Below are 54637 nucleotides of genomic sequence, written 5' to 3'. Positions count from 1 at the left end.
CCGACCACCTTGGCGTCGCCGATCATCACGCCGAGGGCTCGCAGGTCGGCTGTGTTCCTCCCGGGCTCGGTCGAGCGCAGCGGGTGCGCCGCCTGTTCCAGTGCGTGGACCGGGTTCTGCTTCCCACCGGCGGTGTCGGCCGGGGCCGCCTGGGCCGTCACGGGGACGAGGACCGCTCCCATCGCGATCATCGCCGTCGCCAGCAGCCGCCGTCGGCTGACGCGCTTCCGGTCCCTAGCCATGCTGTTTACCCCTTTAACTTTGCGTATTGCCACGAGAAGGATCAGATCTCACGGTGAGATCCATACGCCGACGAGAGTATGACCATGCGAGCGCGCCTCCCATGCCGCTGACCAGCGTCTTTCGGATGAGGCGGGCTGGTGTGCCCGGGGTAGGGCGGGCCCTACCCCGGGCTGCCACGGACCGGCCCGGCGCGCCGCCTGGGCGGCGACGAACTCCTCGGCCCGGCTCAGCCGGCTGCGCAGTGCTTCGCAACGTTCTTGGGCGGCCTGTTCGAACCGGCCGAGCCGTGCCGGCAGTTGCCCACGCTCGGCCGCGTTCAAGGCCGCCGTGCCGGTGGCCGATTCTCATCTTCTTGGAACCGGCTGCCTGACGGCACCGAGGTGGACTTCACATCCGATCAATTCCTATCCGGCGAGGTCGCTGCCAACGGTCGCGTACAGCATCGGCCACCGGATGCGCCACGTCGGTGCCGCGAGCAGTACGAGCTGCTGCGGCTCCGGGTGCGCACCGCCCTGGCCTCACCGCGACTCGACTGAGGAGGCATTGCCGGCAGCGTCATCGGTCGCGATCCTGTAACGCGCCACTCGCAGAGGCGGCCGCTCGTCAACGATCTGGTCCGTCGAGAACCCGATCACCAACGAGCGGCCGCTGGTGGCGCGGACGCTACGCCCAGGCCCAGGCGCTGAGGTCCAAGACCGGCTCCAAGCACTGCGCGGATACCAGGAAGTACGACAAGCGCCATGCCCACCCCCAAACCTCGCCGCGTCACCGGCTGGATCATGACTCATCCTGACCATCTGGACGCCGAGGAGCAGGCCGGGCTGGAGCAGGTGCTTACTCGCTGCCTTGAGCTCGTCGACACCACAGGGCTTGTCGGCAGCTTCGCCACGATGATGACCAACCGAGATGGTCACCTGCTCGACGACTGGATCGCTGCCGCCGAAGCCGGGGCATCGCCCTACGTGGCCGCCTTCGCCACCGGACTCCGACGTGACCACGCCGCCGTGCAAGCCGGGCTGACGCCGGCCCACAGCAGCGGTGCCGTCGAGGGAACCGTTAACAAGATCAAATTCCTGAAGACGCAAATGTTCGGCCGCGCCGACTTCGACCTTCTACGAGTCCGCCTCCGCTACTCCTGACAACTCCACGCTCTGTCACCGGGATCATCGAGAGTGAGCCAGAGCCTGAACACGTCAGTGGTCGGCGACAAGATTGCCAGTGACTCGCCGTGGCGGGCCTGGTTTTCAGCGGGTCAGGACGGCGGCAGGGTTTCCCCCTGTGGGGGGAACATTCCCTCGCGCAGGGGATGAGCGGCGTTCAGGGCAAGGGCGATCCTCAAAGGCACCAACTCGTGACGTTCGTTTGAGGAGAGCCCCCATGGCCATTCACACCCTCTGGAGCAGACTCCATGGCCGGACCGCAGCAGGGGCGCCGCGCTGGGCCGTGCTGGCCGCCTACGCCATCCCGCTGGCGGTGCTGCCCTCCAGCCTGTGGCGTATCGCCGCCTTCCTCTTCAACGTGCCACTGCTGGAATTCGGCCCCACACCCGTTGGAGGACTGGAGGGCCTGGCAGGTGGGTGGTGGTACATCCTGCTGCTCAGCGTGGCCGGCGAGGCGGCGGCCTTCCTCGCCGTCGGCCTGGTGAGCGAGTGGGGCGAGGTGTGGCCGCGTTGGGTGCCGGTCTTGCGTGGCCGTCGGGTGCCGGTCATGGCTGCGGTCATCCCCGCCGGCCTAGGCGCGCTCGCATTGCTGATCTTTCCGTACGCGATGACCATGATCAGCCTCGGGCTGAAGATCAACGGCGATCCCGTCGAGTTGATCACGCACGGCTGGCAGACGGTGATCTTCAACGTCATGTACTGGCCACTGGCAGCCTGGAGCCCTCTGCTCGCTCTGGTGGTCGTGCACTACTACCGCCGCCGCACTGCCTCGCCCCGCGACCTCTCCGTAGGGTCGCGTCGCTAAGGGCCTGTACAGAGTTCGGATCTTCAGGCGGGATGGAGGCTGCGGATCCACATGATGGCTCCGCGGAGATGAAGGCCGGCGAGGTAACTGTCGGGATCTTGTCGAAGCGGAAGGCCAGGCCACGCCATTCCTTGATCCGATCAATGCAGCGTTCGGCCGTGTTGCGCTCCCTGTAGATGTCCTGATCGTTACCGACCGGGCGGCCACCGCGCGAGCCGCGGTTCTGAGCAGAGCCGGACTCGCGCGACCGAGAGCTGTCGCGATACGCGGTCTAGCTGGAGCTGCTGGTGAGCTCGTGGGCCCACCCCAGCACCTGTGCTGCCAGCCTGGCATAATCTGCGCCGACGGCGTGGAACACGGTCGTGATCAGCTCCCGGCCCTGCGCCGCGTCCGCCAGGGCGTCGTCGATCCACTCCCGCGGCGCGCCGCGCTCCCGCAGCCGGCGTTCCCGCTCGGCGTTCGGGCAGTCCAGTAGGGCCCAGTGGACCGGCCCGTCCCATCGACTGAACGCCGACATCTCGTCGGCGTCGGGGATCGGACACATCAGCAGCACGGGATGACCGGCCCGGCGCACCATGGTCACGATACGTCGCCACATCCGGTCGTAGGCAGGCCAGATCGGCGCCGCCTCCGGCTCCGCGATCGGCACGCCGATCAGCTTGCCGTCCTCGAGCAACTCGTCCATGTCCATCACGACCAGCCCGTCCGCCGCGCGAAGGAGGTGCGGCAGCAGCGTTGTTTTGCCCGCACCGGGCGCGCCCGCGAGCAGGCACAGGGGCGCGTCAACGCCCTTGAAACGATCTCCCATCCAGCCGATGCTAGCCAGTCGGATGCTGGCTGCCACCTGGTTAAAAGGGCGACGGAGCTCCTATCCGCGAGTGGGTGACCCACACGGCCAGAAGACGATGCTTCCAGACTCATGCGCATGGCTGGAAGCCGGGCCGTTCCCCCACTGACAACGTATGACGCGTAACATCAGGCGAGACTCACCCTGGGTAACTGATCATCAAGAGTGAGCCAGAGCCCATTCTCGCCGCGCTACACGGATGCCGGTCATAGCCCGCCACCAGCCACGTCGCCGAGTCTTCGGGGACGACTCGGACGGGCTCGGGCTCCGATCGTGGTGCTCGCTCATCGTCACCCTCGTGATGCCGGGATTCAGCGCGGGAACGCATCGCCCGCCATCGTGGCGTCGGCCGGGGCCTGCTGGACGGGGTGCCTGACGTAGTGGATCGCCTCGACCTGCTCGAGGGTCACCAGGCCCTCGGACATGAGCTCGTCCAACTGCGGCAGGAAGGCGCGGATCCGGTCTTCGGAGTCGACGATGGTGATCGCGACCGGTAGTTCGTCCGACAGAGACAGGATGCGGGCCGTGTGGATGCGGGAGGATGCGCCGTAGCCCTCGATTCCGCGGATCACGCTGGCGCCGGCCAGCCCGCTGCGGTGCGCGCGGTGCACGATCTCGAAGTAGAGGGGCTTGTGATGCCAGAGGTCGTTCTCGCACACCAAGATCGTCAATCGCATGGCGGGGCCGTGGAGTTTCATGGCCGCCTCCTACCAGTACCTAGGCGGAACACCACTGGTAGGGACCGTTGACGAAGACGCACTCCGTGGTTGTCCCCGCGTGTGGGCGGAGGCGGCGGGCCCCACCGCCGCAGCCCCGGAAAACCGGGTTTCACCTGGCATTATATCGCTGGAGAGACCGAGCCCGTCGACCCCGATGTCGATCTCGCCGAGGCGTGCCGGCGTCGCGGGTTGCGCCGGGCCCGCTACGGCGTGGTGGCGATGGCCGCCGCAGGCGGCGCGATCGGAGCAGGCGCCCGCTACGGCGCGGCCCTGCTGTGACCGGCCGGGAGTTCCGGCTCCGGGTGCCGGCCGCCCGAGGTCCGGTGCACATCTCCGAGTCCGCCCTCTACCGGTCGCCCCCGCTGAGCGAGCCGCTGCCCGACACCGGCCGCGGGCTCCCCGGGCCGGACTGACGCCTGCCGGGCCGGGGGCGCGCTCCGCCGGCCCGTACGGCGAGCGGCCTGGCCTTCCTCGGCGCCGGGGCCGGTCCGAACCAGTGCCTGGCCGCGGACCGCCGGATCTTCCTCAAGTCGGTCCGCGTCGATCCCGGCAGGCCGGTGGTCGCGGCCGGGCTGCCGGACGCCGCGGCGGTCCACGTCTCCGCCATGGCGCCGGGCGACAGGCCGCCGCCGGAGTGGGCGACGAGATCGCGGACCGTGGCCCGGTGACGTCCGGAATCATCGCCGGCCGGGCCGCCGGGAGGTCCGGCCGCGCCCCGTGAACCCGTCGGGTCCGGGTGAGCGCGCCGCCCGGAGCCGACGGCCCTTCCGGCGTGGAGCCACCCGGACCCGGCGGACCTCCCGGTATAGACCAGCATCCCCATCCGTCGCCGGGTCGTTGCAAATCCGATATCTGCTGGTATAGACCGACCATTTGTTGTCCACTTACGCTGGCGGAGCCGTACGCCGGGGGCTCCCTTCCCGCCCCTCCCCAACCGGTACGGACCAGCACTCCCCCAGTTCAAGGTGGTAATCCCGTGATGAACAAGAAGATCGCCGGCGCGACCACCCTCGGCGTGGCCGCCTTGCTGGCCCTGTCCGCCTGTGGCTCGGGCGGTGACGCCGGCGGCGGTGGCGGCGAGAAGGCGGCCGACGGCTCGGTGACGTTGAAACTGGTCGCGGCGGACTACGGCGCCGGCCCCACCGCGCCCGACAGCGGCGACAAGTTCTGGAAGGGCGTCACCGACGAGTTCACCGCCGCCAACCCGAAGATCAAGGTCGAGGTCCAGGTCATCAACTGGAACGACATCGACAAGCAGGTCGCCACCATGGTGCAGAACGGGCAGATGCCCGACATCCTGCAGACCGGCGACTACTCGGGCTTCGTCAAGGACGGCCTGCTCTACAAGACCGACGAGGTGCTCTCCTCCGGCACCCAGTCGGACCTGCTGGCGAAGTTCGCGGAGTTCGGCAAGGTGGACGGCGCGGCGTACGGCATCCCGTTCGTCTCCTCGGCCCGGGCGCTGTTCTACAACAAGGACCTGTTCGGCAAGGCCGGGATCACCGAGGCGCCCAAGACCTGGGACGAGGTCAAGGCCGCGGCGGAGAAGCTGAAGAAGGCCGGGGTCTCCCAGCCGTTCGGCCTGCCGCTCGGCCAGGAGGAGGCGCAGGCCGAGTCGTTCCTGTGGTTCCTGGGCAACGGCGGCGGCTACAAGGACGCCGCGGGCAAGTGGACGGTCGACTCGCCGCAGAACGTCGAGGCGTTCACCTTCCTCAAGGGCATGGTCGACGCCGGCCTGACCACCCCGAACCCGGGCACCAAGGACCGCAAGAAGGTCTGGGAGGACTTCGCGGCGGGCAAGGTCGGCATGGTCAACGGCGGCCCCATGTCCATCCCGATCTTCGAGAAGGGCGGCCTGACCAACTTCGGCGTCGCCCCGATCGCCGGCAAGACCGGCCCGCTCGACACCACCCTCGGTGTCATGGACTGGATCATGGCCTTCAACAAGAACGGCCACAAGGAGGAGATCAAGAAGTTCTTCGACTTCTTCTACTCCTCCTCCGCCGTGCAGAAGATCAGCGACACCTACAAGCTGCTGCCGGTGACCACCTCGGGCATCCAGAAGCTCTCCGAGGACGAGAAGCTCAAGCCGTTCCTGGACGCGCTGCCCAACGCCACCTTCTACCCGTTCACCGACCCCAAGTGGTCTGAGGTGAACACCCAGATCAAGCAGACCGTCGGCAACGCCGTCACCTCCGACCCCGCGGCGGTGCTCGGTTCGATCCAGAAGGTCGCCGAGGCCGGCTGATCCAGCGGTACGGCCTGCGCCCACATCCCGCGGCGCAGGCCGTACCCCCATGTAGGAAGCAGGAGTTATGCAGCAGATCTCCACCCTGAAGGGGGTGGCCCGAGCGCTGGGACCTCTCGCCTGGGTCGGCCCGGCGGTGGCGCTGATCGGCGTGGTGGTCGTGTGGCCGGTCGTCACGATGATCCAGTCGTCGTTCCTGAAGATCAGCCGGTTCGGTGTGGTCCAGGGGACGAACGGGCTGGACAACTACGGCAAGCTGTTCGACGAGCCCGACTTCGGCGGAGTGATGTTCCGCAGCCTGATCTGGGTGGTGGCCGTGGTCGCCCTCACGGTCCTGCTCTCACTCGGCCTGGCCCAGCTGTTCAACCAGAAGTTCCCCGGCCGCCGGGTCGCGCGCTGGGCGATGATCGCGCCGTGGGCGGCCTCGGTGCTGATGACCGCGATCATCTTCAAGTGGATGCTCGACCCCGAGGTCGGCCTGATCAACATGATCCTGCGCGACCTGGGGCTGCTCGACGCCCTGGGCGGCGCGGACGCCGACCCGCTCGGTGACGCCTCGACCGCGATGCCGTGGCTGATCGCCGTGGCGGTGTTCGTCTCGCTGCCGTTCACCACCTACGCCCTCCTGGCCGGCCTGGCGACGATCCCGGCGGACGTCTACGAGGCGGCCAGGATGGACGGCGCGGGCAGGCTGCGGATCTACTGGTCGATCACGCTGCCGCTGCTCCGTCCGGCGCTGACCGTGGCGACGCTGATCAACGTGATGAACGTCTTCAACAGCTTCCCCATCATCTGGGCGATGACGCACGGCCAGCCGGGCTACTCCACGGCCACCTCCACGATCTTCATGTACATCCTCAAGGGCTCCAACATCGGGGAGTCGGCCGCCATGTCCGTCGTGAACTTCGGCATGGTGATCGTCCTGGTGGCGATCTTCCTGAAGGTCAGCAACTGGAAGACCGAGGTGTCCTGATGACCGTCACCCAGACCGCGCCCGTGAGCCGGGCCACCGGCCGCACCGCGTCTCCGGCGCCGGTGCGGAGGCTGCCGTCGATCAAGACGGTGATCGTCGCGGCGAGCGCCTACCTGATCGCGTTCGTCTTCCTCTTCCCGTACCTGGTGATGGTCCTCACCGCGCTGCGCCCGCAGGAGGACCTGCGCACGGCGACCTACCTGCCGGACTCCTTCGCCTGGGAGAACTTCACCGGTTTCTGGTCCGGGGGGCTGGCCGACAACCTGCTGGTCACCCTGGAGGTGGCCGCCGGATCGACGATCCTGGTCCTGCTGGTGGCGCTGCCGGCGGCCTACTACACCGCCCGGCACGAGTTCCGGGGCCGCACGGCGTTCCTGGTGCTGGTGCTGATCACCCAGATGTTCCAGCCGACCGCGATGCTGGTCGGCATCTACCGCGAGTTCTTCCAGTTCGGCATGGTGGACTCGGTCTGGTCGCTGATCCTGGTCAACGGAGGCTTCAACCTGGCCTTCGCGGTCTGGATCCTCAACGCCTACTTCTCCTCCATCCCCCGTGAGCTGGAGGAGGCGGCGTTCATCGACGGCAACGGCCGTTTCGGCGCGCTATTCCGGATCACGCTGCCGCTGGCGGCGCCCGGCGTGGTCACCGCGCTGATCTTCACGTTCATCGCCGCCTGGAACGAGTTCGTCGTCGCCCTGACGCTGATCACCTCGCCGGCCAAGCAGCCGCTGCCCGTGGCGCTCAACTCCTTCATCGGCCAGTACGAGGTCGACTGGCAGAACCTGTTCGCCGGCTCGGTGATCGCCACGGTCCCGGTCATCATCCTGTTCGCCCTGATCGAGAGGAAGGTCGTGGGCGGCCTGACCGCCGGGTCCATCAAGTGAGGCCGGTGCGGCTCACCCCTCGGAGGGCGTGGGTCGCACGGCACCCGGGCCGGCGAGGGAGAAGCGGCGCACCCAGGCCACGGCCCCGGCGATCACCTCTTCCAGGGGCGCGACGTGCGGATACCACGTCCGTTCCCACTCCAGCGACACCCATCCGTCGTATCCCCGCCCCCGCAGCAGCGCCCCCGCCTCTTCCAGCGGGATCACGCCCTGTCCCATCGGGACCGGGGTCAGGTCGGGTGCGGCGTCCTTGACCTGGACGTAGGCGAGGTGGTCGCCGAGGGCCGCGAGCGTGTCCGCCGGACCCTCCCCGTGCCGCCAGGGGTGGAGCAGGTCCCAGATCGCCCCGGTGACCTCCGGCTCGCCCGCCCCGTCGAGCAGCCGCGCCACTGCCGCGCCGGTGGGCATCGCGTCGTGGGTCTCCACCAGCACCCGCACCCCCAGCCGCCGGGCCTCCGGCGCGACCGCCCGCAGCCGCCGCGCCCCGACCGCCGGGTCCTCTCCCCTGGGGAACACCCGCACCCCGGGCGCCCCGAGGTCGGCGGCGAGGACCAGTTCGGCGGTCAGCGCCTCGATCACCGGCCCGTCGTCCCCCGGCTCGCAGATCCCGGTGTATCCGGCCAGAGCCGAGATCTCCAGCCCGGCGGCGGCCACCGCCGCCCGGACCCGGGACCGGTCGCCGGGCGGCTCCGCCCGGCCCTGGTCCCCGGAGCCGCCGGAGGCCCGCGGCGCCGTACGGCCGCCGCCCGCCGCCGGCAGGCCGACGTGGACCCCGGTGTCGGGGTGGAGGCGCAGCTCCAGCCCGTCGCACCCGTGCGCCGTCGCGACCTCGATCGCCTCGGGCAGCCCCTCGCCGGGCAGGCCCAGCGTGCTGAAGGACAGTTTCAATCCGGCTCCATGTGCTCTCGGGCGGGCATCGTATCGGGTCGGCGGATCATCCGTACCGGGGGACCGTCGGGAACGGCGCCGCCTCGAAGGCCCCGAGCCCGGAGCCCGGCCGTAGCGGCGCGCTCTGGCCGGCCCCGCTGACGGGCAGTCCTCTGCCGTCGGCCACCGGGTCGGCGTACCGGGCGAACCAGGCGTCCAGCTCCGCGGCCAGAGCGGCGCGGACGGACGCCGTCCCGGGGGCGCCGGCCAGGTTCCGCCGCTCGCCCGGGTCGGCCACCAGGTCGTAGAGCTCGTGCGGGCCGTGGGGATGCCGGTGCACGTATTTCCACTCCCCGGTCCGGATCATCCGCACCGGACCGTACTCGTCGAAGACCACCACCGGCGGCCGGTCCTCCTCCGGCGAGCCGCCGAGGAGGCCGGCGAACGACCGTCCGGGCCGGGATCCCGCGGGGAGGGGCAGTCCGAGATGCTCCAGCAGCGTGGGCCGCAGGTCGTAGGCCGACAGCAGCGCCTCGCAGACCCGGCCCCCGGGGACGCGCCCCGGCTGGCTCACGATCGCCGGGACCATGACCGAACTGTCGTAGACGTTCTGCGGGAAGGTGCCGTTGCCCTTGCCCCAGATCCCGTGGTGGCCGCAGTTGAAGCCGTTGTCGCTGGTGAAGACCACCAGCGTCGACTCCGTGAGCCCCAGCTCCGCCAGCTGGGACAGCACCCGGCCGATCCCGGCGTCCATCGCCGACACCGCGGCGAAGTAGCCGGTCAGCGCGGCGCGCACGTCGGGCTCACCGCCGACCGGGGCCCCGTCCGGGCCCACCGGCTGCCAGGGGTGCGGCGGCTCCTGCGGGCAGGAGTCGAACGCGCAGCCGTCGTAGAGCGCCTCGAACTCCCGTGGGTGCTGCCCCTTCCACGGCGTGTGCGGCGCGGTGTAGTGCAGTGACAGGTAGAACGGCTCCGCGCGCCCGGCCTCTCCCGACAGGAACGCGCACGCCTCGTCGGTCAGCACGTCGGTGAGGTATCCGGTGGCCGTGACCCGCTCGCCCTCGTCGTAGAGGACCGCGTCCCGGTACGGACCACCGCCGCTCTCATGCGCCAGCCAGCGCACGAATCCCGGCCGGGGCCGGTCGTTGGCGCCCAGGTGCCACTTGCCGACGAGGCCGAGCCGGTACCCCGCGTCGTGCAGGTCGTCGGTGAGGAGCCTGCGCCCGGCCAGGAAGTCCGCCCCGTCCTCGCCCACGTGCCCCCGGCTGATCCAGTCGTGCACGCCGTGCTGGGAGGGGATCTCCCCGGTGAACAGCGAGGCGCGGGCCGGCGAGCACACCGGGGAGGCGCAGAAGAACCGGGACAGCCGCACCCCCGAAGCCGCCAGGGCGTCGAGCGCGGGGGTGTGGATGTCGTCGTTGCCCGCGCAGCCCAGCGCCCATGGGCCCTGGTCGTCGCTCAGGATGAGCAGGACGTTGGGGCGTCCGGGGTCACGGCTGGCCAACGGGGCACCCCGTCCGCACCGGGGCCCCGGCGGCCGCCGAGGCGTAGGCGGCCAGCACGATCTCCAGCACGTGCCGGGCGTGCGCGCCGCCCACCGCGGGGTCCCGGCCCTCCCGTACGGCATCGGCGAAGTCGGCGAGCTGGGCGGCGAAGGCCGCGGGGATGTCGTCGGGGCCCGGCCGGTGCAGCCACCTCACCTCGCCGTCCCTGTGCAGCGCCGTGCCGAGGTGGGGGGAGATCGACAGCGTGCCGCTCTCCCCGACGACGGTGACCTCGTCGTGCGGGGCGGGCGGGCCGGTTCCGGTCACCGCGATCTGCGCGGTCAGGCCGCCGGACAGGGCCAGCCTGACCAGCGCGTCGGTCTCGATCGGCGAGCCGTTCACCGAGGCCTCCACCTGTTCGACCCGGCGGCCGGACAGCCACAGCAGCCGGTCCACGCAGTGCGCGCCGATGTTGATGAACACACCGCCGCCGGACAGCTCCGGATCGAGGAACCAGCCGGGCCGCGAGCCCGGCCGGTAGTCGGAGCCGCGCCGGTCCGACATCAGCAGCGGCTCGCCGATCTCCCCGGCCGCCAGCGCGGCCATCGCCGCGACCTTGTCGGGCAGGAAGCGCTGGATGTGCCCGACGGCCAGCCGCACCCCGGCGGCGACGCAGGCGTCGATCATCAGATCGCAGTCGGCCAGCGAGGTGGCCATGGGCTTCTCGACCAGGACGTGCAGCCCGGCCGCCGCCGCGTCGCACACGATCGCGGTGTGCAGCGCGTGCGGGGTGTTGACCACCACCGCGTCCACCTCGCCCGAGGCGATCAGGTCGCGGTGGTCGGTGTGGACCGGCGCGCCGTGGGGCGCGGCGACCCGGCGCGCGGCCTCCGGGTTCAGGTCGCAGACCGCGCCCACCCGGAGGCCGCCCACCCGCAGCGACGCCTCGGCGTGCAGCACACCGACGGCGCCCGCGCCGACCAGGCCCAGACGGAGTTCAGTCACTTGTCATCTCTCCCGAGGAGGCGCCGCATGATCGACGCACGACGATGCCGGGGCGGAGCCGTACCTGGTGCAGGGGCAGGTCCGGCTCGCGCAGGCGGCGGAGCAGGAGCTCGGCCGCGTGGCGGCCGAGATGGCGTTTGGGCGGGGAGACCGCGGTGAGCGGCACCTCCGCCAGATCGGCGATCTCGTCGTCGTAGGCGACGATCGCCAGATCGCCCGGTACGGACAGGCCGGCCCGCCGGGCGGCGGAGACCATCAGGGTGGCCTCGCGGTCGCCGAAGCAGACGACGGCCGTGCAGCCGTCGGCGACGACGCGGCGCACCTGCCCGTCGGCGACCCCGGGGCCCCAGTCGCGCTGCGGCGCGGAGAACGGCTCCGCGGCCCGCAGGCCCAGGTCGGCCACGGCCGCCGCGAAGCCCTGGCCGACCGGCGCACTGGTGGGGTTGCCCGAGCGGGTGAGCAGGGCCAGCCGGGTGTGGCCGAGCGCGACCAGGTGGCGCACGGCCGCGTAGCCTCCGGCCGCGTGGTCGGTGCGGACGTGCTCGCTGGGGTCGTCGCCGCCGTCCAGGCCGCGCTCGATCAGCACGACGGGCACCGGCAGGCCGGTGAGGCGGCCGACGACGGCCACGGGGTCCGCGTGGCCGATGAGCGTGGGGACGACGAGCAGGCCGTCCACCCCGGAGTCGAGCATGCGCCTCAGCGCGGCCTCCTCCTCCGCCGGCTGATAGCGGGAGCAGGCCAGCATCAGCCGCGCTCCGGCGGCGGCCAGCGCCTCCTCGATGCCCTCCAGGACCTTCGGGTAGTAGAGCGTGGTGTCCGGCACGACCACGCCGACCAGCGTGGCCTGGCCGCGGACGGCCGGGGCGTGCTCGGCCACGAAGGTGCCCGCCCCCTGTCGCCGGATCACGAGCCCCTCCTCGACGAGCTCGTCCACCGCGCGGCGGACCGTGGTGAGGCTGACCTCGCGGGTGTGGGAGAGCTCCTGCTCGGTGGGGAGCTTCGCGCCGGGCGCCCAGCGGCCCGAGCGGATCTCCGCACGGAGCCCGGCGGCGAGCCTGCGGAACTTCAGCTCCCGCGAATCCGACATGACGTCCGCCCTCATTTCACTGAACCGAGGGTCATGCCCTCGATGATCCGTCGGCCGAGCCAGATATAGCAGGCGAGGACGGGCAGCACGACCGTGCAGACCCCGGCGAACAGGCCACCCCAGTCGGCGCCGTTGTACTGCATCCGCTGCAGGAAGCCCAGCAGGGCCAGGGAGAGCGTGGCCTTCTCCTCGCTCTGCAGGAAGATCAGGCCGAACAGCGTCTCACCCCAGTGCTGGATGATGTTGAGGATCATCGCGGTGATGATGCCGCTGCGCGCGAGCGGCAGCATGATCTGCCAGAAGGTCCGGTTGGCCGAGGCCCCGTCGAGTGCCGCGGCCTCCTCCAGCTCCCTGGGCAGCGAGCCGAAGAATCCGGTCAGGAAGAAGACCGTGAACGGCATCGAGGTCGCGACATAGAGGATCCACAGGCCGGTCAGGCTGTCGACGAGGTAGAGCTCGTTCATCATCACATACAGCGGCAGGATGATGACCTGCGCGGGGATGCCCAGGCCGAGCGCGAAGAACGCGGTGATGCCGCTGTTCCAGCGGGTCAGGATCCGGCTGAGCGCGTAGGCCGCGGGGGCCGACAGCGCGATCGTGGCGACCGCCGTGCCGACCACCAGGACCACCGTGTTGAGGGTGGCCCCGGCGAAGTCGCTGGCGGTCCACGCGCGGGCGTAGTTGTCCCACTGCGGGCTGGTCGGCAGCGACCAGGGCTCGGCGAAGATCGCGCGGGTGGATTTGAGCGAGGTCAGCAGCATCCATCCCGCGACGGCCACGCTGAACAGGGCGAACAGCCACGCCAGGGGCGCGCCGAGCAGCTTGGACGGGCCGGGGAACCTACGGGTCGTGGCCATGGGAGTCCCCTTTCAGAACTGGATCGGGTCACGGCGGAAGAGCCGGCGCAGCAGCACGACCAGCACGCCGACCAGGGCGAGCATGACCATGCCGGTCGCGGCGGCGGAGCCGTACTTGGGCACGCCGCTGGAGAACGCCTCGGCGTAGGCGTACAGGGCGGTGTTCCACACCTTGGTCGGCGGGAGCTGGCCCGCCGCGCCCGCGAAGGCGTAGATGAACTCGAAGATCTTGATCGCGCTGATGCTCCAGAGCACCGCGCAGACCCCGACGACGTCCCACATCAGCGGGAGCGTCACGTTCCGGAACCGCTGCCAGGCGTTGGCGCCCTCCAGGTCGCACGCCTCGTAGAGGTCCTTCGGGATGCGGTCCACGGCGGCCATCAGGATCGTGGTGAAGAACCCGGTCTGCACCCAGACCAGGCCGATCATGATGACGGAGAAGAGGTTGTCGGTGCCCAGCCAGTTCGGCGGGCTGTCCACGCCGAAGGCCCGCAACGCCTGGTTGACGACCCCCTCGGCCTGGAAAAGGAAGCCCCACAGGATCGACAGCACGATGCCGGAGACGATGTTGGGGAAGAAGATGATCGCCCGGACCGCCTTACGCCCGGCCATGTCGCGCAGGATCATCGTCAGCAGGAAGCTGAGGGCGAAGGTCGCGCCGCCGACGACGAAGAGGATCGTCAGCGTGTTGGCGAAGGAGTCGTGGAAGACCGGGTCGAGCAGCAGCCGCCGGTAGTTGTCGAGCCCGGCGAACTCCATCGGCCCGGCCCCGGCCCACTTGTTGAGGCTGATCCAGCCGGTGGCGAGCGTCGGCAGGACGTAGAAGACGACGTAGAGGACGAGCGCGGGGAGGACGAACGGCCAGAACAGCCGCCGCCTCCCCCGGGTGAGCGGGCTGCCGCGCTCCGCGGGGGCGGCCGGCTGCCTCCGGGTGGGCTCCGTCGCGCGGACGGCGGTCGCGGCCATCAGCCGTTGAGCTTCCAGAAGTCGACCGAGGTGCTCTTGAGCTTGGCCACGAACTCGGCCGCGGAGACCTTGCCGGTGATCAGCTCGGTGTTGACCGGCTGGAAGACCTTGGTGTACCAGTCGGTGTGGTCCATCTTCACCCCGTCGAGCGCCGGGTGGGTCTGTGCGGTGTCCAGCGTCTTCTTCACGTCGGCCAGCACGGCGGGCGCCTCGATGTCCGTCCGCGGCGTGATGTTGTCCGCCTCGGTGGCGATCTTCGACAGCCGTTCCCTGTTCATGAAGTAGGCGATGAACTTCTTGGCCGCCTCGGCGTTCCCGGCCCTGGCCGGGATCGCGAACCCGATCAGTGAGATCTCCTGGGTCTGCTCACCCTTGGCGCCCGCCGGGAAGGGGAAGGAACGGTACTGGAAGCCCTCCTTGGCCGACGGCTTGGTCTCGCTCGGCGCGAAGGTGCCCAGCAGCAGGAAGTCGGCGCCGCCGGCGGCCCACTTCTGCTGGACGGCCGGGTATTTGCTGCCGTCGTAGCCCTTGACGAAGTAGCCGTCCTTGACGAGCTTCTCGATCTTCTGGACCGCGGCCACGAACGCCGGGTCGTCGAACTTGGCGCCGGTCGGGTCGGTCGCGGCGGCGCCGAACGCGCCGGGCCCGAGGTCGCGCAGGACCGCGTGGTAGGTCCAGAAGGCCGAGTAGTCGGCGATGTCGGCGTCCAGCGCCAGCGGCCCGTCGCCCCGCGCGGCCTTCCGCGCGGCCAGCAGCGAGACGAAGTCGTCCCAGGTCTTCGGGGGCGCGGCGGCCACGTCCTTGAGCGTGCCGCCGTCGTACCAGATCTGCTCGGCCAGCACCTCGTAGGGCACCAGCCAGGCTCTGCCCTCCGCGGTGGCGTACTCGCGGTATTTGGCAGCGATCACGTCGCCGACCTTCTTGCCGCTCTCGCCCGGGATCTCCAGGTCGTATACCGGGGAGAGATCCAGTCCCTGCCCGGTGGCGAAGAAGGTCGACTTCACGAAGCGGTCGGCGGAGTCGACCAGGTCGGCGGGGACGTTCCTGGTGTTGAGCGTGGGCGCGAGCTGCTTGGCGACGTCGCGCCCCTTCCACTCGACCTTGACTTTGACGCCGGTCTCCTCGGTGAAGGAGCCGATGGCCGATTCCAGCACCTTGGCCTGGGGCTCACCCGCCTTCCACATCGACCAGTAGACGAGCTCGTCGGAGGCTTCGCCGGTGGAGCCGGCGCCGCAGGCGGCGGCGAGGCCGAGCAGGCCGGCCGCGGTCACGGCGGCCACGGCCCTGAGCACCCGGCGGCGAGGGAGGGATCCGTTCATCGAACACTCCTGGGGAGGGGGTGGATGTCGGAATCCTGGAGGGAGAGTCATCCCTAAGTCAACGCAATGAATTAGGGATGAATCCTGCGGAGCAGGTGGTTTTCCCCGGCCGGCCAGGGGAACCGGTCATAAAAAATCTTGAATTACTTCTTTATTCATCACTTTTGCCTCGCATTGGATACGGCTGATCCGATCCGAAGGAGGGGCTGTGCTGGAGATCACGCGTAGGACCGCGCTCAGGGCCGGGGCGGCGGGTGTGGCGGGAGCGGTGTTCCTGCGGCCCGGTACGGCGTCCGCCGCCGTGGCCGGGGACCTGGAGCAGCGGGCCCTGGCCATGACCCCGCCGGTCTTCCTGCTGGAGACCGCCGTCCCGCCGCAGATGACCGCCGGGCAGGGCTCGACGCTGAGCATCACCGACCGGGCCGCGATCTGCGGGAGCCATTCGCTCCGCTGGGAGCACGGCCGCAACTCCACGATCACCGTCACGGCCCCCATCGGCTTCGCCCCCGACCCCTACCGGCCGATGGACGACCAGGCCTGGCAGGGGACCGTGGACACCTTCTCGGTCTGGATCTTCAACGAGACCCCGGTGGACGACGTGGTCCGCTTCGAGTTCGGCCGGGGGGAGCGGACCGACGCCTGGTTCGAGTTCCGGCTCGGCTTCACCGGCTGGCGGACGGCCTGGGTCCGCTACGACTACGACATGCACGGCCGGCCGCATCCCGGCATGGACACGCTGCGGATCATCGCGCCCGGCCGCGCCGGGACGCTCCATCTCGACCAGCTCATGCTCAACGTGGCGCTGCGGCCGGACGCCCCCACCCGTGACGCCCAGGTGCCGGACATCGCCAAGGAGGGCGAATACTACGACAACCAGCACTGGCAGGCGCTCCACCGCTACGACGACCTGCTGACCAGGGTCCGGCCGGACACGGCCGCGCCGTCGGCGGAGGAGACGGCCTCACTGCGCGCGCTGGTCACCCGCTACCGGGAGGAGTACCTCTTCTCGCCGGTGAAGGTGGACGACGCCTCGGTGGCCGCGCTCACCGGCCAGGTCGCCGCGCTCGGCGTCCCCGAGGCGTCCGCGAGCGGGGTGGGCCGCCCGGTCTTCTCCTACCAGTCGCAGATCTACCCGCCGGAGATCGCCGCCGAGCTCAAGTCGTTCGTCAACGCGGTGACGCTGCGCGCCTACACCGACCTGATGAGGACCGTGGCGCTGGCCTTCGCCTCGGCCGGCGCGGCGCACCGGCCGGCGCTCGCCGCCCTCTACACCCGGATGATCGTCCACCTGCGCGACCAGGGCTGGACCCGGGGCAGTTGCCAGGGCACCATCCACCATCTGGGCTACGACGCGCGCGGCTACTACGACTCGGTCTACCTCATGAAGGACGCGCTGCGCGAGGCCGGGCTGTTCGAGCAGGTCCGCGCCGACCTGGCCTGGCTGAGCGGGCTCGGCCGGATCTTCCTGAGCTGGAAGCACCGCAGGGCCTACGGCAGCGTCGCCGACATCCTCAACACCACCTTGCGGGGGATGCTCGCGGCCGTGCTGCTGGGCGACACCGAGGCCGGGCAGATCGCCTACCTGCGGGCGCTGCGCGGCTGGCTGAACCAGGCGCTGCTGCCCAGCGCGGGCGTCCAGGACGGGCTCAAGACGGACGGGGCCACCTTCCACCACGTCGGATTCTTCCCCGACTACGCCCGCGACGGCTTCACCGGGCTGGCCCCGCTGGTCTACGTGCTCAGCGGCGGAGTGTTCCGGCTGGCTCCCGACTCGCACGCCTCGCTCAAGCGGGCCGTGCTCACCATGCGCCTGTACGCCAACAAGAACCACTGGCCCATCTCGATCAGCGGGCGCAACCCCAGCGGGCTGACCGCCCTGTCGCCCGTGCCCTACCAGTGGCTGGCGATCTCCGGCACCCCCGACGGTTCGAGCGAGGTGGACCCCGAGATCGGCGCCGCGTTCCTGCGCCTGCTGCCCGCCGCGCCGAGCGCCCAGCAGAAGCGGGTCGCCGCCCAACTGGCCGCGCGCGGCATCGTCGCCGAACCTGACCCCACCGGCAACTGGACGATCAACTACGCCGCCCTGGCCGTGCACCGGCGGGAGAACTGGCAGGTCACGGTACGCGGGCACAACCGCTACCTGTGGAGCACCGAGATCTACCACGGCGCGAACTGGTACGGCCGCTACAACACCTACGGCCAGATCCAGGTGCTGCACCGGGGCGACCCGGTCAACAACGCCGACAGCGGCTACGCCCAGGCGGGCTGGGACTGGAACCGCAGGCCGGGCACGACCGTCGTCCACCGGCCGCTGGAGGAGCTGCGGGGAGACCTGACCGGCGCCATCGAGGAGATGCTGCTCACCGACTCACGCTTCGGCGGGGCGCACACCATCGACGGCCGCAACGGCATGTTCGCGATGGAGCTGCGCGAGCACCCGAAGTACGAGGGCTCGCACCGCGCGCTGAAATCGGTCTTCCTGTTCGACGACCGGATCGTGGCCGTCGGCACCGGGATCGAGAACGACTCCCGACGGGAGACCGAGACCACGCTCTTCCAGACCCGCCTGCCCAGTCAGGCGGCCCCCACCTACGTCGACGGGACCGAGCCGGTCACGGCCTTCCCGCACGACGCGCCGGATCTCACGCCGCGCTGGCTGCTGGACGACAAGGGCATCGGCTACCACCTGGCGGCCGGGCAGCGGGTCGGCCTGACGCGCTCCACCCAGAGCTCGCGCGACAACGCCACCGAGGCCCCGACCAGCGGCGACTTCGCGACCGCCTGGATCAAGCACGGCGCCGCGCCCCGGGGCGGGAGCTACTGCTACGCCATGGTCGTCAACACCACCCCCGAGCGGATGGCCGCGTTCGCCGAGGCGATGGCCGACCCGGCGCGCGCGCCGTACGCCGTGCTGCGCGCCGACACCTCCGCGCACGTGGTGCGCGACCGGGCGACCGGGATCACCGGTTACGCGGTCTTCGCGCCCGCGGAACTGGCCGAGGGGCCGGTCCGCAAGGTCGACACGGCCTCCATGGTGCTGACCAGGGACGACGGGGACGACGGCCTGGTGCTGGCGGTGTGCGATCCCGATCTGCGGCTCTACAGCGGGATCGACCACGACCAGTACGAGCGCGGCCGGTACGTCGGCCACTACAGTCCCTGGTCACGGCCGTGGCTGACCAGCCCCAGCCATCCCCACCGGATGCGGGTGACCCTGGAGGGACGCTGGCGCGCGGACGGCGACCAGCCGTGCGAGGTGCGGGCGCAGGGCGGGCGGACCGTGGTCGAGTTCGAGACCGTGGACGGGCGGCCGGTCCAGGTGCGCCTGCTCCGGGGGTGACGCGCGACCTCTCCGGTGCGGCGGAGCCGTCACCCGGGAGGTCCACGACCTGCCGACCTGCCGACCTGCCGGCCCGGCGGCCAGGCCGGCGGGCCGGCGGGGCGGGTCACGGGCTCGGCGCGTAGACCTCGATCTCGTAGAGCGAGACGCCCCACCCGGTCGCCCGGGCCGTGGTGTTGACGCGCAGGTAGCGGCCGGTGCCGTTGAGCCCGGTGAGCTCGTCCACCCCGCCGTCGCCGGCGGTGGTGGCGTAGAGGTCACGCCAGCCGGCGCCGTCGTCGGAGATCTGCAGTTGGTACGCCCTGGCGTAGGCGGTCTCCCACCTCAGGACGGCGCGGTCGATCCGCTGGACCGAGCCGAGGTCGATCCGGATCCACTGCGGGTCGCTGTAGGCGGAGGACCACCGGGTGGAGGCGTCGCCGTCGTTGGCGTTGGCTCCGCCGAGCCAGTCGACCTCGGTGCTGGAGACGGTGACCGGCCGGAAGGCGGCGAGGTTGCCCCGGCCCGGCCAGGGGATCTGCTGCGAGGCGTAGTAGTTCACGCCCAGGATGTCCCAGCGCGGCCCCTGGGCGGCGAGCCGGCCGCGGAATCCGGTCCAGTCACGGGCGGACTGCGGGGACCAGCCGACCTCCGCGAGCGCGGCCACGCGGGGGAACGCCATGAACTCGATGTCCCGCAGCGTCCTGACCGTCTCGCTCCACAGCGGAGCCTCGACGCCCAGGACCGCCGCCTCCGGGACGCCGGTCACGTATGCCGCGGGGTCCCAGTCGTAGGCGGTGCGGACCTCGATGTATCCGGCCCAGGTGAGCCCGATAGGAGTGGAGGCGTTGTACTTCATGTCCATGTAGGTCTTGTTCGCCGGTGACATCACGACCTTGTTCCCCCGCTGGACCGCCTGGGCGAGCGAGGCGTTGGCCGTTCCGGTGCCCCAGTACTGCGGCACCGTGGAGACCGGCGGGCCGACCTTCGTCACCTCGTTCCAGCCGACGGCGCGCTTGCCGTACTTGGCGACGATCGGCAGCACCCGGTTCATGAAGGCGGCGTAGTCGGCGTCGGTGGTGGCGTGCGCCTCGTCGCCGCCGATGTGCAGGTACGGGCCGGGGGTGAGTTCGGCCAGCTCGCGGATGACGTCCTCGACGAACCGGTAGGTGACCTCCTTCGAGATGCACAGCGAGCTGAATCCGACCCCCGTGCCGGTGTAGAGCGGCGGGGCAGTGCCGTTGCAGTTCAGCTCGGCGTAGGAGGCCAGGGCCGCGTTGGTGTGGCCGGGCAGGTCGACCTCCGGCACGATCGTGATGTGGCGGCTCTGGGCGTGGGCGACGATGTCGCGGTACTGGGCCTTGGTGTAGTAGCCGCCGGGGCCGCCGCCCACCTGGGTCGAGCCTCCGTACTCGGCCAGCCGGGGCCAGGAGTCGATCTGGACGCGCCAGCCCTGGTCGTCGCTGAGGTGCAGGTGCAGTGTGTTGATCTTGTAGAGGGCGAGCTCGTCGATGTACCGCTTGACGGCGTCGACGCCGAAGAAGTGCCTGGCGACGTCGAGCATCGCGCCGCGGTACTGGAAGCGCGGCCGGTCGGTGATGACGCCGCCCGGCACCGTCCACGGTCCGGGCCGGACGGTCGGGTGCTCGATCGCGGCGGGCAGTAGCTGCCGCAGCGTCTGCACTCCGGCGAAGAGGCCGGCGGGCGCGTTCGCCCGCAGCGTCACGCCCGTGCCGGTCACCTCCAGCCGGTAGCCCTGGTCCCCGAGACCGGCGTCGGCGCCGGACAGCAGGAGCGAGACGCCGCCCGAGACGCCGGTCGAGTACGTGGCGACGGGCAGCGCGTAGCCGGTGGCCGGCCGGAGCAGGCCGCGGAGATACTCACCGATCTCCGTGGCCTCCGGCGAGCCGCTCTGCACGTAGATCCTGGCCTGACCGCCGAGGGTGAAGGTGGCGGCGGAGGATTCGACGTGAGCCGGCGCCGGCACCACGGTGGCGGCCATGCCGGGCGGATCGGCGGCCAGCGCGCCGGCCGGGGTCCAGGCCGTCCCCGACAGGCCGCAGGTGCCGGCGGTCAGGATGAGCGCGAGCCGGCCGGCGAGCCGGCGCCAGGGGCGCGGCCGTGGGCGGGGGTTCTGGGGGGTGGTCCGCACAGGTGTCCTCCAGGGGGAGTGGGCTGCGACGCGCATGCACAGTGGAGACGGTGCGAATATCGATAAAGACAGGCTCTAAGGCGAATTATGGAGATATATGCCGAGAGATTCCTGATATTGAGCAGTGTTGCGCAGGAAACGCGGATTGTGAAGCCCAGCCGGCCGCGGCGAGGTCCTCCATGGAGATCGTCGAGTTGCCCCCGGCGTCGACCAGCAGCCGGACGCCGGTCCGCGCGAGTCCGGCCGGCAGCACTCTGGTGACGCCCGCCGGCGAGGCGTTCCTCGCCGGCCTCGGCGTCTCCCCCGGGCCGGAGGCCGGCGCGGGTCCGAGCCGGACACCGGGTGCCGTCAGAAGCCGAGATCGCTCAGTCCCGGATGGCCGTCCGGGCGAGGCCCCAGGGGCCAGTGGTATCTACGGTCCGAATCCCTGATCGGAAGATCGTTGATGGAGGCGTGCCTCACGCGCATCAAGCCCTGCCCGTCGAACTCCCAGTTCTCATTGCCGTAGGAGCGGAACCAGTTTCCGGAGTCGTCGTGGCATTCGTAGGCGAAGCGCACGGCGATGCGGTTTCCCGCGAAAGCCCACAGCTCTTTGATGAGCCGGTATTCCAGCTCTCTCGACCATTTCCGGCGGAGAAACTCGATGATCTCGTCGCGGCCGTCGACGAACTCGGCGCGGTTGCGCCAGCGGGAGTCAGGCGTGTAGCCCTGCGCCACCTTCTCGGGGTCTCGGGTGTTCCATGCGTCTTCCGCCAGCCGGGTCTTCCGGATGGCGGTTTCGAGGGTGAACGGAGGGAGCGGAGGGCGCGTCATCTCGTCGTCTCCCTGGTCGTGTCGCACGTGGTGAGAGGAGGTCCGCGATGAGGGGAGGCCCGCGTTTCCCGTTCGGCGGGGCCGTGGCGCACCGGCCGTCACCGAATGCCGGCGCCGCCGCGCGTGATCGGCGCACGCCGTCTGTGCCATTTTACGGAACCACCCGGTCGTGCACATGTCACCGGAGTATGCATTCGATTGATCCTTGGCATCCCGGCGGTCATCGCGTCGGACGGTGAATGACGGCTCCCGTCCGCCGTGTGACCAGATCCTCGCCCGGTCGGCGCCGCCGGGCGAGGTGTGGTGCGCGCCCGGCGGCCGATCGCGGCGGATCCGGCGACAGTGCTCTGACGCCCTCGTGTCACGCGGACCAGTGGGGGTCGCGGCCGAGGAGGCCGAGGACGCGATGCTGGAGCGGGGCGTCGTCGGGGACCTTGACCTTGGGGCCGAAGACGACGACGCCGGGACGGACGGCCCCGGGGATGCGCAGCTCGTCGGGGATCTGCTGGACGCCGGGCCACATCGCCGCCAGCTCGGCCGGGTCGATCGTGTCGTCCTGCCCGGTGGCACGGGCGAGGTCCCAGCCGTGGAGGACCATGTCGGCGCTGACGACCTGGTCGATGTTCTGCTCGGTGGTGACGTGTCCGGCCGGGGTGTCGACCCCGCTCGCGGCGGCGGCGGGGTCGGCGAGCAGGGCCTCGACGTCTGCGCGCGCCGAGGCGAACGCGGCGAGCGGGTCCTCTTCGACGGTGGGGGCGGGGCTGAGCCACCTGCCGAGGGGAACGAGCATCGCGCCGTGCATCTCGACGATGTGGCCGACGACGTCTCTGGCGGTCCACTCGGTGCAGGGGGAGGGGTTGGACCACTGGTCGGGCCTGACGGCGGCCACCTTGGCCGCGAAGATGTCGGCACGGGTCCGGTAGCGGGCGGCGATCTCGCTCATGGGCGCTCCTGTTCTCGTCGGTCTCGCTTGGACGCTACAGCGGATCCATGCCAAGATCCGGCCGGTCCGTCAACCCGTGACAGCCGGGGCCGGCGCGGGGTCCGGCGCCGGGCCGTCATGGTCGCCGACGGAGGCCGGTCACTTGATCGATGATGTTGAAATATCCGATATCAATCGGTTCTGCTCGGCGAGGTGCAGGGCGGCCAGCCGTACGGCCCGGCAGATGGCCGTCGGAGCGTACAGCTCCTTGTCCTGCCACAGGGCAGGGTTCCTGTCGGGGTCTTCCTCGCGCAGGAAGGCGTGGCCACGGGCGGCGGCCCGCCGCGTCCGCGGGTCGGCCCGCCCGGACCGGGTGCGCAGCAGGATGTGCACGGCGTAGGCGGTCTCTTCGCCGGTGGCTCCCCACCCCCATGAGCCGTCGGCGTTCTGGGTGGCGAGGGTCCACTCGACCGCCCGGCGCACCGCGTCCCCGGCGCCGCCGTCCGTCACCGGGTCCAGGGCGAGCGCGCAGTGGGCGGTCGCGTAGTAGGGAGAGGCGTGCCATTTGTCCGACCAGGAGCCGTCCTGGCGCTGGACGCCCACCAGCCATTCGACGGTCCTGGCCATCGCGGCGCGGTGGCGTCCGGTGCCGTCGGGGGTCCGCGCGACATGCTCGGCGAACGCTTCCAGGACATGGGCGTTGGCCGTGGGCGACGGCGTGCGCTCCCCCGGCCAGCAGCAGAAATGGTCCTCCAGCTCGAACTCCCACAGGCAGGCCGGGTCCCGTGTCGGCCGCCCCGGGACCGCTGGTCACCATGCAGACGCCGACCTTGCCGGTGGCCTGGGCGTACCCCCTCGGCCGCGGCCCCGGCTTCTGCTCTGACCGCTGGAAGAACGGCGGAGCCTTGCTCCCTTGCGCGCCGTCCCTCCAGCGGCAGCCATGATGCCGACCGGCACTTGTGGCTGACTTGTAGCCATTCGCAATGGCCTGCGACCGTCCCCGGCGTACGCCGACGGCCCGCCCGGGTCGGAGGTCCGCGGGCCTGGCCGAGGACGGTCGCAGGCCCGCGGAACCGCCGGCTCCGGACTCCGCGCCGGCCGTTCCGTGTCGGCCGGTCAGGCCTGGCCGGCCTGCCAGGACGCCTCGACCAGGGCCTGCTCCGCGGCCGCGAGGTGGATCGCGGCCGCCAGCCATGCCCACGCGTACCCGTCGGGGCCGGAGTCCGTCAACCGTCCGAACACGTCGCGGCCCCGGCGGTCGGCCTCGGCGGTGAGCGCGGCGGCCAGCTCGGCGGCGGCGGCGAACCCCGCCCGGCGCAGCGGAACCCCCTGGTCGCGGGAGTCGCCGCCGCGCGCGCTCTCGGCGACCGCCCGCCGGCCCCCGGCGACGGCGAGCTCGACCAGCCGCCTGACCCGCCACAGCGGGGCGTCGGCCACCGGGTCCGCCGCCGCCTCGGTGCCCGCCTGCCACGGCGGGCAGACGTCAGGCGGCGGGAGATGAGCGCCCTGCAGGCGGTCATACCCGAGGTCGGCGTGGCCCTGCCATTCGGCGGGGAGCCGCAGTGTCGCCTCGGCCCCGGGCACCGGTCCGACCGCGAGCGGGCGCAGGGCGGCCGCCCGGTCGGGGTCCAGCCTGGCGACCACCCGTACGAGCATGCCGGGCCGGGAGGCGAGCTGCCGTAGGTTGGCGACGTGGGCCAGGGACGGATGGGAGCCGGCCGCGATGAGCCGGATCAGCGGGCCGTCGGGCCGTACGGTCGTCGGCGGCTGCCGCACCGGACCGTCGGCCTCCGGATCGGATCCCTCCGGCGGCGCGCCGGCGGGCAGCAGCTCGCGGGCGAGCACGTGATCGCCCGCGGCGCCGACGATCACCAGATCGCACCCGACCGGTTCTCGGACTCTCTCCTCCGTCTCCGACTCGCTCCAGGCGCCCGCGGAGAGCCGCGAGCCGACCGCCGCGGCCAGCGGCCGGGCGAACAGGGCGGCCAGCGGTCCCGCCGTCCACGACATGCCGGCGATCGGGGTGGCACGCACGCCGCCGCCCGCCCCGAGACGGCCGTCCGCCGAGACCGTCGCCCCGGCGATCAGCAGTCCCGCCCGCGCCAGCTGCGCGTGGTTCAGCGTGGCCGGGCCGATGGCGACGGGCGCGGTGGCGGCGCCACGGGCACGGGCCGGCCCGCCCGGCTTGACGTCGGCCACCGAGAACCAGCGGCCGTCCTCCGTGAGGAGGTGGGTGACCACGCCGCCGTAGCCGGTGCTGCTGATCACCGGCTCCCGGAAGACGCCGTGGACGCGCAGGCTCCCGCCCGGCTGGTAGCTCCGGCGGACGCCTCCGATCAGCGCCGGGTCGGGGTCGGCCGCGGCCAGCCGGCCCGCGGTGAGCAGGAGGTCGCGGAGTGCGGACACCAGGTCCGCCAGGCGGTGGCCGTCGTGCCGGCCACGCGCCGCCCGCAGGCCGCGGACGGCGCGCAGGGCGGCGGCCTCGGCCCTGGGCAGCCCGGCCAGGCGGGCGGTATGAGCGGCCCTGAGCAGTTCCGCCTGGGGCACCGCGCCCGCTGCGGGCACCCCGGCCGACAGCACGGCGGCAGCGGCGGCCCACAGGCCCGAGGCGGCGGCGACCTGCGCGGCGGTGGGCCCCGCGGCCGCGCCGCTCCCCGTCCCGCCGGGGGACGGATCGGCACGCGTGACGGAGCTCCCCGCCCCGGAGCCGCGGTCGCCGAGCGGTCCGGGCACCACGTCCGCGCCTGCGGCTGCGACTGCGCCGGTGCCGGTGCCGGCGGCTGCGTCTGTGCCGGCGGCTGTATCCGGGTCCTCGACCACGCCCGCGCCCGCGTCGGCGTCGGCGTCGGCCACCGGGCAGGCGCTGAGCACGGCCGCGCGGTGCAGGCACCGTGGTGCCAGGAGGCAGCTGCACCGCGCCTGGCCGTCGTCGACGATCGCGCCCGACGCCCCTGGAGAGAGGGTGACCACCGCGTCCTCGCCACAGCCGATCCGGATGTCCGCGCCGTCGGCGACGGCGGGCGTGGCGGCATACTGCTCGATCGCCGCGTCAAGCTTCTTGCGGAGCCTGGAGGTGAGGCTCTCGACGGCCGCGGCGACCACGTGCGGTGCCGCCGGTGGGAGCTGTCCGGCCGGGGTGACGGTTGATGTGGGGGAATTCACCGGGGTTCTCCGCGGAGGCGGTCGCCCACCCATCGGGCGAGGGCGAGCGGGCTGAGGGCTGCGACGGGCATGCCGGCCGCGACGAGCTGCCGGGCGACGGGGACCGAGTAGCGGGGGACGCCGCTGTCGTCCAACGCGGCACAGCCCAGCAGGTGGACGCCGGAACCGGCCAGGGAGCGGACCTCGCCGAGCAGACCTCCGATCGGGTAGCCCTCCTCGAAGTCGCTGACGACCACGACCAGCGTGCGGCTCGGTACGGTGACCAGCGAGCGGGCGTGAGCGAGCCCCGCGGCGATGTGCGTTCCGCCGCCGACCCGCACTTCGAGCAGCAGGGAGAGCGGGTCGGCGACCCGGTCCGTCAGGTCGATCACCTCCGTGGAGAACGACAGGAAATGGGTGGAGAGCGTCGGCACACCCGCCAGGACGGCGGCGGTCAGCGCGGACCAGATCACCGACGCCTCCATCGAGCCGGACACGTCGACCACGAGGATCAGCCGCCAGTCGGCCTCCCGGCGGGCCCGGGTGCTGAACACCGGCCGCTCCGGGACGACCACGAGCCGGCCGTCGTCCATGCGGCGCGTGTACGGCAGGTTGGCCCGCAGCGTGCGCGGCAGGTCGAGCCGGCCGCCTGGACGGCGGGTCGGGCGCGGCGTCGCCAGCCCGCTCAGGGCGGGCCGCAGCCGGGTGGCGAGTTCTCGGGTGAGTTCGGCGACCAGGCGGCGGACCAGCGGCCGGAGCTTGGCGAGCTGCTGCTCGGGCAGGCCGCCCGCCAGCGACAGCACGGAGGTCAGCAGCTCGACCGAGGGCCGTACCGCGGCCGGATCGAGTTCGGTGAGCACGTCGGTCCGTCCGGCGTCGGCGGCCCGGGCCAGCACCTCCTCGCGCACGTCGGTGCCGAAGAGGGCCTCCAGCTCCTGCGCCCACTCTCGGGCGGTGGGGAAGGATTCTCCCCGGCCGCCGGAGTCGCCCCCTCCCCCGGGGTCGCGCCCGAAGTCGTCCGCGCCCTCGCCCCGGCCCGCTCCGTACAGCTCCTCCAGCGCGCGTGCGTAGGGGCGGGCACCGGCCGGGAGCCGCTCGGACTCCCGGCCGAGCAGCAGCCGCCACCGGTCGGCCGGCCGGAGCCTGCGCGGGGCGGGATCGTCGTCCGTCACCGCGCCGGCCTCCGGCCGTGCCGGCTGCGGGTCCCACTCCTGCTCGCCGTCCCGTGCGGTCCGGTGGTCCGGCGCGGGTGGTCGCGGCGCGTCGGACGACGTGCCGGCCAGGGCGGGGACGGGGAGCCGGAGCGCCCGCAGCGCGGCCAGCCCGGCGGAGTCGGCGGCGCTCCAGAGGGCGAGCAGCGCGGGCGGAGCGCTCAGCGCCAGGTCGAGCCTGTCCCCGAGCCGCTCGGACACGGCCCCCAGCAGCCGGGTACGGCCGGCGGGGGTGAGGGTGTCGAACCCCCCGCGCAGCGCCGGCAGCCGGTCGAGGAACTCCTTGTCGGTGAGGCCGTCGACGCGGTCCATGAGCGGGTCGAGCGCCGCCGGCGCCGACTGGAGCAGCGGTCCGGTGGCCGTGAGCACGCCGGTCAGCAGGCGGCTCAGGCGATGGCGGCCGTCCGGGCCGGTGGCGGCGCCGACCCATCCGGCGGCCCGGGCTCCAAGAGTGTCCGGACCGTCCAGGTCGAGCAGGACCCGGGCGGCCAGGGCCGCGCCCTGTATGAGGGGGGAGGCGGTGCGCGCGAGCGCGGCCAGGGCGTCGTCCATCCGCAGCCCGAGGCGCTCCTCGCCGACGCGCGTGGCGAGGGCGACCAGGGCGGCCGCGTCCTGCGGCTGATCGCTGCCGGCCAGGCCCGGAAGCGCGCGGACCGCGGCCTCCAGCAGGGTGCCGGCCAGCTCGGCGGCGCGCTCGCGGCCCTCGGGCGTGGTACCGGGGAGGTGCCGGCGGCGCAGCGCCTCGAGCAGGTCGAGAGCGTCGAGCAGTTCGGCGAGCGTGGCGGTGGCGGGGAACGCGACGGCGGTGTCGGCGAGGCGTTCGGCGACCAGGTCGGGCAGGTCGCAGCGGGCCGCGGCGCGCAGGCCGCCGAGGATCAGGCCGCAGGTGGGCCCCCCTTCGGCGGACTCGCGGCGGAAGGTCTCGCGCAGCGTGCCGGCGGCGGCCTGGGCGAGGGTGACGCCGCGCACGCCCGCCAGGTCGAGCCGGGCCGGGACCGCGGGGGTCCAGGAGAGTCGCCACCGGGTGGTGAGCGCGGTGGAGTCACCTGTCCCGGTCACCTCGATCGGCTCACCGTAGCCGATGCCGCAGATCAGCAGGCGTTGCAGCACGACCTCCCGGCGCGCGTCCAGATCGGAGCGGAGCGGGTCCAGGCGTACTTCACGTCGCTCGGGGCTGTCCGGGCACGGGAGCCGGAGCGCGGCGAGATCGGCCTCGACGGCGGGTCCGAGCCCCGAACGTGGCGTGCCGGGTGCGATCCGGCCGCGGCCGGTACCGACGAACACCGCGTCGAGGGCCCGGGCCAGGGCCCGCCCCCGGCCCAGGGGCTCGCCCTGGCCGAGCACGGTCGTCACCGCCTCCAGCAGCTCGCCCCGGCCCGGCGCGGGCAGCCCGCGCAGCTGCGCCAGGTCGCAGGCGAGCCGCAGCGTCTCGACGGCCTCCCCGGTGCCCGCGGTGTGGCCGGCGGCGCGGAGCTCCCGGCACAGGTCGGTGATCGCGCGGGCGGCGCCGTCCCTGACGCGGTCCGGGTCGCCGCCCGCCATGAACACCGTCTGCTGCCAACGCGGGTCACGGATGCCCGCCGGGTAACCGGACCGCGAGTCGAGCAGGTCGAAGGCGTACGGAACGAGCGAGGTGGCGGACGGTGCGCCGGCCCGGCCCGGCTCCACGGCGTCGGGGACGAGGTCCGCGGCGCCGGAGGTGATCAGCGCGGTGTCGGGGACGAGGTCCGCCGCGTCGAAGACGCGCTCCACGGTGCCTGGGGTGATCAGCGCGGGAGCGTGGAAGGCACCGACCACCGCCGCGACGCGCCGCCCGCCGGCCGCGGCGCCGGCGAGGACGCGGCGCATATGCTCCTCACGCGCCATGTCCCTGGCCGGCACACCGCCTGCGGCCTCGGCGTCCCTGCGCAGCGCCCAGCCGACACCGAGGGCGGCGCGGCGCACCGCTTCGGGCCCGCATCCGGGAGCGAGGGCCTCCACGGCCCGGTCCCACATGTCGTCTCCCTCACGGCCGGTGCCCGAGGCGGCCAGCGCGTCGGCGAAGGACCTCCCCCGCGAGGCCACCGCATCAGTCGGGGCCGTCGGGAGCGGGAGCGCGTCCGGGCCGGACCCGTCCGGCACCGGAGCGGGGTCCCGGTCCGCCGGCGCCGTCGGGGCCAGGACCGCATCGGAACCCGCGCCCACCGGCGCCGTCGGAGTCAGAGCCGCATCGGGACCCGCGTCCACCGGGGCCGGGACCGGATCCGTACCGGCCGGCCGCGCCGTACCGGACGCCGGGGCGGTGTCGGACGCGTGCCAGCCGGGGTCGGCCAGCGGGAGGTCGCAGCAGAGCACCTCCGCTCCGCGCTTCCAGGCCCAGCGGATCGCCACCAGCTCCGGGGAGAAGTCGGCGAACGGGTAGAAGCCGAGGCTCCCTTCCCCCGCGGCCCCGGCGAGGGCGACCGGCGCGAGGGTGCCCGGGTCGGCCAGGTACGGCAACCACGGCTGGAAGTCCACCGGCAGCTCGACACAGACCACTTCGGCGTCGGCGGCCTCCAGCAGCGCGGGAAGGGCCACGGCCAGCGCGGGACTGTGGTGACGCACCCCCAGCAGGTACGGCCGGGCCGAGGAGGCCAGCGCGTCGACCGCCCGCCGGGGGTCGGCGCCCCAGGCGTCATCGGCGTCGCGGGCTCCGCCGGCGTCACGGCCGGAGGGCCGGACGTCCCGGGCGTCGCCGACGTCACCGGCGTCATAGACGGAGGGCCGGGCATTACCAGCGGCACGACCGGAGGACCGGGCGTCGCCGACGTCACCGGCGTCATGGACGGAGGGCTGGGCGTCCTGGCTGGTCCCGGGTCCGTTGTGGCCGGTCAACGGAGGTTCTCCCGCAGGTCCCAGAGCCTGCGCCACATCGCGGAGCCGTCCTCGGCGCGGCGGCGCACCGGGCCGTCCCAGTAGCCGAGCAGCCGCCCGTGGTCGGCGGGGTCGTCCTTGCGGACGACGCCGAGCAGGTGTCCCGGCAGCAGGTCGAGGACGTCGCCGCTCGGCAGGTAGGCCGCGGCGACCCCCAGTGAGGCGGCCACCTGCACGGCCTCGGCGGTGGACATCACCGTGCCTGGCCGCTCCACGTCCCAGCCCTCGTCCGAGCGGCCGGAGCGCAGGTCGCGGAAGACCGTGACCAGCGCGTCGAGCACGGCGTCGTCCACGCCGAAGGCGGCGCCCGCCCGCTGGACGACCGAGGTGGCCTGGCGACGCACCAGGGAGGTCTCCGCCTCGGCGTCCGAGATGGGGTCGACGGTCTCGAAGTTGAACCGTCGCTTCAGCGCGGCCGACATCTCCGAGACGCCGCGGTCGCGCAGGTTGGCCGTGGCGATCACGGTGAAGCCGGAGGCGGCCGCCACCTGGGCGTCGGCGGTGCCGGCGAGTTCGGGCACGCTGAGCCGCCGGTCGGACAGGATCGACACCAGGGCGTCCTGCACCTCCGGCAGGCAGCGGGTGATCTCCTCGACCCGGGCGACGCGTCCCGCGCGCATGGCCGTGAGCACCGGGGAGTCGACCAGCGCGTTCCGGCTGGGGCCCTGGGCGAGCAGCAGGGCGTAGTTCCAGCCGTAACGGAAGGCGTCCTCGGTCGTCCCGGCGGTGCCCTGGACGGTGAGCGCGCTGGTCCCGCACACGGCGGCGGCCAGCAGCTCCGACAGCATCGACTTGGCGGTGCCGGGCTCGCCGACCAGCAGCAGGCCACGCTCCCCCGCGAGGGTCACCACGCACCGTTCGACCAGGGCGCGCTCGCCGACGAACTTGGCGGCCACCCGCAACCGGGCCGGAACGCCGTCGTCGGCCGTCACGCGCCGGCTCTTCGGCAGCTCCAGCGTCTCGTCGCCGCTGCCGCAGACGAAGGTCACCACCGCGCGTGGCGTCAGCGTCCAGCCCGGCGGGCGGGGCCCGTCGTCATGGGCGGCGAGGAAGGCGAGTTCGGTGGCGTACCGTTCCTCGGCCGCGAGCACCTGCCGGGCCGGGGGGACCGTCGTCTGATCGTCGGTCAGGGTCATGAAGTGAAGTCCTCGTGCTCTGGATGATGGATCTCTGAAACGCCGCCCGTGACGGGCGGCCTGGCCGGCGCCGGGTGTCCCCTCGCGCGGCGGTGGGCGGAGGGCCCGGTCCGATCCGGCGGCGCGGGTGCGGCCGCCGGATCGGACCGGGGCCGCACCCGCGTGGCGCTCGGGCTCAGCGGCGCCTTCCGCGCTTTATCTTGAGCTCCTCGAACCGGGGGGCGTCGCCGTCGCGGACCCGCTGCCAGGCCCTGCGGTACAGGTCGGCGGCGGGCTGGACCGGCACGAGCGGGACGCTGGAGCTCCCGGCCAGATCGAACAGGGGGAGCTTCCACTGTTCCAGCGGAAGGCGCGGCGTCCGCAGCTCCGTCCAGCCGCCGGGCAGGAACAGCGCGCGCCCGGCGCGCGCCCGGCTGGCTCCGACGACGAGGTCGGTGGCGGCCAGCTCGGCGCGGGCCTCCTTGAGCCGGGCGGGCTTCCAGCCCGTCCACCGGGCGAGGTTGCGGTCGGTCGGGTCCGGCATGGCCAGCAGCGTCAGATATACGGCCGCGGCGTCCTCGCCGAGGCCGTGCTCCTTCGCCACTTCGACGACCAGGTCGGGCACCGACCGGGTGGGGTCCTGCGGCCACCACGTCCCGGCCGCGTCCCGCTCCCCCTCCACCGGGTCGCCCGGATCGGCCAGGAGCGCCTCGAAGCGCGGGTCGCGGGCGGTGCGCAGCGCGATCACGGCCGGGAACGGCTCCTCGGAACCGACCAGGGCGCGCAGGTAGGGGTCGTCGCCGGCCGCGTCCAGCAGAGCCGTGCGGACGCCCGGGGCCGGGCGGTCGTCGTAGGTGGCCATGATGACGGCGCCGTATCTCTCGTAGCCCTCGCCGATCTCGGTGGGGGCCCCGGCGGCCTTGCGGAACTCGGGCAGGTCGACGTAGCGCCCGAGGTCGAGCACCAGCTCCGGGCTGGCCAGCCGGTCGCGGACCGCGGCCAGCGTGCCCGGCAGGGCGGCGCGGATCGGGTCTCCGGCGGGGAGCCGGTGGGCGAGCCAGCCCGCTGTGACGACGGCCATGACGAGCGTGCTCGCGGTGAATCCGGCGGATTCGTCGTCGACGGGGCGGACCCGGTCTCCGTTGACCCGCCAGACCAGGTCCCGGCTCAGCTCCGGCGCGGTGGCCGGGTCGGCGAGGGCGCGCAGTGTCCGGCCCGTGTCCCATCCCGTCCGCACCGCGCGGGCCGCCTCGCCCAGCAGCCATTCGGGGATCGCCGCCTGCCGCCCCACCTCGCTGTTCCACACCTCCGCCGCGCCGGCCACGTCCGGGCCGTCCGTCCAGAGCCGGGCGGGGTCCTCGGGCAGCAGCGCCGCGACGACCGCGCGCCGGGCGGCGATGCTCACATTGCGCAGCTCGTCCCTGGCGATGACGGCATCGGCGATCTTCACCCCGAGCGTGGCCCGCGCCTCCTTGCCGAGGAAGCTCCGCTCGTGGGTGTCCACGTACGGCAGGCCGGCCACGATCAGCCGGGCGGTCGTCGGGGAGACGCCGGTGAGCCGGGCGAACTCCTCGGCGGCCTCGGGCCGCCAGGGCGCCTGGCCCCGCTCGGCCAGCTCGGTGAGGAACGCCTCCAGCCAGCCCGCCCGCCGGGCGTCGCCGACAGGAGAGGAGGACCGGACGGTGTAGGGGCGGGGGACCTCGAACCGGCCGGCCGGGTCGTGGAACAGCGCCGTCCACACGCAGCCGGAGTCGTCCGGGGACGACCGGTTCACGAAGGCGATGAGCGCGCCGTCGCCCAGCGGCAGCACCCCGAGCCACGTGCCACGGCGGAAGCTGCCGTCGACCGTGGGCAGGTGGTGTCCGTCGAGGTGCAGCGACATCCGGCGCCATCGGGAGGGGTCGGCCGCGGTGGGCAGCCCGAGATCGCGCAGTTCACACAGGAGCCCGTGCAGTGCGGTGCGGTGTTCCTCCTCGATCGCCACCGCCGCGGCCCGCAACGCCAGGGCGGCGGTGTGGTCGAGCAGGGGGGTCCAGACCAGGGACGTGGACGGCCACTCCGGCAGATCGAGGTGGAGACGGGCCGGGGCCGCCTCGGGAGGATCGGCCGCCAACGCCCGGCCGAACGACTGGATCTGCCGGAAGGTGCTGTCCAGGTCCTGGCGGTGCCACGAGCGGCCGGCGGAGGCGCCGAGGCCGCTGAGCGCCTGGTCGAGCAGCCGGTCCACAGGACCGGTGGGCGACTCCTCCCGGTGACCGCCGGCGAGCGCCTCGGAGAGGCGGGCCGCGACGGCGTGGAGCTCAGCCTGCCGGGCGGCGGCGAAGCGCACGACCCCGGCGATGCCGGCCACCAGCGCCTCATGGCTCACCTGCGGCAGGACGGCCCGGATCCGCGCCCGCAGCTCCTCCTCCCCGATCTCGTCCCCGGTGCGGGCCGCTCCCAGCAGGGCCGCCGCGGTGTCCCGGTCCATGCGGCGCAGCAGCACGGAGCCCTCCGGATCCCTCGGCCGGAGACAGTGCCAGTAGCGCAGCGGCGGCAGGATGAGCGTGCCCGCGGCGAAGGCGCCGGGAGCGGCGTCCGTCTTGGCCACAGCCGTGACGACGCCGTCCGGGTCGACCAGGTCGACCCGGTAGCTGCCGTTCTTCACCACGGCCCGGGGCCGGTCGTCCCCGGGGAACGTCAGCGCGTGCAGCGGGGCTCCGGAACCGTCCGCCACGGTCACGGCGCGGCCGGAGAGGTCCTCACCGCGCATCGATCCGTCGGGCAGCTGCACCACCCGCCAGCCGAGCAGGCCGTCCGCCGCGGTGCCGACGGGGGTGGGCGCGTCCGAAGGGGCGGGCAGCAGCCAGCCCGACCGGAACGCGCTGCCCGCCGGGGCGGTGCGGAGCGCGTCGGCGAGGAAGCCGGGCATGCCCTTCCTGCCCCGCTCCCCGCTGAGCGGGTCGTACTCGTACCAGCCGGTGCTCTCGTGATCCGAGCCGTCCCAGGTCCACACCCAGAACGAGGTGCCGTCGGTGATCACCGACCGCTCGGCGGGCACGGCCGTGTCTCCGGGGTGCAGCACTCCCCTGCCGGTCGTCCGCCCGCCGCCGGGCAGCGGCAGAGTGACCGGATCGTCGCCCCGGTACCAGTCCATGCGCGTGCCGCGGGTGCTGCCGCCCCCCTCCAGCGGCTGGATCCGGTCGGCGGAGGTGTGCCAGTATCCGCGCAGCCCGTTGTCCAGCTGCCGGGAGTTCCAGTAGACGAGCAGCTCGCCGTCCACGTAGTGGAAGCCGGAGTCGTCACCCCAGGTGTCGGCGCTCGGGACGCGCAGGTCATGGGTGAGCACGGTGCCCTCGGCGCCGAGCACCCGGGCCTGTGAGGATCCCGCGACGATCAGATGCGGCCAGGCGTCGGCGACGACGAGGTCGTCGACGTCCTTCCTCGGCACGAGGGTCTCGGCCGCCTCCTCCCAGGCAGGCCAGCCCAGTTCGTCGAAGAGCCCGGCCCGGAGCGTGCGGGCGAGCACCAGCGCGACGTCCGCCCCGGCGGCCTGGCGCACCTCCTCCTCGGCCAGGACCAGCGCCTCACCTGGCAGCCAGGCCAGCCGCCGCATGGCGTCGGGCAGCTCCGGCAGTCCGGCGGCCGACGAGCGCAGGGCCACCTTCCGCATCCACTCGGCGAGCATCGGCCGCCCCCCGGGGGATTCCGCCAGGACGCGGACGGCCCGCCGGCCGTCCTCGTCGTCGTCGAACCTGTCGGCCCCGCGCTGGAAGGCGGGCCGGAAGCGGGGGTCGGCGGCCAGGGCGAGCAGGTCGCGCCGGCCTTCACCCTTCGCCCAGTGCTCCAGGTAGAGCATCCGGTGCTCACCGGGATCGGCCACGGGGACGTCCAGGGCGAGCAGCAGGTCCAGCAGGTCGACGTCGTACTCGGCCGACGGTGCCGTGCGGCCCGGCTCGGCGAGTTCGGCCCGCAGCCGGTCGGCCACCCGCTCCACCAGCGCGTACAGGCCGGGCAGGCGCGGCGGCAGCCCCCAGGCGTGGTTACGTGCCTGCAGGAACCTGTCGAGCCAGCCCGCGGTGCCGTCGGCGGGCCGCTCCCGCTCCGGCACCTCGCCACCGGCCAGGCCGGCGGCGGCGCCGGACTCCTCGATCACCTCCAGCCACACGCTCGCCAGCTCCTGGTCCCTGGCCTGCGGCATGATGTTCAGCAGCGTCCCGCGGACCTCGGGCTCCCGCCGGCCCAGCGACGCGATCGCCGCGCGGTGGGCCTTCCACCAGCCCGTCACGGCCCGCTGGGTGGCCGGCAGGCCGAGCAGCTCGGCCAGGTATGCCTGTTCCTCCCGGTCGGCGTCCGCGCCGGCGGCCCTGGCGAGCTTGCGCAGATCGCTCGCCATCTGCGCCGACGGCGGCAGCCCTCCGGCGGTGCGCCGCACGCACAGCCGCGTGAACCGGCGCAGCGCCTCGTCCGCGGGCAGCCGGCCGGCCAGGTCCCTGGCGTATCCGGAGAGCACCTTGACCGGCAGCGCCCCCGCGAGCGCGAACTCCAGGAACACCGCGTCGAGCCGGTCGTCGTCCACCGCGAGCCCGTGCTCGGCCTCGGCCCTGCGCGCGTGGGCGAACATCTGCGCGGCGTAGGTGGAGTTCTCCACGGCCAGGAACACCCGGCCGGCCTGCTCGTAGAAGGTGGGCAGGAAGTGCGGGACGGCGGCGGCCAGCTGGCCGGCGAGCTGCTGGTAGGCGTCCAGCGCGGCCTTCGGCTTGGACTTCGCCTGCCGGGCCGTGCGCTCCAGCTCGGGCACGACGGCGAGCGCGTGATGGCCGTCCTCGGGGTGGTTGACCAGCACCCACTCCGGGAAACCGAGGGAGCGCCGGGACCCCAGACCGACGACGGCGGGCTCACCGTCCGGCTCCAGGCCCAGGAAGCCCGCCGCCAGGTCCTCGGCCGCGCCGAGCTCCCCGGCGACCAGGCGGACGACCACCCGGCCGTCCAGCCCGGGGTGACGGTAGCGCCGGGCGGTCAACGGCACCGCCCGCTCACCGGCCTCCTCGGTGTCCGGCGGCAGTACCGCTCCGGCCTTCACCAGCTCCTCGGCCCTGGCCTCCGCCGGCGACATGTCCTCGCTCACGCGTCCTTCCCCTCCTCGACCTCGCGCCCGGCGTAGAGCGCCGCGGCCATCCGCATCCCCTCCGACCAGGCCACCGGGCCGACCTCACGCAACCGGAGCGTTCTGCCGTCCTGGTCGCGCCAGGTGAGGCCGCCCGTCGTCACCTCGTCGTCCCAGTACGGCTCGCCGATCCACACGGCCGCCTCCGCGATCCGTCCGGCGTCGCGGACCCGGCACGTGGCGTAGCCTCCCGACACCCGGTAGCCGAGTGAGGTGGCCCGGGCGGCCAGAGCGAACCGGGAGGCGTATCCGCCTCCGGCGAACTCCGTCACGTCGGTCGCCTTCTCTCCGAGGTCGGCGGGCTTGTGCCAGGTGGCGCGGTGGATCTGCTCGACCTTCTGGACCACGCCCAGCTCTGCGGCGAACTCCCGGAGGTCGTCCAGCTCGGGCAGGAGCACGGGGTGCGGCAGGGTCACCGTCCGCGGGGACAGCCGGACGGTCTCGCCGTCCAGGTTCACCACCCGCAGCTGTCCGGAGTCGGTGGCGTCCCGCAGGAAGCCGACCTCGTCCGGGTCGTCACCGACCACGGCCAGATCGCGCAGGGCCGACTGCCACGCCTCGTCCGGCCACACGCGGGCCAGCAGCCCGGTCGGGACGGGCAGGGACGACACCATCCAGACGTCCACCTGCGCCACGCACGCGGTGGCGTGCCGGTCGAGCCACTCGGCGAGGCGGCGCAGCCGGTCCACCTCGGGATGCTCCCGCAACGCCTTGGGCAGTGACTTCAGCTGCCGCCCCGCCGCCCTGCCGGAGGTGGCTCTCGCCGCGACCCGACCCTCTATGAGGGCGACTTCGTACCCGTCGCCCGCCGTCAGCCAACCCAACGCTCCGCCTTCCGCCGTCCATGACCGGTCGAGTTTCGCAGGGGTTCTCAGCCCCTGCCGCCGTGCTGCGCGGAACGCTAGCGATCACGACCGACAAATGCATGACGTGCATTCCGCCCTGCGGCCGGGGCGCCGGTCGCGCGGCCGCGGTCGAGTGCCGGTCGAGCGGCCGCACGGCCCTTTCGGGAGGCTTCCATGCCTGGCTTTGCGGGGACTTGGCGATGAACTTGCCTATCGCTCAAAGTGGCGCATATCTTCTGCTAATACGCATTACCCGCCGATGGGATACCACGGGACGTGACCGCCTCCAACCGCCGCCTCACCCAGCAGGACATCGCCCGGATGGCCGGAGTGAGCCAGACCACGGTGTCGCTGGTCCTCAACAACCGGGCGGGCACCGACACGCGGATCTCCCCGGAGACACGTGAGCGCGTGCTGCGGGCGATCAGGCAGACCGGATATGTCGCCGACCCCGCCGCGCGACGGCTCGCCGACCGGCGCAACCGCATCCTGGGCGTGTTCACCTACGAGGCGGTCTTCCCGAGCGAGGGCGCCGATTTCTACCACCCGTTCCTGCTCGGCATCGAGGAGCGCGCCGAGGAGGTGGGCTGCGACCTGCTGCTGTTCACCGGCGCCGGGGCGGCGGGCGGGCGGCGGCGGATCTTCAACGGCGACAGCCGGGTACGGCTGGCCGACGGATGCCTGCTCCTGGGCCGCAGCGTCGACCGCGACGACCTGGCCCGGCTGCTGTCGGAGGGCGTCCCGTTCGTGTCCGTCGGCCGCCGTGACGACGCGGGCGCGCCGGTGCCGTACGTGGGCGCCGACTACCTCCCGGCGGTGCGGACGCTCGTCGAGCGCGCCGTGCGGCTCGGACACCGGCGGCTGGCCTACGTCGGCCCCGGGACGGGCGCCGAGTCCTCGACCGACCGCCTGCGCGGGTTCCGCGGGGCGGTGGCCGCCGCCGGCGTCCACGGGATCCGGGTGCCGACGGCCGGCCGGACTCCGGACGGCCTCCTCGACGAGCTGGCCGGGGCTGGAGCGACGGCGGCCTTCGTCGAGGAGTGGGCCGACGGCCTCGCGGTGGCGCGGGCGGCCCGGAAGCGGGGCGTCACGGTCCCCGGCGAGCTGTCGATCCTCGCGCTCGGCACCCCCACTCGCCCCGTCCGCCTCGACTTCACCGGATTCCGCATCCCCCGGCGCGAGATGGGCCGCAGGGCCGTCGAGCTGCTGGCCGAGGTGCTGGAGCGCGGCGGGACCCCACAGGAACTGCTCCCCTGCGAGCTGGTCGACGGCGCCACACTGGCCCCGGCCGGGGACTGAACCGAGATGACAGGAGAGACCCTCTCGTGGTCGAGATATCTGCAGACGCGGTGATCGTCGGCGGCGGCCTGGGCGGCGTCGCCGCCGCACTGGCCCTGCTACGGGCCGGCCGTACGGTGATCCTCAGCGAGGAGCACGACTGGCTGGGCGGCCAGCTGACCAGCCAGGCCGTGCCGCCGGACGAGCACCCCTGGGTGGAGCGGTTCGGCGTCACCGCGAGCTACCGGGCGCTGCGCGACGGCATCCGGCACTACTACCGGCAGCACTACCCCCTGACCGGACGGTCCCGCGCCTGGCGGCACCTCAATCCGGGCGCGGGCCACGTGAGCCGGCTCTGCCACGAGCCCCGGGTCGCGGTCGCGGTGATCGAGGCGATGCTGGCGCCCTACCGGGGCTCGGGGCGGCTGCGGGTCCTGCAGCCCTACCGGCCGGTGGACGCCCAGGTCGACGGCGACACGGTGACCGCCGTGGAGCTGGAGCACCGGCACGGAGGCGGCCGGATCACCGTGCGCGCGCCGTACGTCCTGGACGCCACCGAGACCGGCGAGCTGCTGCCGCTGACCGGCACCGAGTACGTCACGGGGTCGGAGTCGCAGGGCGAGACCGGCGAGCCGAGCGCGCCCGCGCAGGCGCGGCCGCTGAACATGCAGGCCGTCTCGGTGTGCTTCGCGATCGACCACGTCGACGGGGACCACACCATCGACAGGCCCGCCTCCTACGACTTCTGGCGCGCCTACCAGCCTCCTTTCTGGGGCGACCGGCTGCTGTCCTGGCGGTGCCCGAAGCCCCAGACGCTGGAGATCATGGAACGTTCCTTCACCCCCAACCCCGACGACGACCCCCTGCTGATGGACGCCGACCAGCGGCACAGCGAGGGGGACCTCAACCTGTGGACCTTCCGCCGGATCGCCGCCCGCCGCAACTTCGTCACCGGCGCCTACGCCAGCGACATCACGCTGGTCAACTGGCCGATGATCGATTACCTGGAGGGGCCGGTCATCGACGTGCCGGACGCCGACCGGCACCTGGCGGCGGCTCGCGAGCTGTCCCGCTCGGTCCTGTACTGGTTGCAGACCGAGGCGCCCCGCTCCGACGGCGGCGCGGGCTTCCCCGGCCTGCGGCTGCGCGGCGACGTGACCGGCTCGGCCGACGGCCTGGCCCAGGCCCCCTACATCCGGGAGTCACGGCGGATCCGCGCCCTGTACACCGTGACCGAGCAGGACCTGTCGCTGGCCATACGCGGCGACAAGGGCGCCGTCGGCTACGACGACTCGGTCGGCATCGGGATGTACCGCATCGACCTGCACCCCTCCACCGGGGGTGACAACTACATCGACGTGGGCTGCTCGCCGTTCGAGATCCCGCTCGGCGCGCTGATCCCGGAGCGGATGACCAACCTTCTGCCCGCCGCCAAGAACATCGGCACCACCCACATCACCAACGGCGCCTACCGGCTACACCCGGTCGAGTGGAACGCCGGCGAGGCCGCCGGCGCGCTGGCGGCCTTCTGCCTGGACAACGGGATCGCACCGCACGCCGTACGGGAGAAGGAGGAACTGCTCGCCGACTTCCAGCAGAGGCTCGCCCAGGACGGTGTCGAGCTGCGCTGGCCTCGGGTCGCCGGTTACTAGTGCTGCGTTCCTTTTTGAGCGGCGCGTCTCGCTGATCAGGCTCCGGTCTGGGCTGGAGGGCGACGAAGTCGGCGCGAGCCTGTTCGATGGCACCGAGGTGACGCTGACGTTTGTCGTGCTCGGTCAAGGCGCGGTAGATGCTGACCGGGCTCGGGGTCTTCCCCTTGCGTTTGTCGGTGGGGATGATCAGGTCCAAGCGGATGCCTTCGATGAACTTGCCGCGTGCGTGGCAGCGCAGCACAGTGTGCAGCATGTCGTCGGTGATGACCCGGGGCGGCTGCTGTGGTTTCCCTTGCAGGACGCGGTTGCCGCCGTCGTCCTCGGCGAGCAGCACGCCTCAGCCGTCGTCGTGGGGGGCGAGCTCCAGGGCGGCGCACGCCGCGGCGTACCCCTCCCCGAGATGACGGGGTGAGAATCATGACCTTGCGGGCGTGGAACGCCATGAGGCACCCCTCGCTGAACGATCATGCATCGGGCGGAGGACGAACAACAGGATGCTGCAGATCCGCGGGGATCGACACTGAGGCGCGGGAACGGTCAGCTCGGCCTTTCCGATGTCGTGGTCGTCGGCAGGCCGCTCGGGCCCGGCTCGGGCTTGTACTCCTCCGGATCCTTCAGCCATTTCGGGCACAGCTGCGTGTACGGGACCCCGGTGTTCGCCGCCTCGGCTGTGGCATACCTGCCCCCGGTGACGACCAACCCCGGCCACCATCCCGCGGAGCAGGTTCACCGCCACGACCAGGTCTTTCAGCAGATCGTCACGTAGTCGGGCGAACCCCGGCACGCCTGCTTCGGAATGGCCCTCGAACAACGCCCGGCCCAGATCGTCCTGACCGAAGGGCCGCTCATCCATCGCCCGGCAGAACGCGTCCACGCCCCGGGCCAGATCGTCAGCGGCCTCCCGGACGCCTTTCCCCGTGCTGACCCAGATCTCCGGGTTGAATCGCAGTGCCCCTGCAGGGGACAGATCGTTGGTGGCGATATCTTCTCAACCCCATGATTCACGGCAAACGCTCGCGCAACTCAAATGGATCAGCTACCCCGGCGGAATCCGTGGTCACCCTGTAGAGATCCTGACGCGAAGATCAGCGGACGAGGCATCGCCAGTAGGCCGGCGCGCGGCGGAACGGATCTCAGCAGCCGTAGTCGGTGAGGTGTTCGTACACCAGGCCAAGATCGATCACGGCGACGTTGAGCGCCGCGAGTGCGACCCGGACGTTGCTGGCGGCGCACGGCGGCATGTCGTCGCCGGCGAGCTCTTTGAGAGCCTCGTAGACGGCGACGAGCTTGGCCTCCTGGCCGGTGAAGGAACTGTTGAGGAGATCGGCAGCCATGGAGATCAACCCTTCAGCGCAGGTCTTGAAGGCGCTTGGCCTTCAGCTCGAAGCGAGGCAGTGAGTTGGGGGCCGCACGCTCGATGATGAAGCGCAGGCCTTCATGGGCATCGGCGAGTTCGGTCTGCAACCGGCCTTCCACGTCCGCCCATGCGCCGTCGTCGAGGGACGGCGCGGGCTCCACCGTCAGGAAGACCTCATCGCGCATTTCGACTTTCTCGATCCGGATCTGGAACTCCTCGATCGGGAAACCGCGCACTATCGCCTCGACCGCCCGCGGGTACACGTTGGTGCCGCGCACCAGCTTCATATCGTCCACGCGACCGAGAATGCCGCCCTCGTAGAGGTCGAAGGTGCGGCCGTTCGCGGCGGTCGTATGGGGTACCTTCACGACCGCGTCCGCGGTGCGGTACTTGATCAGTGGGATGATGCTGCGGCCGAACGACGTGGTGACGCGCTCACCCCACTCCCCGTACGGAAGCTCCTCGAGAGTCTCGGGGTCGTAGACCTTCTCGATGAAGTGGTCCTCGATGATGTGGCAGCCGCCGGGCTGGTCGGCCGGCTCGAACATGAAGATCGTTGAGATCTCGGTCATCCCCGCGGTGTCGAACGCCTTCGCGCCCCATTCGGCCTCGATGAGTGCCTTCGTCTCGGGAATCATCCCCGCGGGCTCACCTGAGAGGACGACCGTGCGTACGGCCGAGCTCGGAAGGTCGACTCCCAGCTCGCGGGCCTCCTGGGCCATCCGGAACGCGTACGTCGGCGTCGTCGCGACCACCGTGCAGCCGAAGTCGATGATCTGCCTGACTCGCTGCGTGGTGGTCTGCGCGCCGCCGGGGACGGTCAACGCCCCGATCTTCTCCAGCCCGTTGTGCAGGCCCCAGAAACCGATGAAGGAGCCGTACCCGAAGGCCAGATAGCCGACATCGGCCGGTCGGATCCCGATGCCCCACAGGGCGTAGCACCACATCTCGGCCGCCCAGAACCAGTCCTTGCGGCTGTCGAGCGCCCGCAGTGGCGTGCGCCCCGAAGTGCCGCTCGTGGTGTGCATGCGAATCGCGCCCGCGGCCCCGGTCACGGGCAGGTCGCCGTAGGGTGGCAGCTCCGCCTGGTTCGCCATCCACTCGTCCCGGGTGAGAAACGGGATGCGCTGGTAGTCGTCCCAGCTCTTCAGCTGGTCCGCGGTGAACCCGGCCGCCGCCCACGTGCGGCGGTAGAACGGGCTGCGAGTCTCGGCCCATTCAACGACGCGCCGCAGCTTGGCGAACTGCAGGGCGCGCAGGTCGTCCCGGGCGAGCGCCTCCGTCTTCGGGTTCCAGTACGGGCTCTCGGCCACACCGGGATCCTTCCCTGAATGTCACGATCGTGACGGCCATCATAAGAATGAAAGGTGCCTTGACCCTAGATCCGGGACGTTACGTCTTAATTTCTCTTTTGAGTGCGTGCGTCGAGATTGTGTAAGATGTTGGCTTGGCGTGTCCCGGTCAGGACTCCGGGCGCTTGAGCCGCTCGTCGGGAATCACCGCGACACCGAGGATCTCGATCATGGCCTCGGGCTGCCAGAGTGCCGTGCAGCCGATCCCCGCCATCGCCGGATAGACCGGACCGGCCAGCTCGCGCCAGACTCGGCCGATCTCCTTGCCGTGCGCCTGGTAGTCCGGGATGTCGGTCAGGTAGATCGTGATGCTGACCAGGTCCGCAGGTACGCCACCCGCGGCGGCGAGCGTGGTCAGCACGTTGCCGAACGCCTGCCGGAACTGCTCGACGATCCCTCCGGGAACGATCTGCATGGTGGCGTCCAGGGCGGTCTGGCCGCCCAGGTACAGAGTGTTGTCCACCAGCGTGCCGTGGGAGTAACCGCTCGGCGCCGGCAGGGAAGCGGGGTTGATGGCGTCGGGGGTCACGGATTCCTCCTCGGTCGCGAGTGTGGTCGCCCCCACATCTAAGCGCATCTATGTTGCGTTTTCTAGACGGCCGTTAATATTCTGTGACACCTAAGGGAGTCTGGGAGGTATGTATGCGGCTTGCGACCGTGATCACCGAAGCTGGATCGACCGCCGCCGCCCTGGACGAGGACGGCATCTGGCGTCGGCTGCCTGCCACGGACCTGTCGGCGCTGATGGCCGCCGGGCCGATCCGCCTCGACGACCTCACCGACCCGCTCCTCGGGGCCGTTCCCGTCCAGCCCCTGCCGTCTCCGGGCAAGGTGGTCTGCTGTGGCCTGAACTACGGCGACCACATCTTCGAGATGGGGCGTGAACTCCCCGCTTACCCGACCCTGTTCACCAAGTACGCCGACACGCTGATAGGCCCAGGCGAGCCGATCGAGCTGCCGGCCGGTCTCAAGGTGGATTGGGAGGCCGAGCTCGCCGTCGTGGTGGGGACCGCGCTGTGGCGGGCCGGCCGGGACGTCGCCGCCGCCGCGATCGCCGGTTACACCGTCGCCAACGACGTCTCGGTGCGCGACTGGCAGAACCGCACCAGCGAGTGGTTCCAGGGCAAGGCCTGGGATCGGTCGACGCCGATCGGCCCGGTGATCGTCACCCCCGACGAGGTGGACGTGGCCGCAGGGGTGGAGGTCATCTGCCGGGTCAACGGTGAGGAGGTGCAGCGCGGCAGCACCCGCACCCTGGTCTTCGACCCCGCCGACCTGCTCGCCTACATCTCCACCTTCACCGTCCTGCGCCCCGGTGACGTCGTGCTGACCGGTACCCCGGGCGGCGTCGGAGCCGGTCGCAAACCGCCCCGCTATCTCGTCGACGGCGACGTCGTCGAGACCGAGATCCCCGGCATCGGCACGCTGCGCAACGCCGTGGCCTTCCACGCCGGCCCCGCTCACCAGTGACAATCCAGGAGCCAGTCATGGAGCATGACCTGAGCAAGTACGCCCTTGAGGGCGACAACTCGATGTACGCCACCGAGAGTGGCCTGGTCGTCCCGGTGGTGACCCGCGGCGGCCTCGAGGCCGGCGACACCGGGCAGTCCGACGGCGCGACCCGCATCTCCGGCGTCAGCATCCAGCACACCCCGGCCACCAAGCTCTGGTTCGGCAAGGTGGGCAACGAGGCCGGCTATCGCTCGGTCCCGCACCACCACGGCGAGGCCGAGACCGGCGGCTACGTGCTCTCGGGCCGTGCCCGCATCTACTTCGGCGACAGGTTCGAGGACTACGTCGACCTCGAGGAGGGCGACTGGGTCTTCGTCCCGCCGTTCATGCCCCACGTCGAGTGCAACCTGGACCGCGACAGGCCGCTGACCTGGATGACGACCCGCACGCCGGAGAACATCGTCGTCAACCTGCCCGACGTCCCGGACACCGATCTGCCGGGCTGGCTCAGCCGATGACCGCCGGGACGTCGATGACGGCACGGACGCCGCAGACCTCGGCGGTCTTCTGCGCCGCGGTCACCCTCACCGAGGCCGAGCCGGAACACTTCGATCTCGCATTCACCGCCGTCACCCAGCCGTGCCCGTGGCCCAAGGCGTACGGCGGCGACCTGGTCGCCCAGGCCGCGGCCGCGGCGATGCGGTCGGTGACCGACGGCAAGACGCTGCACTCGATGCACAGCTACTTCATGCGCCCCGCCGACATCGGCGCAGACGTGCGCTATGAGGTCGAGTTGCTGCGCGACGGCCGGGGCTACAGCACCCGCCAGGTCCGCGGCTACCAGAACGGCAAGCCGCTCTACGTGTGCCTGGCCGGCTTCGCCGCAGGCGAGCCCGGCGGGACCTTCGCCGCGGAGTTCCCCGCCGGCTTCCCCGGCCCCGAGGAACTGCCCAGCACCGCGGCCTACCTCGAAAGCCGCAGCGGCGGAACCATGACCGAGGAGTCCAAGGCCTACTGGTCCGCCGGCCGCAGCTTCGACATGCGCCATGTCCCCGGCCCGGTCTACCTGAGCATCGATGGCGAGCAGGTGCCGCACCAGGCCGTCTGGGTCAAGCCGTTCGACACTCTGCGCAGTGTCGAAGGGCTCACCGACGAGCAGCGTGACCTTGCCGCGCTCGCCTACGTCTGTGACTACACCATCCTCGAGCCCGTCCTGCGCGTGCTCGGGCTGCCCTGGGCCGAGCCCGGGCTCGTCACCGCCAGCCTCGACCACGCGATGTGGTTCCACCGCCCCCTGGCATCCGGGACGGTCGACGACTGGCTCCTCTACGTCCAGGACGCGGCGGCGGCGGACGGCGGCCGCGGCCTCGGCATCGGCCGCTTCTTCACCCGTGACCGTTGTCATCTGGCCACCGTCGTACAGGAAGGCATGATCCGCACCTCGGGGAGGAACCCGTCATGAGGATCGCGATCGCGGGCGGCGGCCCCGGCGGACTCTACTTCGCCGCGCTGATGAAGCAGCTTGACCCGACCCATGAGATCACCGTCTGGGAGCGCAACGCCTCCGGCGACACCTTCGGCTTCGGCGTCGTCTTCTCCGACGAGACCCTTGGCGGCATCGAGAATGCCGACACGGTGATCTACCAGCAGATGGAGAGCCGGTTCGCCCGCTGGACCGACATCGACATCACGTTCAACGCCACCTCGTTCACCGTCGGCGGCCAGGGCTTCGCGGCGATGGGGCGCAAGGAACTGCTGCACATCCTGCAGAAGCGGGCCGCCGATCTCGGCGTGACCGTCCGGTACCGGGCCGAGGCGCCCGACGTCGAGGAGTTGCGCGCAACGTACGACCTGGTGCTGGCCTCCGACGGGCTCAACTCCACCATCCGGACCAAATTCGCCGATGTCTTCAAGCCGTCGCTGGACGTACGCAGGAACAAGTACATCTGGTTCGGCACCGATCTGGTTTTCGAGGCGTTCCAGTTCTTCGTCAAGCAGACGGAGTGGGGCGTCATGCAGATTCACGGCTACCCGTTCTCCGACACCGGCTCGACCTTCATCGTCGAGATGCACGAGGACGTGTGGCGCCGGGCCGGCTTTGACGCGACCGAGCGCGAGGTCTTCCCGCCCGGGGTGTCCGACGACTACGCGGTCGCGCGGATCAAGGAGATCTTCGCCGACGAGCTGCGCGGCCACACCGTGCTGACGAACAACTCCAAGTGGATCAACTTCACGACGGTCCGCAACGAGCGCTGGTACGCCGGCAACGTGGTGCTCCTGGGCGACGCCGCCCACACCGCGCACTTCTCCATCGGTTCGGGCACCAAGCTCGCCATGGAGGACGCGCTTGCGCTGGCCGCCTGCTTGCATGAGCATCCGACGGTGGCCGAATCCCTCGAGGCCTACCAGTCCGAGCGGAGGCCTGTCGTCGAGTCGACCCAGCGTGCGGCGCAGGCGTCGCTGGAGTGGTTCGAGAACATCGGGATGTACGCCGGCCAGGAGCCCGCGCAGTTCTGCTTCAACCTGCTGACCCGGTCGCGACGGATCACGTTCGAGAACCTCAAAGAACGCGACGCCGAGTTCGCCGAACTGATCGAGACGGAGTTCGCGAAGGCCAACGGGCTCGAACAGGTCGCGCCGGCGATGTTCCAGCCGGCATGGATCGGCGGTCTGGAGCTGAAGAACCGCGTCGTGGTCTCGCCGATGGACATGTATTCCGCCGTGGACGGCCTTCCCGGCGACTTCCACCTCGTCCACCTCGGCTCCAAGGCGCTCGGCGGCGCAGGCCTGGTGATGACCGAGATGGTCTGCGTCTCGCCCGAGGGGCGGATCACGCCGGGCTGCACCGGGCTGTGGAACGACGAGCAGCGCGACTCGTGGCGGAAGGTCACCGACTTCGTCCACACCCGAACCACCGGCAGGATCGGGCTCCAGCTCGGCCACTCCGGCCGCAAGGGCTCGACCAAGCTGATGTGGGAGGGCCTCGACGAGCCGCTGGAGGAGGGCAACTGGGAGGTCACCGGCCCTTCCGCGCTGCCCTATGGATCCGGCTGCCACATGCCGCGTGAGATGACCCGAGCCGACATGGACAAAGTCGTCGCCGACTTCCTCGCCGCTGCGCGCCGCGGCGTCGAGGCGGGCTTCGACCTGATCGAGGTGCACGCCGCCCACGGCTACCTGCTCTCCTCGTTCCTCTCGCCGATCGCCAACCACCGCACCGACGGATACGGCGGGTCCCTGGAGAACCGGCTGCGCTTCCCGCTCGAGGTGTTCGACGCCGTCCGTGCGGCGGTGCCCGCCCCGATTCCGGTGACGATCCGCATCTCGGCGACCGACTGGGCCCCGGAGGGCAACACCGAGCACGACGCGGTGGAGATCGCCCGCGCGTTCATCGAGCACGGCGCCGCCGCCATCGACGTCTCCTCCGGACAGGTGACCATGGCGGAGAGGCCGGCCTTCGGGCGGTCCTACCAGACTCCGTTCGCCGACCGGATCCGGCACGAGGTCGCCGGCCCCGCGGGTGTCGCGGTCATCGCGGTCGGTGCGATCTCGTCATACGACGACGTCAACTCGATCCTCCTCGCCGGCCGCGCCGACCTGTGCGCGCTGGGCCGCAGCCACCTTTACAACCCGCAGTGGACGCTTCAGGCCGCCGCCGAGCAGGAGTACGGCGGGCCCGGCGCGCCGTGGCCGGACCAGTTCGCCGCCGGCCGCCGCAAGCCGCCCAGCTCGCGTACCGACAAGATCCCACCGCGCCTGGCGTTGCTGCGCGCCCCGGAGACGGACAACGTGCATCTGCGATGGACTCCCGACCGCGTCACCATGGGCCCGTGACGGCTCCGCGAGCCACCAGGACGGCCGGCGTTCACCGTGTGCGCGTGGAGTGGATCGACACCGACGCCGCAGGGATATACCACAATACGGCCGTGGTGCGGTATGTCGAGGCCGCCGAGGCCGCGCTCATGCGTGAGCGCGGCCTCGACGGCTACTTCTCCTCAGCCCCGCGCGTCCGATACGAGGTGGATTTCGAGTCACCGCTTCGCTTCGGGCAGGAGGCCACCACCGTCGTCGAAATCGTTCGCATCGGCACAGCCTCGATGACGTTCGCGTTCGAGCTCTGGGGCGAGCCGTTTGCCGGGCGACCCCGCACTCGTGCCGCGCACGGACGGTTCGTCACGGTCCACATCGTTCCTACGACGGGCAAGAGCGCACCGTGGCCACAGCAGTGGCTCACAGCGCTCGGCGTCTCATGACCAGGATTTTCCGGCAACCTGGATCAGGCATCATGAGCCAGATGAGCGACATGGATCCGGTAGGCACGATCACCCCGTCCCACCAGTCACGCACCGTGCTCATCGGTTTTCTCGGCGCCATCGTGCGACGGATGGGGAACTGGATGCCGATCGCGGGCACGGTCGAGCTGCTCGGCCAGTTCGGCCTCGACCAATCAAGCGTTCGCACCGGCGTCTTCCGGCTCAAGCAACGTGGCTGGCTGGTCCCGGACACACGCGAAGGGACCCGCGGCTACTCCTTGGCAGCGGAGGCGCTCGAATCCCTTGCCGACGGCGATAAGATCGTCTGGCATGCCCGGCAGCCGGCGGATCTCTCCGACGGCTGGTGCGTCGTCAACTTCTCGGTGCCCGAGTCGACTCGGACGAAGCGGAACCAGCTCCGCGCGCACCTGTCATCGCTCGGGTTCGGCAATATCAGCTCGGCGGTCTGGATCGCCCCGGCCCGCATGCTGCCGGCCGCTGAGCGCGCTATTGGCGAACTCGATCTCATGCGCCACTGCGCTGTCTTCGTCGGTGACTATGCTGCAGGCCAGGACCTTCGAACGATGGTCCACGCCTGCTGGGACCTTGAGGGAATCGACCGTCGATACCGTGAGTTCATCGACAGGCACAAAGACGAGACGCGTGTGCTCGAGCGCTCGGGAGTCATCGACGGGCAACACGCGTTCGTGTCATACCTTGCCGTCATCGACGATTGGCGGAAGCTGCCCTTCCGTGACCCTGGCCTGCCGCGTGAACTCCTCCTGGACAATTGGGCGGCACCAGCGGCAGGCGCCCTCTTCGAGAAGCTGGTCGCGTTGCTCGAAGGCCGTGCTCTGGCCCATGCGGCGAGCTACTGGCCCACCACCCCGGCGAGCCGTGTCGGTCCGGTCGTTTAGTTGTCGCGATCATCCGGTCGGAGAAGATGAGGCCCGATCGTCCTGGCTCTGGGGCGATCGGAGGGACAATGCGCCGCTACGCCGGGATCCGTGGGATGGTTGCGCCTTATGAGTAGATCGTCGAAGGTAACGCGCATCCTCCTGGCGGCTGAGGTCACGTTCGGGAGGAGGACGCCGGCCTGGAAGGTGGCAAAGTCGGCGTGGGCCGCTTCGACGGCTTCGGGGTAGGCTTGGCGCTTCTCGTGCTCGGCGAGTGCCCGGTAGATGCTGGCCAGGCCAGGGTTCTGGCCCTTGCGCTTGCCGGTGGGGATGATCACCCTCCTCGCTGGAAGGGCGGTCTCACGCCTCGGACGGCGCACCACTGCCATGGCGCTGCCGCTGGCGGTGTTTGCGCATGGACACCTGAGAGCCGCAGCCAGTACTGCAGTACAGCCCTCCCCCATTGCGGGTGCGGTCGAAGAAACCGAAATGGCATGGGGGGTTCCGGCACGCCTTGATGCGCTCCCAGTCGCCGCTCTGCGCAAACGTCGTCACCGCAGCCAGTACGGTTCCGAACACGCGCGGCACCCCCGCCTGCGGTGAGGCCAGCTCTACACCGCCGGCCGTGACCACCGTCGCCAGCGGGTAGAGCGAACCCACACGTCGCAGGTGCCGCTCGGCACGCAGCAGCGGCTCACCCAGACTTTCCTCATCGCCCGAGTGCGCGAGCAGCACAGTCACCAGGGCATCACGCAGCTCGCGCGCGACCGCGGCGTCAGCGTCGGTCACCACGGTTTCGCCACCGAACTCGTCACGCTCCGCCAGCCACGCCGCGAACGAGTCCCCGTCTCCGAACAACTCTCGGCGACCCGATCCGTCCGCGCGCGTGTTCACGAACGCGAGAACGGTCTCCACCGGCGGTGTGACGGTGCGCGGGCTGGGTTTGGGGGATCCGGCCGCTGCAGTGATCATCCCCCCACAGTACATCAGCGTGAGCGGCGCTAATCCAGTTAGTGAGCAACCTCCCAGCCGATCTAGTTTGACTCGTTGCGAGCTAACAGCTTACGGTCGCAACGTGAACGGAACACCCAACCACCAGACCCACCTCCGCACATGGCTGATCACCGGCGCGACGTCCGGCATCGGCCGCGAACTGACGCTCCAGGCACTGGAGAACGGCGACACCGTCTCGGCCCTCGCCCGCGACACCTCCTCCCTGGACGAACTGGCGCAAGCGCACGGTGAGCGCCTGCTTCTCATCCAGGCGGACGTACGTGACGAGCGAGCCGTCCGGGACGCAGTGAAAGGCACGCTCGCACGGTTCGGCCGTATCGACGTCGTGGCCAACAACGCGGGATACGGACTGTTCGGAGCCGTTGAGGAGGCCTCCGACACGCAGGTCCGTGCCGTGTTCGACACCAATGTCTTCGGAGTGCTCAACGTGCTCCGCGCAACGCTTCCGGTGCTCCGCGCCCAGCGATCCGGGCACATCCTCCAGGGCTCGTCGGTCTACGGGCAGTCCGCCCATCCCGGCGTGGGTCTGCTGGCCGCCACCAAGTACGCGGTCGAGGGGCTGTCGGACGCGCTCGCGGCCGAGGTCGCACCGCTCGGCATCAAGGTCACGATCATCCAGCCCGGGCTGACCGCGACCCCCTTCCTTGCCAACCTCGATGTCGCAGCCGGCCTGGGCGACTACGACCAGACTGTCCGCGAGGTTCAGAAGGGCATCGGAGAGCTGCCGGCGTCCGCGTTCTCCGCCGCGACGCGGATCGCCGCAGGCATCCGGACCGCGGTCGACAGCCCCAACCCTCCGCTGCGCCTGGCCCTTGGCGCCTCCAGCGCGACGGGCATGCGCCCCGCTTTGGAAGCACGGATCGCAGACCTGGACAGCTGGCAGCGTGTGACCGACGCCGTCGACAGGTAGTAAGCCACGAATCCCGCCGGGAACATGGTCACGGCGGAGGCGGCCCGGCCCCCCTCACCGCCCGGCCAGGCCGGCGTCCTCCCCCCGAACGTGACCTCAGCCGCCATGTAGCAGTGAGGTCCTGTTCTCGGAAGTGCTGAGCTGGGGTTTCAAGCCGGAGTCACGTGTGTTCTCGAAAGTCGGTAGCATCTCCGCTTCCGAGAACACGGTCTTCTTGGAACCTCGGTGACCTGTACTGATCAGCTCACTTGGGGCTGGGGCCGCGCTCGAGAGGAGGACGCCGCTACAGGCCGGTTGTAGATGCGCGGTCCCCGACCTTGGCCTCACCTGTGCTCGCACGCGCAGGACGGTCGCCGTGAAGCTCAGGCGTGACGGGCCATCTTGACCGCTGAGATTAGCAGTACGGCGGCGAGGACGGGAATGAGGACGAGATCGGGGATCACGCCGAGCAGCAGGCCGCCGAGGAGGGCGCCGGCGATGGAGCCGGCGACCATGATGACGGTGAAGCGCAGATTGGCGCCCAGGACGGCGAAGCTGCCGTCGCGGCTGTAGCGGGCGAAGGCGACCAGCATGGTGGGCAGCGAGACCACCAGCGAGAGACTGCCGGCGGTCTTGATGCCAACGGCGTACAGCAACACGATCGTAGGGATCAGCAGCTCGCCGCCGGCCACGCCCATGATGGCCGCCACCACGCCGATGCCGAACCCGGCCGCCACCCCGGTCACCGCCAGCGCCGGGCCGGGCAGGGCGAGCGAGCCCACGGCGGTGGTGTGGGTGAGCACCAGAGCGGCGGCCATGAGCACCATCAGAGCCGCGAGGGCCTTGTGGAGGGTGGCGGTGCGCATCCGCACCGCCCACGAGGCGCCCGCCCAGGCACCCAGCAGGCTTCCGGCCAGCAAGTTGACCGCGACCGTCCAGTGCGCGGCCAGCTCGGCGAGGGGGACGGCGGCCAGCCGGGCCGGCAGCGCGACCAGCACCACGATCAGGCTCATCGCCTTGTTCATAATGACCGCCGACAGCGCAGCGAACCCGAACAGGCCGATCAGCAGCGGCAGCCGGAACTCGGCACCGCCCAGGCCGATCATCCCTCCTAACGCGCCGACCGCCGCGCCCGCGGTGAAGGCCAGCGGCAGCGAGCGCGTCACCGGCGCGGGCATGGTGCTCTCCTCCGGGGTCATGCGACCACGCTCCTTGCTCTGATCGTCGGGAAGTGGTCGGCAGCGTCCCGGCAGAACACGCTGGCGGTGGCGCTGAAGGAGTGGGGGATGCTGAGAAGGACCCTGCACACCGCGAAATACCTGTCGGACCCGGTGTACCGGAGGAAGATCTCCCGGCAGCTCAACAAGGGCGAATCGCTGCACGCGCTGCGGCGGGACCTGCACTACGCTCAACAGGGCACCGTCACCAGGCCGCACCTAGAGCAGCAGACCGAGCAGGCGTAGTGCCTGACCGTTTTGACCAACTCGGTGGTGGCTTGGACGACCGAGTACTACTCCCGCGCCGTCACCGAATTGCGCGCCCAGGGCCGCCAGGTACCCGACGAGGTCCTGGCCCACATCTCACCCGGTCACAGCGACAACATCAACTTCTTCGGCGTCATCAACGTCGACGTCGAAGCCGAACTCGCCAAACTCGACGGCACCGGCTGGCGGCCGCTACGCCCGGCGCAGCTGCGCCAACTCGGCCTGACCCCCTGACCCGCCCGCCTGGCTGGCGGCAGGTGGCCGGGGAAATCTTGCTCGCTTCTCCGACGTCTGACTGCCACGGCTCGCACCGCCTGGTCATCGGTGGACGCCGCCGTGATGGAGTCCGTTCAGGAGGAGGGCGAGTAGGCGGTCGGCTTGAGCTGAGCTGTCGGGGGTGTCCTGGGCGGCCCAGGCGATAGCGCCGATCATCTTCAGTACGTCCGCGTCGTTCGCGTCGGAGACGATCACGCCTGTTTGCCGCGCCCTCGCCAGCAACGCGGCTCCCGCCTCGAACATCTGCGCATGCCAGGTCGATACCGAGCCATTTTCGTGATCGAGCGCCGAGTCCATCACGGCGGCCGACAGACCTCGATAGGTCAGGCCATGCCTGAGCGCGGCACGCAACCAGGTGGACAACGCGTCGAATTCGTCCTCGGCAGACAGCAGCTGGCGGCCAAGGTCGACCAGCTGGGCTATCTGCTCGGAGAGTACCGCCTCGATGAGATCCAGCCGGGTGGGGAAATGCCGATACAGCGTCCCGCTGGCCACCCCTGCCCGCCGAGCGATCTCGTCCAGTGAGGCCTCCACGCCGAACTCGGCGAACGCGATTTTCGCCTGCTCGACCAACTGCTCGTAGTTACGTCGGGCGTCTGCACGTCTCGGACGCCCAAGGCCTGACCGTGGATCGTGGCCTGCCGACACCATTCGCACATCTCCGTTGCTAACCGGGGACACAGTCCGTTACCGTGTCCAACCTAACCGGACTATGCCTCACCTTACTGGTATGGCTCACCCGGAGCATGGAGGGCGGCCCCCAATGGCGCTGACGGAACAAGACCGAATCGACATCACCGACCTGATCAATCTCCACGGCCACCTCACAGACGCCGGTAAGCTGGACCAAGCGGGTGAGCTGTTCACCCCAGATGTCACCGAGGACCTGGACGACTTCGGCCTCGGCTCGTTGCACGGGACCGCGGCCATCCGTGAGGCCGCGCTCGCATTGGGCAACGCCAACCCGGTCGGCCATCACGTCACCAACATCGTGATCACTCAGATCGACGAACGCTCGGCGCGGGTCCAATCCAAAGGAATTGGCATCAAGGCCGACGGAACGGCCGGCAGTGTCATCTACGACGACATCGTCGCGCGCCAACCCGACGGCTGGAAGATCAGCTACCGCAAGGTGACTGCCAGGCGAGCGGCACTCGGCGAGCAAGAGGCTGGTCCACGTGAAATTCTGGAGCGCTACCGCCAAGCCGCCATCAGCCAGTCCGCCGATGAATTGAGGCGCGTCTATGCCCTCGACGCGGTCCATGAGTTCCCGTTCACACTCCCAGGCCTGCCGTCCCGGCTTGCGGGCCGGGACGAAATCGTGAACTGGATAACCGCAGGGTGGAAGGACTACCCACTGAAATACGAGCGTTACCGCACCCTTGCCATCCACGACACCGGCGATCCAGAAACGATCATCGTTGAGCAGGAAGCCCTCGGGACCAGCGTGACCACCGGCGAGTTCGCGCTTCCCAACCTCCTTGTGCTCACCGTGCGCAACGGGCAGATCACCCGCCTGCGCGACTACGTCAACATCCCGGCAGCCGCAGCCGCCATGGGAGGGGATATATAAGCGCACGCCACCGAAGACGCCTCTGCGGCCCAGCCCGGAGGCGTCTTAGGGCCTGTACGGAATTCCGATCTTCAGATGGGTTGAAAGTCTCGGAGCCACAAGATGGCTCCGCGTAGATGAAGGCCCGCGAGGTAGCTTTCG

The 54637-nt window shown here is 71.3% G+C and carries 44 protein-coding genes and 2 pseudogenes; 19 read left to right on the top strand and 27 right to left on the bottom strand.

The window, feature by feature from the left end; translation table 11 throughout:
- Window positions 1-242 (bottom strand): hypothetical protein (locus ACZ6R6_RS43290; RefSeq protein ID WP_470102758.1); only part of this gene is annotated, 242 nt, incomplete at its 3' end.
- 258 nt (window positions 243-500) lie between these two features.
- Here ACZ6R6_RS43290 and ACZ6R6_RS43285 point away from each other — a divergent pair.
- The 3 genes from ACZ6R6_RS43285 (at window position 501) to ACZ6R6_RS43275 (ending at window position 2208) form a co-directional block, all read left to right on the top strand.
- A complete protein-coding gene (locus tag ACZ6R6_RS43285) occupies window positions 501-779 on the top strand; it encodes a YunG family protein (protein ID WP_470102757.1) in 279 nt (92 codons plus the stop codon).
- Between the two features lie 204 nt (window positions 780-983).
- A complete protein-coding gene (locus tag ACZ6R6_RS43280) occupies window positions 984-1382 on the top strand; it encodes a transposase (protein WP_470102756.1) in 399 nt (132 codons plus the stop codon).
- A 238-nt stretch (window positions 1383-1620) separates the two neighbouring features.
- Window positions 1621-2208, top strand: a complete 588-nt coding sequence (locus ACZ6R6_RS43275; protein ID WP_470102755.1) for a hypothetical protein — start codon at window positions 1621-1623, stop codon at window positions 2206-2208.
- Window positions 2209-2479: 271 nt separating this feature from the next.
- Here the strand turns inward: ACZ6R6_RS43275 and ACZ6R6_RS43270 are convergent, their stop codons facing one another.
- Window positions 2480-3016, bottom strand: coding sequence for an AAA family ATPase (locus tag ACZ6R6_RS43270; RefSeq protein WP_470102754.1), 537 nt, complete (start codon window positions 3014-3016; stop codon window positions 2480-2482).
- A 350-nt stretch (window positions 3017-3366) separates the two neighbouring features.
- Window positions 3367-3753 (bottom strand): DUF190 domain-containing protein, encoded by a 387-nt coding sequence (locus ACZ6R6_RS43265; protein WP_470102753.1) that lies wholly within the window; start codon window positions 3751-3753, stop codon window positions 3367-3369.
- A gap of 1000 nt (window positions 3754-4753) precedes the next feature.
- Here ACZ6R6_RS43265 and ACZ6R6_RS43260 point away from each other — a divergent pair.
- The 3 genes from ACZ6R6_RS43260 (at window position 4754) to ACZ6R6_RS43250 (ending at window position 7879) form a co-directional block, all read left to right on the top strand.
- The gene (locus tag ACZ6R6_RS43260; RefSeq protein ID WP_470102752.1) at window positions 4754-6022 is read left to right on the top strand and encodes an extracellular solute-binding protein; all 1269 of its coding nucleotides are present in this window, start codon (window positions 4754-4756) and stop codon (window positions 6020-6022) included.
- 67 nt (window positions 6023-6089) lie between these two features.
- Window positions 6090-6995, top strand: coding sequence for a carbohydrate ABC transporter permease (locus ACZ6R6_RS43255; RefSeq protein WP_470102751.1), 906 nt, complete (start codon window positions 6090-6092; stop codon window positions 6993-6995).
- Window positions 6995-7879: a carbohydrate ABC transporter permease gene (locus tag ACZ6R6_RS43250; protein WP_470102750.1), complete on the top strand. Its 885-nt coding sequence runs from the start codon at window positions 6995-6997 to the stop codon at window positions 7877-7879. Before ACZ6R6_RS43255 ends, ACZ6R6_RS43250 begins: the two co-directional genes overlap by 1 nt.
- Before the next feature lie 12 nt (window positions 7880-7891).
- On the opposite strand, the gene ACZ6R6_RS43245 is transcribed toward ACZ6R6_RS43250, so the two are convergent.
- From ACZ6R6_RS43245 to ACZ6R6_RS43215, 7 genes are read right to left on the bottom strand one after another with little or no spacing between them, the layout of a single operon-like run.
- Window positions 7892-8767, bottom strand: a complete 876-nt coding sequence (locus ACZ6R6_RS43245) for a sugar phosphate isomerase/epimerase family protein (RefSeq protein ID WP_470102749.1) — start codon at window positions 8765-8767, stop codon at window positions 7892-7894.
- A 46-nt stretch (window positions 8768-8813) separates the two neighbouring features.
- The gene (locus ACZ6R6_RS43240) at window positions 8814-10250 is read right to left on the bottom strand and encodes a sulfatase-like hydrolase/transferase (protein ID WP_470102748.1); all 1437 of its coding nucleotides are present in this window, start codon (window positions 10248-10250) and stop codon (window positions 8814-8816) included.
- Window positions 10237-11235: a Gfo/Idh/MocA family protein gene (locus ACZ6R6_RS43235; protein ID WP_470102747.1), complete on the bottom strand. Its 999-nt coding sequence runs from the start codon at window positions 11233-11235 to the stop codon at window positions 10237-10239. Before ACZ6R6_RS43235 ends, ACZ6R6_RS43240 begins: the two co-directional genes overlap by 14 nt.
- Complete coding sequence (locus ACZ6R6_RS43230) at window positions 11228-12322, bottom strand: GntR family transcriptional regulator (RefSeq protein ID WP_470102746.1); 1095 nt, start codon at window positions 12320-12322, stop codon at window positions 11228-11230. The genes ACZ6R6_RS43235 and ACZ6R6_RS43230 overlap by 8 nt, the downstream gene beginning before the upstream one ends.
- A gap of 11 nt (window positions 12323-12333) precedes the next feature.
- The gene (locus tag ACZ6R6_RS43225) at window positions 12334-13179 is read right to left on the bottom strand and encodes a carbohydrate ABC transporter permease (protein ID WP_306870323.1); all 846 of its coding nucleotides are present in this window, start codon (window positions 13177-13179) and stop codon (window positions 12334-12336) included.
- 12 nt (window positions 13180-13191) lie between these two features.
- Window positions 13192-14145 (bottom strand): carbohydrate ABC transporter permease, encoded by a 954-nt coding sequence (locus tag ACZ6R6_RS43220; RefSeq protein WP_470102745.1) that lies wholly within the window; start codon window positions 14143-14145, stop codon window positions 13192-13194.
- The gene (locus tag ACZ6R6_RS43215; RefSeq protein ID WP_470102744.1) at window positions 14145-15464 is read right to left on the bottom strand and encodes an ABC transporter substrate-binding protein; all 1320 of its coding nucleotides are present in this window, start codon (window positions 15462-15464) and stop codon (window positions 14145-14147) included. The genes ACZ6R6_RS43220 and ACZ6R6_RS43215 overlap by 1 nt, the downstream gene beginning before the upstream one ends.
- Before the next feature lie 208 nt (window positions 15465-15672).
- Here ACZ6R6_RS43215 and ACZ6R6_RS43210 point away from each other — a divergent pair, with 208 nt between their 5' ends.
- The gene (locus ACZ6R6_RS43210) at window positions 15673-18804 is read left to right on the top strand and encodes a chondroitinase family polysaccharide lyase (RefSeq protein ID WP_470102743.1); all 3132 of its coding nucleotides are present in this window, start codon (window positions 15673-15675) and stop codon (window positions 18802-18804) included.
- Window positions 18805-18910: 106 nt separating this feature from the next.
- Here ACZ6R6_RS43210 and ACZ6R6_RS43205 read toward each other — a convergent pair whose 3' ends face one another.
- From ACZ6R6_RS43205 to ACZ6R6_RS43160, 10 genes and pseudogenes are all read right to left on the bottom strand, one after another.
- The gene (locus tag ACZ6R6_RS43205; RefSeq protein WP_470102742.1) at window positions 18911-20935 is read right to left on the bottom strand and encodes a family 20 glycosylhydrolase; all 2025 of its coding nucleotides are present in this window, start codon (window positions 20933-20935) and stop codon (window positions 18911-18913) included.
- Window positions 20936-21283: 348 nt separating this feature from the next.
- The gene (locus tag ACZ6R6_RS43200; RefSeq protein WP_470102760.1) at window positions 21284-21748 is read right to left on the bottom strand and encodes a nuclear transport factor 2 family protein; all 465 of its coding nucleotides are present in this window, start codon (window positions 21746-21748) and stop codon (window positions 21284-21286) included.
- Between the two features lie 361 nt (window positions 21749-22109).
- A complete protein-coding gene (locus ACZ6R6_RS43195; protein ID WP_470102741.1) occupies window positions 22110-22691 on the bottom strand; it encodes a TIGR03086 family metal-binding protein in 582 nt (193 codons plus the stop codon).
- A gap of 138 nt (window positions 22692-22829) precedes the next feature.
- Window positions 22830-23360, bottom strand: coding sequence for a hypothetical protein (locus ACZ6R6_RS43190; protein ID WP_470102759.1), 531 nt, complete (start codon window positions 23358-23360; stop codon window positions 22830-22832).
- Between the two features lie 37 nt (window positions 23361-23397).
- A pseudogene (locus tag ACZ6R6_RS43185) lies at window positions 23398-23865 on the bottom strand (thiamine pyrophosphate-binding protein); the annotation flags it as partial.
- Window positions 23787-25832, bottom strand: coding sequence for an SWIM zinc finger family protein (locus tag ACZ6R6_RS43180; protein ID WP_470102740.1), 2046 nt, complete (start codon window positions 25830-25832; stop codon window positions 23787-23789). The gene ACZ6R6_RS43180 and the pseudogene ACZ6R6_RS43185, both read right to left, overlap by 79 nt.
- Entirely contained in the window at window positions 25829-29875 is a 4047-nt protein-coding gene (locus tag ACZ6R6_RS43175; protein ID WP_470102739.1) for a DUF5682 family protein, read from the bottom strand. Before ACZ6R6_RS43175 ends, ACZ6R6_RS43180 begins: the two co-directional genes overlap by 4 nt.
- Window positions 29872-31050, bottom strand: coding sequence for an ATP-binding protein (locus ACZ6R6_RS43170; protein WP_470102738.1), 1179 nt, complete (start codon window positions 31048-31050; stop codon window positions 29872-29874). Before ACZ6R6_RS43170 ends, ACZ6R6_RS43175 begins: the two co-directional genes overlap by 4 nt.
- A 175-nt stretch (window positions 31051-31225) precedes the next feature.
- Window positions 31226-36136, bottom strand: a complete 4911-nt coding sequence (locus tag ACZ6R6_RS43165) for a DNA-binding protein (RefSeq protein WP_470102737.1) — start codon at window positions 36134-36136, stop codon at window positions 31226-31228.
- Window positions 36133-36999, bottom strand: coding sequence for a DUF4132 domain-containing protein (locus ACZ6R6_RS43160; RefSeq protein ID WP_470102736.1), 867 nt, complete (start codon window positions 36997-36999; stop codon window positions 36133-36135). The genes ACZ6R6_RS43165 and ACZ6R6_RS43160 overlap by 4 nt, the downstream gene beginning before the upstream one ends.
- A 297-nt stretch (window positions 37000-37296) precedes the next feature.
- On the opposite strand from ACZ6R6_RS43160, the gene ACZ6R6_RS43155 reads away from it, so the two are divergent.
- Genes ACZ6R6_RS43155 through ACZ6R6_RS43145 form a run of 3 tightly spaced genes read left to right on the top strand, consistent with a single transcriptional unit; the run spans window position 37297 to window position 40362 of the window.
- Window positions 37297-38319 (top strand): LacI family DNA-binding transcriptional regulator, encoded by a 1023-nt coding sequence (locus tag ACZ6R6_RS43155; RefSeq protein WP_470102735.1) that lies wholly within the window; start codon window positions 37297-37299, stop codon window positions 38317-38319.
- A gap of 26 nt (window positions 38320-38345) precedes the next feature.
- On the top strand, window positions 38346-39950 hold the full coding sequence (locus ACZ6R6_RS43150) for an FAD-dependent oxidoreductase (RefSeq protein ID WP_470102734.1): 1605 nt from the start codon (window positions 38346-38348) through the stop codon (window positions 39948-39950).
- Window positions 39913-40362 (top strand): hypothetical protein, encoded by a 450-nt coding sequence (locus tag ACZ6R6_RS43145; RefSeq protein ID WP_470102733.1) that lies wholly within the window; start codon window positions 39913-39915, stop codon window positions 40360-40362. The genes ACZ6R6_RS43150 and ACZ6R6_RS43145 overlap by 38 nt, the downstream gene beginning before the upstream one ends.
- Before the next feature lie 721 nt (window positions 40363-41083).
- On the opposite strand, the gene ACZ6R6_RS43140 is transcribed toward ACZ6R6_RS43145, so the two are convergent.
- The 3 genes from ACZ6R6_RS43140 to ACZ6R6_RS43130 form a co-directional block, all read right to left on the bottom strand.
- Window positions 41084-41284 carry a hypothetical protein gene (locus tag ACZ6R6_RS43140; RefSeq protein WP_306871750.1) on the bottom strand — a complete coding sequence of 67 codons (201 nt, stop codon included), beginning with the start codon at window positions 41282-41284 and terminating at the stop codon, window positions 41084-41086.
- 13 nt (window positions 41285-41297) lie between these two features.
- Entirely contained in the window at window positions 41298-42620 is a 1323-nt protein-coding gene (locus tag ACZ6R6_RS43135; protein WP_306871747.1) for a phenylacetate--CoA ligase family protein, read from the bottom strand.
- A gap of 148 nt (window positions 42621-42768) precedes the next feature.
- The gene (locus tag ACZ6R6_RS43130) at window positions 42769-43188 is read right to left on the bottom strand and encodes a RidA family protein (RefSeq protein ID WP_470102732.1); all 420 of its coding nucleotides are present in this window, start codon (window positions 43186-43188) and stop codon (window positions 42769-42771) included.
- A gap of 113 nt (window positions 43189-43301) precedes the next feature.
- Here ACZ6R6_RS43130 and ACZ6R6_RS43125 point away from each other — a divergent pair, with 113 nt between their 5' ends.
- The 6 genes from ACZ6R6_RS43125 to ACZ6R6_RS43100 are packed head-to-tail and all read left to right on the top strand — an operon-like array spanning window position 43302 to window position 49281.
- Window positions 43302-44129 (top strand): fumarylacetoacetate hydrolase family protein, encoded by an 828-nt coding sequence (locus ACZ6R6_RS43125; RefSeq protein ID WP_470102731.1) that lies wholly within the window; start codon window positions 43302-43304, stop codon window positions 44127-44129.
- Window positions 44130-44146: 17 nt separating this feature from the next.
- The gene (locus tag ACZ6R6_RS43120) at window positions 44147-44629 is read left to right on the top strand and encodes a cupin domain-containing protein (RefSeq protein WP_306871739.1); all 483 of its coding nucleotides are present in this window, start codon (window positions 44147-44149) and stop codon (window positions 44627-44629) included.
- 14 nt (window positions 44630-44643) lie between these two features.
- Window positions 44644-45573, top strand: coding sequence for an acyl-CoA thioesterase (locus ACZ6R6_RS43115; protein WP_470102730.1), 930 nt, complete (start codon window positions 44644-44646; stop codon window positions 45571-45573).
- Window positions 45570-47945 (top strand): bifunctional salicylyl-CoA 5-hydroxylase/oxidoreductase, encoded by a 2376-nt coding sequence (locus ACZ6R6_RS43110; protein WP_470102729.1) that lies wholly within the window; start codon window positions 45570-45572, stop codon window positions 47943-47945. The genes ACZ6R6_RS43115 and ACZ6R6_RS43110 overlap by 4 nt, the downstream gene beginning before the upstream one ends.
- A gap of 44 nt (window positions 47946-47989) precedes the next feature.
- Window positions 47990-48364 carry an acyl-CoA thioesterase gene (locus tag ACZ6R6_RS43105; protein ID WP_470102728.1) on the top strand — a complete coding sequence of 125 codons (375 nt, stop codon included), beginning with the start codon at window positions 47990-47992 and terminating at the stop codon, window positions 48362-48364.
- Window positions 48365-48405: 41 nt separating this feature from the next.
- Window positions 48406-49281, top strand: a complete 876-nt coding sequence (locus tag ACZ6R6_RS43100) for a PaaX family transcriptional regulator (RefSeq protein ID WP_470102727.1) — start codon at window positions 48406-48408, stop codon at window positions 49279-49281.
- Here the strand turns inward: ACZ6R6_RS43100 and ACZ6R6_RS43095 are convergent.
- Complete coding sequence (locus ACZ6R6_RS43095; protein ID WP_470102726.1) at window positions 49278-49598, bottom strand: hypothetical protein; 321 nt, start codon at window positions 49596-49598, stop codon at window positions 49278-49280. The two genes, ACZ6R6_RS43100 and ACZ6R6_RS43095, sit on opposite strands and share 4 nt — an antisense overlap.
- Before the next feature lie 22 nt (window positions 49599-49620).
- On the bottom strand, window positions 49621-50232 hold the full coding sequence (locus ACZ6R6_RS43090) for a CGNR zinc finger domain-containing protein (RefSeq protein WP_470102725.1): 612 nt from the start codon (window positions 50230-50232) through the stop codon (window positions 49621-49623).
- Between the two features lie 103 nt (window positions 50233-50335).
- Here ACZ6R6_RS43090 and ACZ6R6_RS43085 point away from each other — a divergent pair, with 103 nt between their 5' ends.
- The gene (locus tag ACZ6R6_RS43085) at window positions 50336-51184 is read left to right on the top strand and encodes an SDR family NAD(P)-dependent oxidoreductase (RefSeq protein WP_470102724.1); all 849 of its coding nucleotides are present in this window, start codon (window positions 50336-50338) and stop codon (window positions 51182-51184) included.
- 362 nt (window positions 51185-51546) lie between these two features.
- On the opposite strand, the gene ACZ6R6_RS43080 is transcribed toward ACZ6R6_RS43085, so the two are convergent.
- The gene (locus tag ACZ6R6_RS43080) at window positions 51547-52362 is read right to left on the bottom strand and encodes a TSUP family transporter (RefSeq protein WP_470102723.1); all 816 of its coding nucleotides are present in this window, start codon (window positions 52360-52362) and stop codon (window positions 51547-51549) included.
- An 18-nt stretch (window positions 52363-52380) separates the two neighbouring features.
- On the opposite strand from ACZ6R6_RS43080, the pseudogene ACZ6R6_RS43075 reads away from it, so the two are divergent.
- A pseudogene (locus ACZ6R6_RS43075) lies at window positions 52381-52881 on the top strand (Tn3 family transposase).
- Between the two features lie 84 nt (window positions 52882-52965).
- Here the strand turns inward: ACZ6R6_RS43075 and ACZ6R6_RS43070 are convergent.
- Window positions 52966-53496, bottom strand: a complete 531-nt coding sequence (locus ACZ6R6_RS43070) for a TetR/AcrR family transcriptional regulator (RefSeq protein WP_470102722.1) — start codon at window positions 53494-53496, stop codon at window positions 52966-52968.
- A gap of 190 nt (window positions 53497-53686) precedes the next feature.
- Here ACZ6R6_RS43070 and ACZ6R6_RS43065 point away from each other — a divergent pair, with 190 nt between their 5' ends.
- Window positions 53687-54496 (top strand): nuclear transport factor 2 family protein, encoded by an 810-nt coding sequence (locus tag ACZ6R6_RS43065; RefSeq protein WP_470102721.1) that lies wholly within the window; start codon window positions 53687-53689, stop codon window positions 54494-54496.
- The last annotated feature ends 141 nt before the right edge of the window (window positions 54497-54637 follow it).

This window comes from Streptosporangium sp. NPDC048886, from assembly GCF_055586905.1.
This window is presented reverse-complemented; position numbering and strand designations above follow the sequence as displayed.

What these genes read in the sequence shown, in the direction of transcription:
- ACZ6R6_RS43280 (WP_470102756.1), top strand. Translation starts at nt 984, where the DNA reads ATGCCCACCCCCAAACCTCGCCGCGTCACCGGCTGGATCATGACTCAT.
- ACZ6R6_RS43275 (WP_470102755.1), top strand. Translation starts at nt 1,621, where the DNA reads ATGGCCATTCACACCCTCTGGAGCAGACTCCATGGCCGGACCGCAGCA.
- ACZ6R6_RS43270 (WP_470102754.1), bottom strand. Translation starts at nt 3,016, where the DNA reads ATGGGAGATCGTTTCAAGGGCGTTGACGCGCCCCTGTGCCTGCTCGCG.
- ACZ6R6_RS43265 (WP_470102753.1), bottom strand. Translation starts at nt 3,753, where the DNA reads ATGAAACTCCACGGCCCCGCCATGCGATTGACGATCTTGGTGTGCGAG.
- ACZ6R6_RS43260 (WP_470102752.1), top strand. Translation starts at nt 4,754, where the DNA reads ATGAACAAGAAGATCGCCGGCGCGACCACCCTCGGCGTGGCCGCCTTG.
- ACZ6R6_RS43255 (WP_470102751.1), top strand. Translation starts at nt 6,090, where the DNA reads ATGCAGCAGATCTCCACCCTGAAGGGGGTGGCCCGAGCGCTGGGACCT.
- ACZ6R6_RS43250 (WP_470102750.1), top strand. Translation starts at nt 6,995, where the DNA reads ATGACCGTCACCCAGACCGCGCCCGTGAGCCGGGCCACCGGCCGCACC.
- ACZ6R6_RS43230 (WP_470102746.1), bottom strand. Translation starts at nt 12,322, where the DNA reads ATGTCGGATTCGCGGGAGCTGAAGTTCCGCAGGCTCGCCGCCGGGCTC.
- ACZ6R6_RS43225 (WP_306870323.1), bottom strand. Translation starts at nt 13,179, where the DNA reads ATGGCCACGACCCGTAGGTTCCCCGGCCCGTCCAAGCTGCTCGGCGCG.
- ACZ6R6_RS43220 (WP_470102745.1), bottom strand. Translation starts at nt 14,145, where the DNA reads ATGGCCGCGACCGCCGTCCGCGCGACGGAGCCCACCCGGAGGCAGCCG.
- ACZ6R6_RS43215 (WP_470102744.1), bottom strand. Translation starts at nt 15,464, where the DNA reads ATGAACGGATCCCTCCCTCGCCGCCGGGTGCTCAGGGCCGTGGCCGCC.
- ACZ6R6_RS43200 (WP_470102760.1), bottom strand. Translation starts at nt 21,748, where the DNA reads ATGACGCGCCCTCCGCTCCCTCCGTTCACCCTCGAAACCGCCATCCGG.
- ACZ6R6_RS43195 (WP_470102741.1), bottom strand. Translation starts at nt 22,691, where the DNA reads ATGAGCGAGATCGCCGCCCGCTACCGGACCCGTGCCGACATCTTCGCG.
- ACZ6R6_RS43170 (WP_470102738.1), bottom strand. Translation starts at nt 31,050, where the DNA reads ATGACCCTGACCGACGATCAGACGACGGTCCCCCCGGCCCGGCAGGTG.
- ACZ6R6_RS43140 (WP_306871750.1), bottom strand. Translation starts at nt 41,284, where the DNA reads ATGGCTGCCGATCTCCTCAACAGTTCCTTCACCGGCCAGGAGGCCAAG.
- ACZ6R6_RS43125 (WP_470102731.1), top strand. Translation starts at nt 43,302, where the DNA reads ATGCGGCTTGCGACCGTGATCACCGAAGCTGGATCGACCGCCGCCGCC.
- ACZ6R6_RS43120 (WP_306871739.1), top strand. Translation starts at nt 44,147, where the DNA reads ATGGAGCATGACCTGAGCAAGTACGCCCTTGAGGGCGACAACTCGATG.
- ACZ6R6_RS43115 (WP_470102730.1), top strand. Translation starts at nt 44,644, where the DNA reads ATGACGGCACGGACGCCGCAGACCTCGGCGGTCTTCTGCGCCGCGGTC.
- ACZ6R6_RS43110 (WP_470102729.1), top strand. Translation starts at nt 45,570, where the DNA reads ATGAGGATCGCGATCGCGGGCGGCGGCCCCGGCGGACTCTACTTCGCC.
- ACZ6R6_RS43100 (WP_470102727.1), top strand. Translation starts at nt 48,406, where the DNA reads ATGAGCGACATGGATCCGGTAGGCACGATCACCCCGTCCCACCAGTCA.
- ACZ6R6_RS43090 (WP_470102725.1), bottom strand. Translation starts at nt 50,232, where the DNA reads ATGATCACTGCAGCGGCCGGATCCCCCAAACCCAGCCCGCGCACCGTC.
- ACZ6R6_RS43080 (WP_470102723.1), bottom strand. Translation starts at nt 52,362, where the DNA reads ATGACCCCGGAGGAGAGCACCATGCCCGCGCCGGTGACGCGCTCGCTG.
- ACZ6R6_RS43065 (WP_470102721.1), top strand. Translation starts at nt 53,687, where the DNA reads ATGGCGCTGACGGAACAAGACCGAATCGACATCACCGACCTGATCAAT.